The organism is Pseudoalteromonas luteoviolacea (assembly GCF_001750165.1).
Classification (GTDB): domain Bacteria; phylum Pseudomonadota; class Gammaproteobacteria; order Enterobacterales; family Alteromonadaceae; genus Pseudoalteromonas; species Pseudoalteromonas luteoviolacea_G.
This window is the reverse complement of record NZ_CP015412.1, coordinates 519042-576712: the sequence shown is the minus strand read 5'-3', so window position 1 is coordinate 576712 and position 57671 is coordinate 519042. Positions and strand designations below refer to the sequence as shown.

At 38.2% G+C, this 57671-nt stretch carries 38 protein-coding genes (2 of these 38 cut by a window edge); 19 read left to right on the top strand and 19 right to left on the bottom strand.

Annotation, left to right across the window (positions count from 1 at the left end; genetic code table 11):
• Positions 1–599, bottom strand: the 5' portion of a protein-coding gene (locus S4054249_RS22990; protein WP_046358222.1) for a hypothetical protein. Its footprint begins 247 nt before the window's first position; 599 of the gene's 846 nt are visible here — the first part of the coding sequence; its start codon is at positions 597–599; its stop codon lies beyond the left edge, outside the window.
• Positions 600–1088: 489 nt separating this feature from the next.
• Here S4054249_RS22990 and S4054249_RS22985 point away from each other — a divergent pair, with 489 nt between their 5' ends.
• From S4054249_RS22985 to S4054249_RS22925, 14 genes are all read left to right on the top strand, one after another.
• The gene (locus tag S4054249_RS22985; RefSeq protein ID WP_046358221.1) at positions 1089–3587 is read left to right on the top strand and encodes a GH92 family glycosyl hydrolase; all 2499 of its coding nucleotides are present in this window, start codon (positions 1089–1091) and stop codon (positions 3585–3587) included.
• A gap of 231 nt (positions 3588–3818) precedes the next feature.
• Positions 3819–6455 carry an ATP-binding protein gene (locus tag S4054249_RS22980; RefSeq protein ID WP_052961157.1) on the top strand — a complete coding sequence of 879 codons (2637 nt, stop codon included), beginning with the start codon at positions 3819–3821 and terminating at the stop codon, positions 6453–6455.
• Positions 6436–6789 (top strand): Hpt domain-containing protein, encoded by a 354-nt coding sequence (locus S4054249_RS22975; RefSeq protein ID WP_046358220.1) that lies wholly within the window; start codon positions 6436–6438, stop codon positions 6787–6789. Before S4054249_RS22980 ends, S4054249_RS22975 begins: the two co-directional genes overlap by 20 nt.
• Entirely contained in the window at positions 6779–7960 is a 1182-nt protein-coding gene (locus tag S4054249_RS22970) for a response regulator (protein WP_046358219.1), read from the top strand. The genes S4054249_RS22975 and S4054249_RS22970 overlap by 11 nt, the downstream gene beginning before the upstream one ends.
• 550 nt (positions 7961–8510) lie before the next feature.
• Positions 8511–8669: a hypothetical protein gene (locus S4054249_RS26740; RefSeq protein WP_167354867.1), complete on the top strand. Its 159-nt coding sequence runs from the start codon at positions 8511–8513 to the stop codon at positions 8667–8669.
• A 341-nt stretch (positions 8670–9010) separates the two neighbouring features.
• Positions 9011–9751, top strand: a complete 741-nt coding sequence (locus tag S4054249_RS22965; RefSeq protein ID WP_046358218.1) for a MipA/OmpV family protein — start codon at positions 9011–9013, stop codon at positions 9749–9751.
• A complete protein-coding gene (locus tag S4054249_RS22960) occupies positions 9741–10811 on the top strand; it encodes an efflux RND transporter periplasmic adaptor subunit (RefSeq protein WP_046358217.1) in 1071 nt (356 codons plus the stop codon). Before S4054249_RS22965 ends, S4054249_RS22960 begins: the two co-directional genes overlap by 11 nt.
• Positions 10801–13827, top strand: coding sequence for an efflux RND transporter permease subunit (locus S4054249_RS22955; protein ID WP_046358216.1), 3027 nt, complete (start codon positions 10801–10803; stop codon positions 13825–13827). The genes S4054249_RS22960 and S4054249_RS22955 overlap by 11 nt, the downstream gene beginning before the upstream one ends.
• 22 nt (positions 13828–13849) lie before the next feature.
• Positions 13850–14515, top strand: a complete 666-nt coding sequence (locus tag S4054249_RS22950; protein WP_046358215.1) for a response regulator — start codon at positions 13850–13852, stop codon at positions 14513–14515.
• A complete protein-coding gene (locus tag S4054249_RS22945; RefSeq protein ID WP_046358214.1) occupies positions 14512–15903 on the top strand; it encodes a sensor histidine kinase in 1392 nt (463 codons plus the stop codon). The genes S4054249_RS22950 and S4054249_RS22945 overlap by 4 nt, the downstream gene beginning before the upstream one ends.
• A 19-nt stretch (positions 15904–15922) precedes the next feature.
• Positions 15923–16378 (top strand): GNAT family N-acetyltransferase, encoded by a 456-nt coding sequence (locus S4054249_RS22940; protein ID WP_046358213.1) that lies wholly within the window; start codon positions 15923–15925, stop codon positions 16376–16378.
• A gap of 154 nt (positions 16379–16532) precedes the next feature.
• On the top strand, positions 16533–17669 hold the full coding sequence (locus tag S4054249_RS22935; protein WP_046358212.1) for a glycosyltransferase family 4 protein: 1137 nt from the start codon (positions 16533–16535) through the stop codon (positions 17667–17669).
• Between the two features lie 115 nt (positions 17670–17784).
• Positions 17785–18456 carry a hypothetical protein gene (locus S4054249_RS22930; protein WP_046358211.1) on the top strand — a complete coding sequence of 224 codons (672 nt, stop codon included), beginning with the start codon at positions 17785–17787 and terminating at the stop codon, positions 18454–18456.
• Positions 18457–18592: 136 nt separating this feature from the next.
• Complete coding sequence (locus S4054249_RS22925; protein WP_046358252.1) at positions 18593–19576, top strand: substrate-binding domain-containing protein; 984 nt, start codon at positions 18593–18595, stop codon at positions 19574–19576.
• A gap of 10 nt (positions 19577–19586) precedes the next feature.
• Here S4054249_RS22925 and S4054249_RS22920 read toward each other — a convergent pair whose 3' ends face one another.
• From S4054249_RS22920 to S4054249_RS22890, 7 genes are all read right to left on the bottom strand, one after another.
• On the bottom strand, positions 19587–20456 hold the full coding sequence (locus S4054249_RS22920; RefSeq protein ID WP_046358210.1) for a 2-phospho-L-lactate transferase CofD family protein: 870 nt from the start codon (positions 20454–20456) through the stop codon (positions 19587–19589).
• 194 nt (positions 20457–20650) lie between these two features.
• The gene (locus S4054249_RS22915) at positions 20651–21973 is read right to left on the bottom strand and encodes a Na+/H+ antiporter family protein (RefSeq protein ID WP_046358209.1); all 1323 of its coding nucleotides are present in this window, start codon (positions 21971–21973) and stop codon (positions 20651–20653) included.
• A gap of 1 nt (position 21974) precedes the next feature.
• The gene (locus S4054249_RS22910) at positions 21975–23927 is read right to left on the bottom strand and encodes a transglutaminase TgpA family protein (protein ID WP_052961156.1); all 1953 of its coding nucleotides are present in this window, start codon (positions 23925–23927) and stop codon (positions 21975–21977) included.
• Positions 23917–24669: a DUF58 domain-containing protein gene (locus tag S4054249_RS22905; RefSeq protein WP_167354866.1), complete on the bottom strand. Its 753-nt coding sequence runs from the start codon at positions 24667–24669 to the stop codon at positions 23917–23919. Before S4054249_RS22905 ends, S4054249_RS22910 begins: the two co-directional genes overlap by 11 nt.
• 197 nt (positions 24670–24866) lie before the next feature.
• Positions 24867–25778 (bottom strand): AAA family ATPase, encoded by a 912-nt coding sequence (locus tag S4054249_RS22900; protein WP_046358207.1) that lies wholly within the window; start codon positions 25776–25778, stop codon positions 24867–24869.
• Positions 25775–26158, bottom strand: coding sequence for a response regulator (locus S4054249_RS22895; RefSeq protein ID WP_039610442.1), 384 nt, complete (start codon positions 26156–26158; stop codon positions 25775–25777). Before S4054249_RS22895 ends, S4054249_RS22900 begins: the two co-directional genes overlap by 4 nt.
• Before the next feature lie 224 nt (positions 26159–26382).
• Complete coding sequence (locus tag S4054249_RS22890; protein WP_052961155.1) at positions 26383–27264, bottom strand: hypothetical protein; 882 nt, start codon at positions 27262–27264, stop codon at positions 26383–26385.
• A gap of 422 nt (positions 27265–27686) precedes the next feature.
• On the opposite strand from S4054249_RS22890, the gene S4054249_RS22885 reads away from it, so the two are divergent.
• The gene (locus S4054249_RS22885) at positions 27687–29492 is read left to right on the top strand and encodes an RICIN domain-containing protein (RefSeq protein WP_046358206.1); all 1806 of its coding nucleotides are present in this window, start codon (positions 27687–27689) and stop codon (positions 29490–29492) included.
• A gap of 330 nt (positions 29493–29822) precedes the next feature.
• Complete coding sequence (locus tag S4054249_RS22880) at positions 29823–31463, top strand: hypothetical protein (protein ID WP_069949102.1); 1641 nt, start codon at positions 29823–29825, stop codon at positions 31461–31463.
• A gap of 65 nt (positions 31464–31528) precedes the next feature.
• Here S4054249_RS22880 and S4054249_RS22875 read toward each other — a convergent pair whose 3' ends face one another.
• From S4054249_RS22875 to S4054249_RS22850, 6 genes are all read right to left on the bottom strand, one after another.
• Positions 31529–33853 (bottom strand): hypothetical protein, encoded by a 2325-nt coding sequence (locus S4054249_RS22875; protein WP_046357528.1) that lies wholly within the window; start codon positions 33851–33853, stop codon positions 31529–31531.
• A complete protein-coding gene (locus tag S4054249_RS22870) occupies positions 33853–34893 on the bottom strand; it encodes a hypothetical protein (protein ID WP_046357527.1) in 1041 nt (346 codons plus the stop codon). Before S4054249_RS22870 ends, S4054249_RS22875 begins: the two co-directional genes overlap by 1 nt.
• 21 nt (positions 34894–34914) lie before the next feature.
• On the bottom strand, positions 34915–36252 hold the full coding sequence (locus tag S4054249_RS22865; RefSeq protein ID WP_052961085.1) for an AAA family ATPase: 1338 nt from the start codon (positions 36250–36252) through the stop codon (positions 34915–34917).
• Between the two features lie 28 nt (positions 36253–36280).
• Complete coding sequence (locus S4054249_RS22860; RefSeq protein ID WP_145925139.1) at positions 36281–39571, bottom strand: hypothetical protein; 3291 nt, start codon at positions 39569–39571, stop codon at positions 36281–36283.
• Between the two features lie 128 nt (positions 39572–39699).
• Positions 39700–43380, bottom strand: coding sequence for a hypothetical protein (locus S4054249_RS22855; RefSeq protein WP_046357525.1), 3681 nt, complete (start codon positions 43378–43380; stop codon positions 39700–39702).
• Positions 43381–43470: 90 nt separating this feature from the next.
• Complete coding sequence (locus S4054249_RS22850; protein WP_145925140.1) at positions 43471–44313, bottom strand: hypothetical protein; 843 nt, start codon at positions 44311–44313, stop codon at positions 43471–43473.
• An 844-nt stretch (positions 44314–45157) separates the two neighbouring features.
• On the opposite strand from S4054249_RS22850, the gene S4054249_RS22845 reads away from it, so the two are divergent.
• Both S4054249_RS22845 and S4054249_RS22840 read left to right on the top strand, forming a co-directional pair.
• On the top strand, positions 45158–46117 hold the full coding sequence (locus S4054249_RS22845) for an FHA domain-containing protein (protein ID WP_052961084.1): 960 nt from the start codon (positions 45158–45160) through the stop codon (positions 46115–46117).
• A 489-nt stretch (positions 46118–46606) separates the two neighbouring features.
• A complete protein-coding gene (locus tag S4054249_RS22840) occupies positions 46607–47059 on the top strand; it encodes a hypothetical protein (protein WP_046357523.1) in 453 nt (150 codons plus the stop codon).
• A gap of 425 nt (positions 47060–47484) precedes the next feature.
• On the opposite strand, the gene S4054249_RS22835 is transcribed toward S4054249_RS22840, so the two are convergent.
• On the bottom strand, positions 47485–49563 hold the full coding sequence (locus S4054249_RS22835) for a carbohydrate binding domain-containing protein (RefSeq protein WP_046357522.1): 2079 nt from the start codon (positions 49561–49563) through the stop codon (positions 47485–47487).
• 469 nt (positions 49564–50032) lie between these two features.
• On the opposite strand from S4054249_RS22835, the gene S4054249_RS22830 reads away from it, so the two are divergent.
• Entirely contained in the window at positions 50033–50458 is a 426-nt protein-coding gene (locus S4054249_RS22830) for a hypothetical protein (protein ID WP_046357521.1), read from the top strand.
• Between the two features lie 57 nt (positions 50459–50515).
• On the opposite strand, the gene asd is transcribed toward S4054249_RS22830, so the two are convergent.
• From asd to S4054249_RS22810, 4 genes are all read right to left on the bottom strand, one after another.
• Entirely contained in the window at positions 50516–51625 is a 1110-nt protein-coding gene (gene asd, locus S4054249_RS22825) for an aspartate-semialdehyde dehydrogenase (protein ID WP_046357520.1), read from the bottom strand.
• A 670-nt stretch (positions 51626–52295) separates the two neighbouring features.
• Positions 52296–55010 carry a TonB-dependent receptor domain-containing protein gene (locus tag S4054249_RS22820; RefSeq protein ID WP_046357535.1) on the bottom strand — a complete coding sequence of 905 codons (2715 nt, stop codon included), beginning with the start codon at positions 55008–55010 and terminating at the stop codon, positions 52296–52298.
• An 80-nt stretch (positions 55011–55090) separates the two neighbouring features.
• A complete protein-coding gene (locus S4054249_RS22815; RefSeq protein WP_046357519.1) occupies positions 55091–56728 on the bottom strand; it encodes a hypothetical protein in 1638 nt (545 codons plus the stop codon).
• A gap of 174 nt (positions 56729–56902) precedes the next feature.
• Positions 56903–57671 carry the 3' portion of a tetratricopeptide repeat protein gene (locus S4054249_RS22810; RefSeq protein ID WP_046357518.1) on the bottom strand. 536 nt of this gene lie beyond the right edge of the window, so 769 of the gene's 1305 nt are visible here — the last part of the coding sequence; its start codon lies beyond the right edge, outside the window — the gene reads right to left on this strand; its stop codon occupies positions 56903–56905.

The following is a 57671-nucleotide window of genomic DNA, read 5'->3' as shown; positions in this document are numbered from 1 at the left end:
TCTGCTGAATGAATATCTATTAATTCATCCAGTAACGGCATCATCCATAGGGCGATATCTAAATGCTCTAAATGCGCTTCTGTAATACCAATAACACCTGAATTGAACATGGGTGCATCAGGCTCAACTTTCCAACTTCCATAAGTTGGGCTTTCAAATGTTTTTCCAATCGCTGCTTGGTATTGCCTCGTAAACCGCTTTCGTCTTAAAGTACCTTCTAATTCATGCATGAGTGTTGACTCATTTGAGATTGCATCCATAAGGTGTGATAAATCGGCTCTGATCAGCGTGTCAGTATCCAAAAAAACGACTTTTTTGGCGTGATGCTCAAGCAGAAACTTCAGTCCGGCCAATTTCAACTTGAAGTGATATTGATCATTTCCCAACCATTCTTTTTGCATGGATTTAGTAAAAGGGATGACACGTAATTGAGGATGAGCTTCAAATAGATCATCTCGTTCCGCCAACACACAAATTTTTGCTTTAGGGTTATGAAAAATAAGACTCGCAATACTTAATTGTGCTTCTAAATAGTGACGCTCTTGCTCTCCATAAATAACGTATACAAAGCTTTCATCGAACTTCTTAAGCTCCGACATGCAATTAGCCTCCTTGTGGCGTAGATATGTTTTATTGCAAGAGCAGCATAACACAAAAAAAGTCATCATTTTATGGGAATAGAGAAATCGCAATTATCGATGCTATCCAGGTCCCGAGAAAATTAATACCAAAAAACAACTTTTAGATAGCAGTTACCAAGCTCGTACAATATAAGTAAAGGCAATACGCTTAAAAATATGATTAAAAACCGAAAAAATTAAATTAGCTGTGGCCATAAAAACAGTTAATTCGCCGATGAAGTGGCCGTTTAATATGCGTTGGTAATAAAAGACTGAAAAAACGTACTTCTGGCATTGTTAAAGCATAGCAATGTTGTTGAGAACACACTGTCAAGTTGTTAACTATCGCTAAAAACCTGTAAATTAGCGCATTGAAATTGTATAAGAGAGTAAAAGAATGGCATCTTGATGCAGCTATAGGTATTTATCATAAAACACAAATTGGAACGTTCTAATTAAAGGTTTATCATGAACTACAACATAAAGAAAAAACATCTTATTGCATTATCTGTAAGTGCAGCGCTTCTAGTCGGGTGCAGTAATGAGCAAATAAACACGACAACTAACGCTGAAGCTGATACCGAACCAAAATACGTTACGGACGTTGTTTCATATGTTAATCCATTAATTGGAACTAAGGGCCCTTTTAACCATCGCCAAGCCGGAAATGTTACTCCAGGTGCCGTTGTTCCTTTTGGTATGTTTAATTTTGGACCTGAACACGCCTATACCGAAGACTTACTTGCAGAGTCAGAAGGTATTTCAAAGAAAATCCTTGAAGAAAAAAAGCGAGTGCCAGTTTCACCTGGCGGTTATAACTACCAAGCTAGCCGTGTTAAAGGTTTTTCGTTTACGCGTCTATCAGGAACGGGCTGCTTAGGTGCATCAGGTGACATTCCTGTCATGCCGTTTAACAAAGATATTACATTTTCTCCAGCTACCGATCCAATCAATGGATATTACAGTGCAGCTTTTAGTCATGACAATGAAACAGCTATACCAGGGTATTACCAAGTCGGCTTAGACAATGGCATTAACGTACAATTAGCTGCGACGACGAGAAGTGGTATTGCCAACTTTACCTTCGATAAGTCAGAAAATGCCAAGCTATTATTTAGAACAGCTTATTCGCAGCTTGGAAGTGGTGATGCCTATGCAAAAGTTGATGCTGAGCGAGGAGAGATCACGGGATACGTAACATCAGGTAATTTCTGTGGTTATTTGGGCGAATACAATCAACGAGATTATTACACGCTACATTTTGTCGCTAAACTAGATAAACCAATAACTGGGTCAGGTGCTTGGAAAAATGACCTAGTTGAGCATGGTGCCAAGTCATCTAAAGGAGGTATGGGCTATGGAGACAATGGATGGCCAGATATAGGAAAAGGTTCTGGCGTTTGGGTCGACCTTGGTCTTGATAATGGAGATACCGTGCAAATGCGTGTCGGTATCTCATATGTCAGCCTCGACAATGCGCGAGAGAACTTAGCAAAAGAACAATCTACATATAGCTTTGATGAAATACGCGAGCAATCTCAAGGAGCATGGGAAAAAGAACTCTCTAAAGTAAAGGTTGAGTCTGAAGATAGCAGTAAATTACGCGTTTTTTACACCGCACTTTACCACAGTCTATTCCACCCAAATGTGTTTTCTGATGTAAATGGTGAATACATGGGTTTTGACCAAAAGGTACATAGTTTAGAACCATCACAAACAGCTCAATACGCGAATTTTTCCGGCTGGGATGTCTATCGCTCTCAACTACAACTGGTAACTTTGTTAGATCAAGAAAGAGGAAGCGACATCGCACAATCTTTATTTAACCAAGCAAACCAATTTAATGGCATATGGGATCGCTGGACCCATAATGCAGGTCCTACTGGCGTGATGAGTGGTGACCCTTCTACTATTGCCATTGCAAACTTTGTGGCATTCGGTGCAGATAATTTTGACGTAAACGGCGCTTACATCTCTCTTCGTAAAGCCGCAATAACGCCAACAGAGTTTGACCTTTCTGAGACTGGCTGTCCTGTTTTTTGCAGAGGACAAAAGCCATCTCTAGACCAGTGGCAGTCATTAGGCTACATTTCTGATCAGTCTAATAGTTGGGAAGGCGCGTCAGAAACGCTAGAACAAGCATCTAGCTATTTTTCACTCAGTCAGCTAGCAGACCGACTTGGCAAGAACAGTGATACACAAAGGTTTATCAATGAAGCTGGTTACTGGAGAAATATTTACAATGTTTCAGCAACTGAATCTTTAGGTTATATCCAAGGGCGAAACCAAGATGGAACGTGGAAAAAAGAGTTTGATGCATTCTCTGGACATTTGTTTGTAGAGGGAAGTCCAGCGCAGTATTTATGGATGATCCCACATGATGGAGCTGGGTTAGCTGAAATACTTGGTGGTGATGATGCAATGACCACAAGACTTGATAATCACTTTAAGAAACCTGATGGTACATGGGTACTTTATAGGGACTCAGCTGAATATGCAGACGTGTCAAATCAGCCATCAATCTTATCTCCATGGATGTATTTGCATACTGGTGATGCCTATAAGACACAACAAACTGTTCGCGAAACAATGAAACAACTATGGTTAGATGCCCCTGATGGAATACCTGGCCAAGACGATTTAGGGCAGATGTCATCTTGGTATGTATTTAGTAGTCTTGGGATCTATCCAAAATACCCAGGCCGCGCTGACTTGGTATTATCAAGCCCACAATTTACAGCTGCTCAAATTGGGAATTTAATGATAAGTGCACCAGATGCATCTGACGAAAATATCTATATCGATGCACTACGCGTCAATGGTAAACCAAGTTTAAATAGTTGGATAGGCGAAGAGTACATCGACAAAACGGTAACATTAGATTTTTCGCTTAGTAACAGCCCTAATAAACTCTTTGGTAAAGCAAAAGAGAATAGACCACCTAGCTATTCACCAACAAAAAGCTAGTTAACAATATAGTTCCCCTCAGAGGCAGAGATAAGCTGCCTCTTTTATATCTACCTTACGTCGATATATATCTTAGTTACCAATAGTCCATTATTTACTCTTTCCGTTTGGAACTGGTTGATTGTTTATTTGCCGAGAAAGCAAAACCAATTAATAGACTTAACACTGTCATGTTTGGGATTGCTGCTATAGTTAAAATTATCCATAAAGTGCAACGATGGCAAGGAAGACATGGACAGCAACACGCCTTATCTACTCACCAACTGCGACCTACAGATTGAATTTGTCAGCCAAGCTGCACTTAACCTACTCAAAAGTGAAATATTACTGGGCTTAGACATAGCCACACAGTTCAACCTAGAGGCAATCACAGAAAACTTCTACGTAGGCCATTACAAATCTGCTCGCATTAGTTTAAACAAACTCAACGTTGATGATGGATTCTGTTTTTTGCTTGAACTTCATAAAACAAACAATGACCACATCAGATTCTTAAACGATGCTATCAATAGCTCTAATATTGGTATATGGCGTTACAACGTAGAGTCAAAAACCGTTTACCTGTCAGGGATCTCTAAAAATATTCTAGGGATCACTTCATCAACGCAGCTAACATGGCGCAAAATATTGTCACTAGTCCATCCTGATGATCGGGCTCTATTTCCGCTATTTTTTGAAAATAACGCACAGTTTGGTGTTCCACTACAATTTGAATTTAGACTCAAACATACAGGGCAACAATCATGGTTTTCGCTAAAAGGGAGCTGCATAAATAAAACTGACGGTCAATGGATTAATGGCACGCTGCAAGACTGTACCGTAGAAAAAACCACTGTAATTGCATTGAACGATGCAGATGAAAGTAAGCAGCTCGCCATAGAGGCAGGGAAAATAGGCACGTGGCGGGCAACTAAATCAGGAAATCAATGGCTCTGGAAATGGGATATGCTTGCCAATACCATCTTCAAGTTATCACCGGATGATATTGGCAATTTAAATAAATGGGTTGAATTACTCCACCCAGAAGACAAACCGCGAGTACAGGAGGCGCTAGAAAATAGCCTGCGTACCGGGGTAGAATTTAAACAACATTACCGAAGCATTCTAAAAAATGGTGAAATTATTTATGTGTTTGCGCAAGGTAGAGTTGGAAAAAACTATAAGGGGGAATACTGTCGCATAGATGGTGTTTGCGTAGATCAAACTGAAATTCATATAACGCAGCAAGCACTTAAAAAATTAAACACTGAGCTAGAAACTCGTGTAAATGAGCGAACCGCCCAACTGTACAATACATTACAAAAAGCGGAGAGAGCGAATAAGATCAAGTCTGAATTCCTATCTATGATCAGTCATGAATTACGAACACCATTGAACGGCATTATCGGGGCTTTAGATTTACTGTCACATTGCACACTCACAGCCGAACCAAGAGAGCTTGTAAATACAGCCTCTTGCTCGGCAAATCATCTAATTACCATTTTAAATGATTTGCTAGATTTGAATAAAATTGAAGCTGGGAAACTTGAACTTGAAACGGTTAAATTTGATTTACCAACTGTTATTGCAGATGTGGTGTGTACATTCAGTGCGTCTGCAAAAGAAAAAGGTATCGAACTGGCTGTATTTGAATCCCTAGAAAAGAAGTTGATATTGAAAGGGGATGAAAATAGATTTCGACAAATTCTGCTCAATATTCTTGGTAACGCGGTCAAGTTTACAAACTGCGAACAAAACAAGCACAAGAAAATCACCGTTAATACCCATTATAATCGTTTAAATATCTATCAAAGTGAAGTCGTCGTGTCTATTGAAGACACAGGCATAGGTATGAGTGCTGACACAATTCAAAAACTATTTACGCCGTTTACTCAAGCAGAAAAATCAACAACAAGAAAGTTTGGTGGTACCGGTTTAGGTCTATCGATCTGCGGAAAATTGATAGATTTGATGGGCGGTAAAATACACATTGAAAGTCAAGTTAATCATGGTAGTAAGTTCACGGTGAGTGCACCATTTTGGCTAGAACTTAATGAGCAGGAAGAAGAACCAAAAGCAAAACTGAATTGCTATCTAATAGGGGAGTTGTCGATAAATAACCAGCACATTTTAAAACTCGCTCAGTCTATTTTTGATGTCAACGTAATCACTGACAATATCCAAAAACTTGCCAATGCTGATAGGTCGTCATACAACCTTATTCTAACCAATACCCATGATTTATTTTTACAGTTAACGCCACAACTAGATTCATCTCACAATATAATGGTTTATACAGAGCCAGCATTCGTTGAAGCTATTGCACTAGCAGCCCCACATATAGCTGTTTATGCCAATCAACCTATAACTATCAAACAATTAGAAAAACATGTAAAAACTCATCAGCAAGAGCAGCTATCAATTGATGACTTTTCATTCGACTTTGACAATGCAGAACTAGACATAGAGCAAGCCGAAAGTAATGAGATAAAGGTTCAATCTGACAACCGAGATATTCTTTTAGTAGAAGATAACCCTTTTAATCAAAAGCTCATTAAAAGCCAGTTAGAAAAGCTAGGGCTATGCTGTGACGTTGCAAATAATGGGGCAGAGGGATTTCACTGTTGGTATAACCGTTCCTATAAACTTATTCTAACTGACTGCCATATGCCTGAAGTTGATGGCTATGAAATGACGAAAAAAATTAGAACTGAAGAAGCAAAATCAGAACGTTCACCCATACCTATCATCGCAGTAACCGGCGCAGTCATGCAGGGTGAAAAAGATTTATGCACTTCCATTGGTATGAATGACTTTCTTTGTAAACCAATCCGGTTAAATGACATTAGATCTATTATGGAGCGTTGGTATGAACACTCAAATCGATGAGTTAAAAACACTGAATAGGCGCACTATTGAGGAGTTGGTTGGCGACGAGCCAGCCAAAATTGCAAAGTTTCATTTCGAGTTCTTAAAGCAAGCTTCTGTCGTTTTAAAAAGTATTATTAAATCATTTAACATCGGCGATTTCCCTGAATTAAAAAGCCAAGCTCACTACTTAAAAACCTCTGCAAAAGCTGTCGGAGCAGAGCGGTGTGCGTATTTTTTAGAAACCATTGAGAACTACAGCTTAGCTGAAAATAAACCAGCCATTAAACAAGTAATAATTAAACTAAATGGTGAATTTGTAGCTATCAAAAAGGAGTTAAGCCATGACAAGTAACAACAGAATAGCTAAGCGCCATCCCTCCGTATTAGTTTTAGCCCACAGGGAGGATGATGTGCAGGGCGTCACGGAACTGATTGCTGAGCAAACTTCTGATTTTAGGTGCCTAATCGTGAGAAAAACCGCATTAGATGACATCCAGCAACTGGCACCAAAAGTCATTTTATTTGCATTGTCTGACGTTAAAAAAAGCATCTGTTTATATAATTTACTCATAAAAGAAAACAGACTAATTAACAATCACTATAGTGTGTTGCTTTGTAATAATAAAGAATCCGGATTGGCCTTTAAATGCTGTTTACGAAACTTATTTGATAGTTACTTTGTATACCAGCCGCTATATGAAAAGTTTAGACTTCAACTTATCGTTTATGAAGGTTTGAAACAGTTTGCAAACTCTGACACATATATAGAATCTCTAGATTCAATCGTTCAAAGTCAAAATGAAGAGCTAAATGATCTAATTGAAACCGGTTTAAGCTATAAAACAACACTGATGGACGAAATCAATCAGCGAAGAGAAGAAGTGAACTCTATCAATCGGAATATATTATCTCAATTACCTGATAGCACACATAAACAACTCATGTCAGAGTTAAATGAATCTCATATACAACCACTTTTAAGTGCATTAGAAGCTTCAATTTCGAGCAAACTAATGGGGCTCGTTGATGGCCTGAAGCACTCACAAAACTTAAACTCGCAACTAATAAGTCAATTGCAGCAGCCTATACAAACAAGGCAATCTCACGAAAACGAAAGTACAAATAATCAAAGTTTCTTGAGTACGGAATCCAGCAACCCTCAATCCATCCTGTTGGTCGAGGATAATCACATATACCGAGAGATGATAAGCGATGTATTAAGCAATGTCGGATATGAGATAGAGCAGGTAGATGATGGCTTAGCGGCCATCAAAAAAATCAAGCTCACCCAGTATGACCTTATCGTTATGGATTTGTTTTTACCAAATTTAGATGGGCTCAATACGACTAAGCATATTCGTAATGTTGGAAAAAACATAAAAACACCAGTCATAGCACTGACAGGCAACAAGAATAAACAGCTGGTAAAAAAATGGGCAGAACATGGGCTTGATGGATACATTTTAAAACCATCAACCAAACAAGAGATTTTAGCGGTCGTTAATAAAGCCATCAGACATTAAAACAATGATTATTGCTGATATATGGTATCTAACAGCTCTTAAGAAAGTACTGTGAATATAAGCTAGAGACTGAAAACCTTATAATCAATGTGAGGTTTGTATAAGACCGCTGTTTTTTATTCCAACTTGCGATATCAACAGAGTCCATCGGTCACACACTTAACTTGATAATGGATTAGGGCCTACAAAATAAAGAATACAGACTGGCCTTTAAGCTAAGCACAACCCGTATGATTTAGTTAAATATAAACTGGATAGTTGATAATGACTTATCAAAACGAATAAATTACCTTTAATATATAAAAATGAATAATTTAAATTGTAAAATTATTCCCAGTACCTGAGAGAAAAATAACAAAACAAATCAGAGTATTAAGTCTAATCTAATCAGATGGTACTTTATGGCTATCATGTGAGAGGTGAAATTTATTCAACTTCCACCTTGTAATTGACCGTAAATCGATGCTATTTATATTTTTAAGCTTGTTAGGGAGTGTTTAACAAGCTGCATATTGAATCATCAACAAGATTGTAGATAAGGAAATAAAAAATGAAACTTGCAATCAAAAAGCAACAACTTAAACAGTTAAGTAAAGATAAAAATCTTGATGTTAATGCGACACCCAATGTAGCTGGTGCTGGACATACACTACACTGTCCACCGCCAGAGTCTGAAACAGGTAATAGATACTGGGCATGTCAATGCTAAAAAACCTGTGAATGTAGCGGGAGGCGATGCCTCCCATATAATGTTACTCATGATAGAATTGGCGGTGAAATCGTAACGCTTAAAGCGCATTAAAATAGTTAACACAAGATATTTATCAAGCTCACCAATGTGATCCAATCGTATTTACCATCAACCTATTCAAGCCAATAACCGCATTTTATTTATCCATATATAAAAAACGTATCCGTTTTAATACTCCTTTGAAATTAATTTTAAAAATTACAACCTTGTAAGTTTCGAGAAAGTTTCCTGATTTATTGTTTTCCTTGTAGAAACACATACACCCAATTTAACACGCTTAGATCTATTAAGGAGAACACATGAAACTTTCAAAATACCTTTGCACTTTAGCTATGGTTTGTAGCTCAGTGGCCACTGCTGAAGAAAAAGAGCTAAAGCTTGGCATCGGTGGCGCATTTATTGTTCAAGATGAAGGTTATAAAGGAGTAGGAAGCGAGACAGAATTTGTGCCAGCCATCGCCGTCGAGTACGGCGATTTTAGACTATTAGGGCCATATGCATCATACACTTTTTTTGAAACTGAACACATTGAAATAGCAGCCACCGGTATGCTCAGGTTAGACGGATATGAACAAGCTGATGATGCACTATTTTCAGGTATGGAAGACAGAGATATGAGTTTCGATTTCGGCTTTGAAGCGGAAATTGATACTGATTTTGGTGAGTTTGGGATTAAATTTACACAAGATGTGACCAGCACACACGAGGGTTATGAAGCGAGTCTTTCTTATGGCATTCCTATGAGGGTACAGCAAGGTCGGGTCATGCCCTACATTTCGGCCAACTTTGCCAGCGAAGATCTTGCAAATTATTACTATGGTGTTAAGCGTTCAGAGGCCACCGGTTCAAGGGCGTTCTACGAAGTAGATAGCGCGGCCAACCTTGAAATAGGCATCAGCAGCGACTGGTTCTTTGGTAAAAACCATATGATCAAGGCTGATGCTAGCTATACCGCTTTTGATAGTACAATCAAAGACTCTCCGCTGGTGGATAAATCTGGGACTTTCCAATTGTTGCTGGGGTATGTCTATGTCTTCTAGCCCTATAGTCTTTGGTTTAATTACAACAGCCATTTTATCACTTGCTTCGGGTTGTACTGAGATCAAGGCGCACCCGATAGAGCACATAAAAACTATACCAACAACAAAGGCTGAGCGGGTGTCCGCACCAGCAAAAATTTTATATGGCAAAGTGCAAAGTGAAATAGGCTATGACATAGCACTCTTTAATAGCGGTCGTATTGAAAAAATGTCGGTGAAAGAAGGGCAAGTGGTTAGCAAAAATATGCTCATTGCTAGACTGTACTCTCCCAATTTGAAATCACAAGTTGCAGAAAAAGAAGCGACTCTCAGCGCTGCTCTCGCAGCCGCTGAGGAAGCAGACAGTGAACTTCAACGAGTAACAAATTTGCAAGCTAGGTCACTTGCTTCCCTTGCAACACTAGAGCAAGCTAAAAAGTCAGCCAAAGTTGCAAACGACACTGTAACGCAAATGCGCGCGCAATTAACGCAAGCAAAAAATGCGCTAGATGAATTTTCAATTTATGCACCGCAAGATGGAATAATCGCTTCCCTATATGCAAGAGAAGGTCAATTTGTGCCATCAGAAAGTCCAATTTTAAGCTTCTCAGAGGCAGGAAAGCACAAGGTTGAATATTTGGTACCGGAGCAGGAAGCGGTGAATCTAGATATCGGACAAACAGTATCTATTTTCATTCCAACTTTCAGCAAACATGTTACGGGTATTGTGAGCGAAAAAGCAATCCCAACGATAAAAGGCCCATCTTTATTTAAAGTATCTGTATTAATCAAAAGGCCAGATAACAATTTACTGGGTTTAACAGCTCAATTACACATGCCTTCTACAAATAAACAGGTATACCGTATTAATGCTAACGCAGTCAGGTTTAAGCCCAATGGCCAAAGCTACCTGTTAGATAACGCGAAAAAACGAGTTCACATAGAACTGATCGGAACACGAGATGATGATTTATTGTTCACGGCTGCTAGCAACTTAGATGGCATTCAATTTAATACATCACCAGAGCCAATAATTAGTACAAATTTAATGGCTGCTTTGGAGGGAAGCAATGACAGATAACCACGTGCCTAATTGGTATCAAAGCCCTCGACTGATCCTAGGCGTCATTGCCATCTTAGTTATGGTAGGCGTGATAGGCTGGTTCACTGCCAACGAACAAGAAGATCCCCAATTTCCTTATCGAAATGGATTTATTTCTTTAAACGCTAACAATATGACCATCTCACAACTTAGAGATACAGCGGTATTACCTCTTGAACGAGCATTAAGTGGAATAGACGAAGTTAACACCTATCAGTCTCGAATAAAAAACGGTAATGCAACAATAGACATTGAACTGCACGAACACATATATAATACGGATACTGTGTGGGAGAGAATAAAAGATACAATTGCTTATAAACAACAAGATATGCCAAATGTTAGTCTGCAACTCATTGATAGGGCGCAAGATACACAAGGCATCGTTATCGCCATTACAACGCCAAATGACTTGTTAGAACAACGCTCCATTGCCTTATCACTAAGAACCGAGCTTGAACAAATTTCTAGTATACGAAATGTAACTCTAGTAGGAGATCCACAAGAACAGCTCGTGATTGATTACTCACAACAAGCTATGCAAGATTTTGGCGTAACGCCTAGCCAAATAACAGACCGATTTAAAAATGCCTCAGGTAATGCGATACGGTTTGAAAGCCAAGGACTCGCTACCAATTCAAATCCTATTGGTAGAATAGAGTCTTTGCAAGATGTTGCTCAGAGTCAAATAACCTTAAAAAACGTTCCACCAATTTCGATGTCGACTCTGGCAGACATTTATTATAGGTCAAATCCAATTGCACCTGAACGATTTATGGTTAATGGAAAACAAGCTGTTGGACTTGCTATCACATTGCCTGCTAACACAGTGCGTGTTACAGACGTTGGGGATCAAATAAAGCAAACTGTAGACAAGTTTAACGGCAGGTTTTCAACGCCACCAGCTGAGATAGTTATTTTTCAACCTAAATGGGCGCAAAAGAGAAAAGCCGATTTACTGTCATCATTAGCAACTGGGTGTTTCGCTGTTGCCGTAATATTAATTTTACTTATGTCAGTTAGAACTGCTGCGATTGTGGTTATATCGATTCCAACTATCACACTTATCGCAGTCGGTATGTTCACTGCAGCTCAAGGCGTGATCCACCAAATGACGATTGCTGGTTTGGTTATATCACTAGGCTTGATGGTTGATAACAGTATTGTCATGGCTGAAAAAATAGTACAGCTAATCGACCAAGGCATGAGTAGGGTACAGGCAAGTAAACAAGCCGTAAAGGCCCTTTACAAACCGCTGGCTACTGCAACGCTGACTACCATCGCTGCATTTTTGCCTATGCTGCTTGCGAAAGGCAGTGTTGCTGACTTTATTGCATCTATCCCTGTCTTGGTGACTTTATGCATTGGTATTAGCTACTTCATTGCATTGGTTTTCATACCTATTTTAGCGAACTATACGTTCAAGAATAATAACCAAAATAAATTTGAAAATAGTAAACTTCAGATGCTCGGAAGCAATATCACAGTGTTTTCACTCATGAATAAAAAAGCGGTTTTAGCAGGGGTTGTATGCATAATGTCGCTCATGGTTGTATTGCCAAAAGCAAATGGTGAATTCTTCCCCAAAACTAATCGAAATCAAGCGTACGTGGATATTCAACTACCATATGGCAGTAGTATTGTAAAAACCACCAAGATCGCAAATGAAGTAAGTAATAGCATTCAAGCACTAGGTTTCATAACTCAAACCCTGACTTTTAGTGGCTCTTCGGGGCCAAGGTTTTACTACAACCTTGTACAGCAGCCTGGCGAAAGCCATATTGCACGTGTTGTTTTCGAGGTTGAGGCAGGCATTGACCTAAAGGAAATTGTCGAACGCCTGAACATATTTTTACCCCCCAACTTCCCAGAGGCATTGATCATAGCCAGAGAGCTTGGGCAAGGTCCGCCTATTGAGAGCCCGATTGAAATACGATTGATGAGTAGCAATCAAAACTCTAATTTAAACGCAGCTGAAAAGGTTTTCATGATTTTAAAAGAACATGAATCTACGCAACATGTTAGAAGAGCGTACAGTTATGGTGTAGCTAATGTAGACCTGCAAATCGACCAACACTCACTCGCATTGGCCGGATTAAATGAATCAGATATTTCTGACTATCTCGCATGGCAAGGAACAGGCCTACCGATAACAGAGCTCAAATACAAAGTCGAACCAGTGACGCTCGTAATACAAGATACGACTTCGGACCAAAGTCTAGCGCGTTTATTATCACTACAAGTTATTGATAATGAGTTACAGTTTTTGCCGATTTCAGCTTTTTTGTCCACAGGTATTACAGGTGAGATAGCTGTCGAAACACGCCGTAACGGCCGTTCAGAACTGCGTATTCTTGCTGACGTCAAAGAAGGGTTCGACGAAGAATATATATTGGAAAACTTAAGACCTAAAATCGAAGCTATTGTAAAAGCACACGATGTAAACATGGAGTTTGGCGGGGAATTAGAAGAGTCAGAAGAAGCAAATTCAGCACTCCTTATGGCATTACCCGCTGGGTTAATCTTATTGTTTGTTGCTTTAATGATACAATTTAACTCGTATAAATTAACCGCATTGGTCATGATCAGTATCCCATTAGGCGCTGTAGGTGCACCAATCATGTTGTCACTCGTGAATATTCCTTTTGGATTTATGTCACTACTTGGCATACTCGCACTGATGGGTATTGTCGTAAACACTGCAATATTGCTGATTGATACCGCCATTGAACAAATCAAAATTGGTAAAACCAAACTACAAGCCATTGATTTTGCGATTTCAACTAGGTTAAGAGCGATATTATTAACGACGATCACCACAATCATTGGTATGTTACCTTTAGCCTTCGGGCAAAGCCCTCTTTGGCCACCACTGGCATGGGCGGTGATTGGTGGATTAATTAGTTCCACGTTAATTATGTTGTTTGTTATGCCAATTTGTATGAACTGGTTAATTGATCCAAAAAGGCACTTACAACGAATTAATGTAGAGTAATAAAAAAGGAAAATTTGAATCCATGCGCATTTTAATCACAGAAGATAATCAACAACTTGCAAAGTTTATTCAACAAGCTATCTTACAAGATGGCCACGCAGCAGATATCGCCAATAGTGCATCGGAAATGGGCCATCTCCTATCTAGCTGGCAGTACGATGCCATGGTTCTAGACCTTGGACTTCCCGACACAGATGGCATAGATGTTATTAGGCAGTTAAGGGGGGCTGATAATCCTATCCCCATCCTAATTTTAACCGCTCGTGGCGGAGTAGAGGATAGAATCAAAGGACTCGACTTAGGTGCTGACGATTATCTGAATAAACCCTTCGCCATAGATGAATTAAAAGCACGACTACGCGCAATTTTAAGACGTCCTGTTGAATATGCAGGTAACGTGTTAACAAGAGGAAACGTCTCTTTAGACAGCAAATCACGACGTGTTATGGTTGATGAACAAAATATCAGTATGGGCAAAACAGAAGTAGCAATCTTGGAGTACATGATTAGACATGCGAGTTTAACAGTAAGCAAAGATGCAATTTATGATGCAATATATGCACTGGGCTTTGAAGTGACAGATAACGCAATCCAAGTGGCAATGCATCGTATAAGAAAAAAACTAGAACAAGCAGGTGCGAGTGCAGATATCAAAACAATCCGAGGCATAGGGTATATATTGTCATGAAGCAGTCAGGTTTAACGAACAAGGATTCATTGGCACGTAAATTATTTATTCTATTCACTTTAATGGGTGGTGCTGTATTTGCACTTATTGGAGGCATCCTATTCTTGTTTTCAATTAACTTTGCCAACATCGCTGTCGAAAAAAGTATGCATGGCATGGCTGAAGACATCCCTGAAAGCCTACATTTCGACGACAAAGGCATGCTCATTTACTCATCTACCAATATGGCAAAAAAATGGGGCTACGACGCCTTATTTAATAACTTAGCATTTAAGGTAATTGACCGTACATCAAATAGTGTGATTCTCACTTCAAACGAACATTTGGAAACATCGGTTGCCTTGTTAGCACTACCGATAGATTTACCTGAAGGCTATTCCTTTTCAAACGGCATAGACCGCTACCGTATTGCTGTGACGTTAGAGGGTAAAGAATTATACGTAGATTTAGCCCGAGACGATTTAATTGGAGAGTTAGCAAATGAAGCGGTTCTCCCCATGTTAGGTCAAGTACTTACACTCACTATGATCGCAGCCTTTTTGATATTCATTTGTGTTGGTTACGTTTCTATTAAAGCAGTCGTAAAACCAGTAAACAGAGTCGCCGAACAGCTAGATGGTATAGAACCTACGCAACTGGATAGACGCCTAGACAAAAAAGGGGTTCCGAGCGAAATGTTACCTCTTGTGAATGCTCTAAATGACACTATGGAACGAGTCGAAAAGGGTTTCAAAGAGCAAAAACGATTCGTGGCCAATGCTGCCCATGAGCTAAAAACGCCACTCGCAGTATTGCGTACTAGGCTCGAATTGGCAAATGTCCCTGAAAAGGTTGGCTGTGAATTAATGGGCGATATTGCCTATATGACTCGGGTCGTTGAACAACTTTTAGACTTATCGCGCGCACAAAACCAAAATAGTTATTTGCACAAACCAGTGAATATATCCGATGTTGCTAAAGACGTTTGTATGTTACTCGGGCCACTTACTGTCACACACAACAAAGAATTGGCCCTTGAAGAAGTCGATAAAGACGCGACTGTTATTGGCGATCAAGCCGCACTGATTATTATGCTCAAAAACCTCCTAGAAAATGCATTAAAACATGCAGAGGAAGGCGCTAATGTCGTGGTCGAAATAGCTAACGACCGAATATCTGTGAAGGACTCAGGTCCTGGGATCAAAGAAGAAGATCGAGTGAAACTGTTTGAGCGCTTTTGGAGAAAGGAGCAATCGACACTTACCGGCAGTGGGTTGGGCTTAGCCATTGTGCACGAAGTAACACTTGCTCATAACGCAAAAATAGACGTGGAATGTAACAACGAACTAGGCGGTGCTACCTTTCATGTATATTTTTATGATAGGGTGGAAAGCATACCTAATTCTTAGCAATTCAAGGAGTTGAGCTATGCAATATAGAACGATAGAACATGCAGATCTTGTTCAGGTCTCTAACATTGTTTCGGAAGTCTCGAACATAGACATTTTACCTCACTTTTGTAAGCAAGGAAAAAGTGAGTTTATCAATCGAGTCATACCCGACCTTGAAGCGACAATGAATTCAGCCATATTTAATACCATTGTCGCCACAGATAATGAACAAATAGTTGGCTTCGCAGCAATTCGAGAAAGGAACTACATCACGCATGTCTTTGTCTCAAAAAATGCACAAGGAAAAGGGATCGGCAAAGCGTTAGTTAAAAAATTACTGACCTTTGCCCAAGGAAAGCAAGTCTCTTTGCGAGCGTCAGTTAACGCCCGTAGTTTTTACGAAGCACTCGGTTTTTGTGCGACGGAACCAGAAGGTAGGTTTAACGGAATACGCTTCATTTCGATGTCGATACCAATCCATAACGTTGATTAAATTCATAAATAAAAACAACCTGATATTTTTAATTTGCAAAGCAATTTGCTTTTTTTCATTACACTAAAAATATTTCCCTATTTAAAACAAAAACTTAAAAGTGGCCTACTTCTTGTAGTTTAAAGTCAATTAATTTAATTGAGTAGGCTAGTCTATGAAGCATATTGGAATTTATACAACATCGAGGAATCTTGACGAAGTCACCATGATGCTCAGTGAAGCAAATGCGCTGGCTGAGATTGGTCATAAAGTCACGATTATTACCAAAGTTAAGTACAAAAACATTCGTAACTTACATAAGTCGGTCTCTATCATGTATCTAAGCGCCCCTAGCCTTGTCGAAGCAAGTGGTTTAGGTTCAACCATTGGTTTTCTTCGACGTAGTTACGCTATTTGGAAACAATTCAAGGGTCAAAATTTTTTTGATTTAATTGGAAAGGGCACGAAATTGTCCAAAGCTCTTGAACAAAAAGAGATAGATCACCTGCACTGTAGTTTTAATCAAAATGACTACTTCGTCAGTCTTGTCAGTACGAAGTGCAACAACATATCGCTCTCTAGCTTTTGGAATGTCACAGGCCAAAGCAAAATGGCTAAAAAGCAGTTTAAGCTCTTTGAACAATGTGACTTACCTCTTATGGAGCTTGAATGTCAAAGACTGCCTGAGCACGTACAGCCACTGGTGTTAAATAGGGGGTTAGACATTTCTAAATATAAACCCTATGAGCGAAATAAACCCAGTCTCAGACTTATATTTATAGGTAATATTGTAAAAGAGTCCGGACTTACCACAATTTTGAATGCGCTTGCTAACTTACCTACACGTATCGACGTTAATCTCGATATAGTAGGCGATGGACCAATGAAAAAAGTACTGGTTAATGAGTTAATTAGGAAGCGCCTCAACCGAAGAGTACACTTTTTGGGCGCCAAGCCACGCTCGTGGATATTGAAAAAGCTGCCACAATACAGCGCCTTGGTTGCGCCATATTGTTCGGATTCGAGCATAGGACACGTCAACAATATCACATACGTCAAAGAAGCAATGGCTTGCGGCATTCCTGTATTAACCTCGAATATTGCAGCGTGTAAAGAAATAACAAGTTCAAATACAGGTATGAAATGTCCACCAAATAGCATCGACGCCATGTGTAATATGCTGACTGCATTTACGCAACTAAGTAGTTATCATCAACATTTGCTTGGCAAAAATGCGCGAAAATATGCAGAGGATAATTTTAACGTAAAACACCAAACAAGGGCGTTATCAAGATGGATCCAAGCTTTGTAGAATTTTACAAAGCACTGCAACGCAAATACCAGTTTTGTTCTATACCTAATATTACGGGTGCTAGGTTTTTCACGAGCCGCCGTATTGTGGCACAAACATAACAAGGAGTAGGGTGGTGTCAGACTCGATTTATAGAGCATTACAAGGCTTAAGCCGACGTGAGACTATTTTATGTAAACAAGGTAGTAGGTTACCTAAACATTTAGAGTTTAAACTGTATGCCTTCTATTTGTTGCTGATTCTATTCGCCATCATTATCGCATTTATATGGCAGTTAACGCGATTAGAGGTATTTAAAATCACTTCTTTAATATTCCTGTTATCAGGCTACTTTGGGATTATTGCTCATCCGGCACTGCTGTTTATTGTCAGAGGCAAAGAAATAAGTCAGCATTTCAGAAACCCCTTCAACATCATTTACTCCAATGCACAAGAAACCGAGAGAATAGACAAGAGATACATCAACTTCCTATCGGCACAAAACACAGAGCAACTCGAACTGGTATTACTCGAAGTCAAAGCTCAAAAACATATATTCGAACAAAAAACGGCACTATTAGTTGGGTCAATAGAGCGTATTGGTTTTGCACCCGGCATACTCGCTCTGCTTATATCACTAGATAAACTCAGTGACATAGAACTCGACTGGGTATTGTCCATCGCATATATCATCCCGATTATTTATTTTTTCGGTGCATTTAGTCGACTGCTCGCATCCAAAGTCGCTCGCCATATCACCATACTAGAACTAGCGCTCAGTAATCAAAAAGTAAAAGCTGAACATTAAGTCATGTATAAAATAGTATATCAGTACATTTAAGATACATGATCTAATTCATTGCTATCACATAAAAACACGTTACACTCTAAAACTTAAAGTGACATATCATAAATTAGTCAAGGACTTAGAATTAGTGGCTGATGTGAAACGTATTACATACTATACAATTTTGGGGCTGGCTTTATTAAGCCCATGTGCATTTGCACAGTTTACATTTGCCTTAATCGGCAAAACACAAAACGACAGTTTTTATCAGCAAGCTTATACTGGCTGTAAAGAGTTTGCTCGCAGCAAAAGTGATCTAACGTGTGTATATGATGGAGCTGATGACTATCAGGATGTACGCACACAAGTGCTCATCGTTAAAGAGTATATTGATAAAGGGATCGACGGACTTTTAATATCAACAACTGATTCGAATCACCTTGTAAATGGGGCCTTGCAGTATGCAAAACAAAAAGGGATCCCAGTGGTGACATTCGACTCAGATTTAATCAAACAACAACGTGAATTTCGTATGGCCTATGTTGGCACAAACAACTTCGACTTTGGGGTAGCGCTTGGCGAAGCTGCAAAAAAGTATAAAAGCCAAAACCCACAACCTATCTGTATACAGTCAGGCCACTACACCACCCCAAATTTGAATAAAAGAATAGAAGGGGTGAGGTTTGCGCTGTCAGGAAATGGTACTAAAAAATTGAATGGGCAATCTGGGTGGATAGAATACGAAAGGTGCCCACTATATACCCTAGGTAAACGTGATGAAGCGCTAAACCAATTGATCACAATTTTAAACTACAAAACGCCACCTATTTTTATCGCTGTGGCAGGTTTTGCTCAATTCAGTGAAGACTACATTCCATCGCTGAGTAAATACAAAGGCGATATTGCATCACAAAAAATTAAAATCATATCCGCTGATACAGAAAACATTCAGCTTAAAGCACTCGCACTCGGATTATCTACCGTTAATATTGGTCAGAAGCCCTATCAAATGGGTATGAAAAGCACAGAGCTTCTATATCATTACGTTAAAACAGGTAAAAAGCCAAATACGGATTCATTCTACCTCGATTTCCATTACTGTGAGCAAAGTACCGCAATGTCATGTATTAACAACCACTAAAACACGTATGTCAATATCTGGCCGGCGCAATACTTAACTGTAAATTGACCATTGCTTCGACAGACATAGCACTTGGTACATCAACAAGTGCGCTCATCATACCCAATGTCTTATTATGCAAGGCATCGTCAGGGCTCACTGACATACTTTCTTGATAGTGATATTTTACAATATCAGAAAACTGATTCGATATGGTCACATCAAAAAACTGATAACCAATTTGGCATTTCATCCAGTGCAGATATTCTGATGACGTACAGCTATTTACAAGTGTACTGGTAGAGTTCGGCATATCAATCAATAAACGGCTTGCAGACGTTTCTAAAAGCGCTCTCCTGATATCTTGAATCAACAGTAGTGGCATTAAATCTGTGATTGGATTGCAGGGGCCAAAAATAATCAAATCAGCATCTTCGATAACAGATACAGCATCTAAGGATGTATTCACGTCCTTAGAAAGAAATACTTCTTTTGGTAATGCAGTTAAATTATTAATATTTTTTGAGCCTATAACCGTTTCTCCGCCATAAGTAATCGCAATTAGGTCAGTTGCAAAGTCAGACATGGGTAATACATTGTTAGCGGTATTAAGGGATTGGTTAAACACGGTCATCGCTTCAGTTGGCGTATGGCATAACAACGCCAGAAGCTCTAAATTAGCGATATGACTCGTTTGCTCCTGCTCTTTACATGAGTTCAACGCCAGGCTCATGCTTTGTAAAATTTCAAGTTGCGAATAGGAAAGCAGAGCACATTTATTGTCAATATCAAAACTGGGTTCTGCGGTCGCACATATGGCACTTAATCGTTGGCATAGGGGTTTGAGCGACTTCATTAAATCAAGCATTTCTTGTCCGGCCCCAATGAACACTACATTCATATCTTCATCCTCACATTTGTTGTTGTAAGAACGTCTGCAGTTTGTAGACCAATTGATAAGTGGTTGATTATACTTATTTAAATATTTAAAAATGACTTTATATTCTCATTTTGATACGCAAATTGAAAATCAGCAATATTTATGAAAATAAACCGTGTCGACGATAAATTGGGGCTAAAAGCCCCAATTTATTTTTACAAAACCATGGCTGCAATCCAGCCAAAGATAAGTAGAGGAATATTAAAATGTATGAAAGTTGGAACAACTGAGTCCCAAATATGATCGTGCTGACCATCTGTATTTAACCCAGATGTAGGACCCAGCGTTGAATCTGACGCAGGTGAACCGGCGTCACCTAATGCCCCCGCGGTACCAACAAGAGCAACAGTTGCCATGGCAGAGAAACCCACTTCTAAAGAAAGAGGTACAAACAATGTCGCTATGATTGGCACTGTTGAAAATGAACTACCTATCCCCATTGTTATGAGCAATCCAACAAGCAAAATAACCGCCGCCGCGATGGGTTTACTATCTCCAATTAAATTGGCACAAGTTTGAACTAAAGAAGCAACATCACCGGTTTCTTTCATCACCGAAGCGAAGCCTTGTGCTGAAATCATAATGAAACCAATCATGGCCATCATGGCCACACCTTTGGTAAAGATATCTGAGTTTTGTTCCCATTTAATCAAACCAAACAAAGCAAACATCATAACACCGACAAGTCCGCCCAAAATCATTGAACCACTCACATTTTGCGCCAACAGTGAACACACTACCGCGATGCCACCAGCAACAAGTACCTTATGTTGATCTTCTACAACCAAATCGCTTCGCTCTGATGTCATTTCGCTTGATTGATATTCTCTGGGCTTGCGATAACTGAAAAACACGGCAATTAGTAAGCCTATCAACATCCCGACTGCAGGAATTATCATTGCATAAGGTACATCTGTGTTAATGATCTCAAGACCATTGTCAGTTAAGTTTTTATGCAAAATCGAATATAGATAAATGCCACCAAAGCCATAAGGCAAGACCATGTATGAAGTGGCAAGACCAAACGTCAAAACACACGCAATGGCACGTCTGTCCATTTTGAGTTTATTAAAAATCACAATAAGAGGAGGGATCAATATAGGTATGAATGCAATATGCACTGGCACGAGATTTTGAGATGCTATTGCACAACACATAATCACCAACAAAATAAGCATACTGAGATATGAAGCTGAGTCCTTATTTTTACTGTTGACCAAACTTAGTAACTTATTTGCAAGAATTAAGGTCAAACCTGATTTAGATATTGCGACCGCAAAAGCACCTAACATTGCATAGCTCAGCGCAATTTCTGCGCCGCCAGACAAGCCGTTGTTAAAAACATTTAATGTATTTTCAAGCCCTAAACCAGCGGTTAAGCCTGCAACTAATGCACTGATTGTCATAGCCACTATTACGTTAACCCGAAATAGTGAGAGGCCAAGCATTAAAATGACCCCAATAAGTACTGCATTCATATTATTTTATTTTTGCCTTTTTTATTATTTGTTTATTAAGATGAGAAAGCCTTCGATACTGACGAGCAGAAAGTGGTTGTGCGTCATAACGAGCACTTTCAAACAACCCATAAAATTCAGTAAGCTCATCAGCCGCACTGGGCCATTGTATCTTTAGACGATCACAGATCTGCTTTGGTGTTAATTTATCAGATTTTTCATCACTCAACATCATCAAGTGATTATAAATTCTGACTTCTTTTGGCTCTCGAAACTTTGATCTAACATTAATGTATATAAACCAAAGACCAAAAACGATGATCAACAACCCAACAACGCTCAATGCTGGTAAAAGTTTATTTTTTTGACCAAAAAGCATTTCAAGCAAAGAGGACTGCTTTTTATCGTCAAAATTCAAGACCCAACGAGTCCATTGAAAATCGATTTGCTCTAACTTTAAACGCAGCCAATTTATAGCTGCGATGTCAGCAAAAGCGTGCAAACTGAAGCCTAGGTTATCATTAAACTCTTGCTCTAACTCTACCATATCAGATAGAGAACCTAATATTCTTTGTGGAGAGACCCAAGCCGTTGGATCAAGCCTTTGCCACCCTAATTGTGGCACGTAATACTCGACCCAAGCGTGAGCATCATATTGATAAACTGCATAGTAATTGCTTTCATAATTAAACTCTCCTCCCAAGTATCCAGATACAAGACGCGTCGGGATCCCCACTGACCGCATCAAAAATGCAGCTGAAGAAGCATAGTGACCACAAAAACCTTCTTGGGTTTCAAACAAAAATTCATCAATGGAGTCATTGGAGTTTATGCTAGGCGGAGACAAACTATATTGAAAACTTTGTGCTAAGAAAAACGCCTTCATATTAATAATAAACGTTTCTGTTGAAGCGGCTGATTGATTGAGCTGTTTCGCCAAGGCAACTGCTTTGGGGTTAATACCGCTGGGCAAGCGCGTGTTTAAATTAAACTCCCACTGAGAAATCCTCGCATCATCTAACTTGATTGGCGAGACTTCATACTGCATAGGCTTGTTGCTCAAGTTCCTTTGATACAGTATGCCGAAGTAGTTAACCCTTGTGCCATTACTGGCAGGAAGACCTGCGCCGAGCGTGTAAAGCCAACGCGTATTAGAGGGGTTAGATATGACTGAGTAGGTTGCGGGCCCAACGGGTTCGTATGTTTTCACTAGTGGTCTAGCTTGTAAATTAGACATCCCCCATCTTTTTCCATCAAAGCTATCGTGAATAATTGCTCGCCAATAAAAAGGGGGTTGAAAACCACTAGACTCAGGGAGTAACGCTCTAAATGCAAGCTCAGAAGAACGAGATAAATCGGATATTTGAAATGGATCTACATCTTCAGATAACCCTGTAGCCGCGTTTTTAGCGTTAGGTAACTGCCAAAAAGGAGGCAGTTTCGGTACTAAAACAACCATCACGACAGCAAGCGGCAAACTAAATATAAACTTTCTAACAGAGTTGTTTATCGACTGCTTGATTGGCATATGATGAGTCACACTAAATAACTGTGACAAATTAAGTAATAAAAGTGCTGCGACAAATAAAAAAGATAGAATGTTTTGTGAGAACAGATAGAAGCAGGGGTACGTAAAAAAATTCAATAGATATACGCTTTGAGCCTGTTGCTTGGTAGAAACCTTGAGCATTTTCAGTGAACAGGCACCCAATAACATTGCGACAAACATTTCAATGGTTTTTTGAAATCCAAGAGATAGGAACACCACAACGATGACGGTGATTGCAAGTAAATTCACGATGATATTTGACGGCTTTTTCACCGCACCAGTCGACACGCTTATTTTAAAGATACATATCAATAAAATGGAAACACAAAAAACATAGCCCAAACTTTGGAACAACAGTAGTGAAACGACACAATAAACAAGTGACGTAATGAGCGTATTTTTTGCTATTAACTCACTAACATTCACTTAAACTCTCCAAACACGCGTGTACATGTTTTTCGCCATTACTGGCTTGGATGAGAAACCCCGGCAACTTCAAAGCGAACTCATGCCCTAACCGATCAGCTTCAAGCACCTGGTAACATAACTTGGATAGGCGAGTCTCTTTAGTACCTTCAACTAGGCTGTAATCTAACGTTAAGCTAATACCGTGGTTGCCCCCAGTGTAGTCCTTCACTAAAAGCTCATGATTCTTGGCAAAATGACGCCATGAAATACGATTTCTATTCATGCCTTTTTGATACGGCTTAAGGCCTGAAAACTCATCTAAACTGTCTGATCTTTTTGCCAATAACTCGGCTTCTTCACCTAAGTCTTGTGCTTCATGTAAATCTAGTGGACATTTTTGTGGCGTAGGGTAAACATAAAATGTTTTGTCGCTAACTAGATAGCTCCAAACATTAACCAAGCCAAAAGGGTAACAGCTGTGGATTTTAAATTTTCCCCCTTGATACTTCCCCCTTTGCTGCAAATAAAGGGTGGCAATCTGCCCAGAAGTTGACTCAAATATGTTGCTATCAGTCAATCCATCACTGTCATATTCGGCACTAGACACAGATAAAGAAATAACATTTTTTTTAGAGGAAACTCGAAATTTTGCTTCGTTATGGTTACCGCAAAAGTTATTTCGTATATCTAAAAGCTCAAGTTTGACGCCATGCAAGTTAAAATAGCCATAAAACAGTGAGGAAATTTGTAGCATTAGCATTAAATATGACACGCCAAGGATCAGGTTATTCTGATAATTAATACCTATAACAAAGTTTAAAAGTGCAAAAATAAGAAAATACAGCCCCCGTAAAGAGGGCACAACGTAAATATTATTGTGGGCAAGTGTAATACTGTTCGCACTATGCTTTTTGGTTATAATTTTTTCGACCCATTGCTTAAAAAAAGGCAATGTCATTACACTGGCACCGATACTTTTTTGAAAATTGAATTTACAACTTCAAACTGCTCACTGCATGGAATATTTAGCCTATGTCCCGCCACACAGCCAAATATAGCTTGTACATCATCTGGCAATGTATAGTCTCGACCTGATATAAGCGCATAAGCACGTGCAGATAAACCAAGTGCAATACTTGCACGAGGTGATAACGGATCGTTAAACTCGCCAGAATCCCGAGTGTATCTCACCAAATCGAGGATGTACTGTACAACGGGCTCTGAAAGCTTAACGTTCATCACTTCATCTTGAAGAGCAAAAAGCTGCTGATCAGAGATATTGCATTCCAGTTGCTCAGTTTCGAAATGTCGTTTATTACCTTGCAAGATCAGACTTTTCTCAACTTCTGAATCTGGGTAGCCTAGGCTTATTCGCATGAAAAAGCGATCTAGCTGAGACTCTGGTAAAGGATGAGTACCTGACTGGTGCAATGGGTTTTGAGTTGCAATGACAAAAAAGGGTTGGGCAAGTGCATGGGTTTGACCGTCTATGGTAACTTGGCCTTCTTCCATGGCTTCTAACAATGCACTTTGTGTTTTCGGACTGGCACGATTAATTTCATCTGCCAATAGAATCTGACTGAAAATTGGCCCTGAATGAAAATCGAAAGTATGAGTTTGAGAATTAAAAATACTCGAACCAGTTATGTCTGCTGGTAACAAGTCACTCGTAAATTGAACACGTTGGTAGCTTAAACCAAGTACATTAGCCAAACCATGGGATAGGGTAGTCTTGCCCATTCCTGGCAAATCTTCAATAAGCAAATGTCCTTTGCTCAACAAACAACATAAAGCTAACTTAAGTTGCTCATTTTTACCCAAAATAAGTTGGGAGAGATCTTCAATTATCTTTATTGTCAGTTGGCTCATGCAATCATTTCTAACCTTTTCATTACGGTGTCGACTTTTTTGGCATTAAAGGGTTTTGCAATAAAACCTTTAGCCCCGAGCTCCCACGTATTTTGAACGTTCTCTAGGCTATTATGGCCAGAGCACATTATCACATGCGTGTTCGGAAACTGGTCATTCACATATTCTAGAATTTGCGTACCGTCTGTATCAGGTAGTTCAATGTCTAAAAATAGCACGTTGGGCGCTTTTGACTCTAACAAAGGTTTAGCGGAAGTGAAGTCCTTTGATTCGTAGATTTCTTCGAATCCTAAGTTCTCTAAAATGTCTACCAAGTAACTGCGTACTTCTTCAACATCATCAATAATAAGTATAGGTTCTAGGGGTCTAACAAGTTCCATATTGTAATACTATCTGACTGCAATTGACTCAATACTAAGGCATGGTGACTGCGAGCTCAATGGTTTATTTAAATCAAGTAAGCAAAGTGGCCACGACCTATTATTAACTTAGCTTTGAATATAGTATACAAAATCACATAGACAAAAAATTAAGCACTTTTAAAAATAATACTGACCACATTGTCAGGCCCGATTTTTAGTCCTTTTACGTCACCTTCACACCCCTAATCAGCGTGCGAGATGTTCATAAAGTATTGCTCTATAAATGCTTTCAGGTCTTGATGTTCTTTTTTAGGTAAATAGTTAAAATGTGCATTCAAAAACGATGGTTTATCGTAAATATTCAACAAAACTTGATTTACTTTTGATATAAATTCACGACTTACCTCGGTTTTATTGCACATAAAATGGCCTACTATGATCTTTGGCGATCCTGCTATGCGATATGAACGCACAGATAAGTTAACATTATTGCTATATCGATGAAATTCAGCGGGATAATTTAGAAGAAAGTCAACACGCTTAGAAATAAACATACGATATACCGTTTCATAGTGATCTGCCCCCCCCCTGAATATCAAGTTTTTTGGGGCAATCTCATCAAGCTGAGCATCTAAAAAGTCACCATAAGAGAAGTTTTCAGCTATCACTATCGCCGTTTGATTATACGATTTAAAAAGCGCAGGAAGAGAAGATATCTCATTTTGCATGTTTAAAACGGGAAGGGGGGCCTTAGACAGGTCATGATGAGAATATAATTTATGTGCCCAGTAAAAATTAACAGGTAAGCTAAACAAGTACTCACGCTTTCTTTGCTCGTTTTTAATCATATTGATATTACAAGCAGCAACATTAGACTGCTGCAAAGACTTAATAGCGCGCTTGCGGCTTGATTTAACATAGTGGATCACCATGTCATCAATCTTTGAGAGTACAAGCAGATTAGTTGCACCCGCGATATTTTCAGGTTGCTTGACCTTAGAGCTCAATAGCTCAAAATCTAATTGGTCATCAAGATAAATATGCACACCATGTGCGTTTACATTTACACAAAAGGTACAAGCAGCCACCAACATCACCAAAGCTAACTTATCACTGCAACTCACTATTCATGCCTCAATCATTAAGTTACTTATAAATTGTAGCTGACAATCTAATTTCACCACACACATTTGACCAATTGTTTACAAAGAGCCAGCCAATAAACTTAAAACTGAGTAGGCGAATTATACTTTCACTTAGAAAAAACCGACCGTTTACTGGGCGTTATCGTTATTGAAACCAAAATAAAGTACCTTATTTAGACGATAAAAGGCGCTGTATATCTTATTTTTGTGGTTAAAAACCAATTTTAGGGCTGAATTAAGTTTCCGCCTGCAGATTGCAATAAAAAAGTCACATAATTTACATATGTAATGGGCTGTAATAGGAACGACCACCTTATTGATGTAATTTACGAAATTAACTCAAGGTCATTATACGTCTTTGAGCGTCGTGTAATTAAACAATAAAAAATTTGGAGAAAAAAATGGGTTCACGAAAAGGGATCGTAAATTCAGCAATAGTCGCCTCTGTGATTACAGGCTCTATGGCGATGACTAGCCATGCAAATGCTTTTGGTTGGGGCAGTATAGGTGACTTCTTTAAAGATCCAATTGGGACCATTGGCGGTGCTGTTTCACAAGTGGCACAGGTAGTTAGGCACGTCACAAGCCCAGTAACAACTATTGCAATTGACACACTTAGGCATGGTGCAAATGTTGTAAACAGCGCAACTAACCTTGTTGGTGTTGATTCCTCAGCGATTACTGATAAAGCCATATCGCTCGCTCAACAACTGGCCACTCTAGACAACATTGGTACATTTGTAGCAGACCAACAACAAAAGCTCGCTGCACTTGAGCACTTTGCGACTGTTGCAGTCACAAATGCACACCACCTTGGTCAATTAGAAGCATTGGTTGATGGGGTCAATGAAAACAACGTTGAAGTAGCAAGAACCATCGTACACAGCCTAATAAAAGACATTGATTATAATACGTTAAAGCTCGTCGTGGATCAGGTAAAAACATATGATGGCGCACAATCTCTGATGTTTATGGTCAATAAGGGTAACCTAGGAGTCGGGGTCGCTGTTGACGTTAACGAGCTTGAACGCATCAAATATGGTCATCATTCTCACCGCCACGAACCGATCATGAGCTTTTTTGTTCAGGCTGTGAGTCCAGGAACGCCTAACAACCAATTAAAGTTCTCTGTTGGCTACCATAAAAACCCGCCTTTGCAGGTATCAGGAAATAGCGTAAGCCTATCAAGTACAGTTAAGAAGATGAAAGTAAGCCTTGCATTTGCATCGTTGAATAGCAGTGACTTCCTTGCGTTGGTCGATGTGCAAGCTTTACGAAATCAACATAAAATGACAGCGGTTGGTGCAAGTGCAAATCCAATCAGCTTACAAGCGGGTAGCACATCAAGACAAGTTGTATTCAAAGAATGTCAAAACGGCAGATTACAAGCGAACGGTGTTGATTGTAATCAACAAGATTTGTCTATCAGCGCATTGACCGGTGTACATGCCATGGACCAGCACACAGCTCTTGGTGGTGTATCATTTACATTTAAATCATTTGGTAAAGTGGATGGTATGTACTGTGTACAAACCGAGGAGCCTGCAGATCCGCATACCTGGCATGACAACTTTTTCTGTTCATCTAAAGACCTTGGTATGAAATGGTCGTTTGCAGGCCCAATTGACGGCATGCGCTGTACACAAATCATCGAATTGGCAGACCCACATACATGGCAAGACAATTACCTGTGTTTACCAAATGACTCAGACTATTTATTCTCTTGGAGTAGTGCTGGTAAAGGTAATATGAAAAATACAGTAAGATGGCTTGAAGCCGCAGATCCTCACACTTGGAATGACAATTACCTTGGCATTGAAAAACATGTTGAGATGAAAATATTTGATAAGTGTTTAGATATTGCAGGGTATCATCCAAGCAATGGCCAAGACATTATGCTGCACGACTGTCACAATGGTGCGAACCAGAAATGGCTATTCACCAATGACGGAAAAGTGAGGAGTAAAGTAGACTACAACAAGTGCTTAGATTACAGAAATTCAGCGACAAACAACGGTGAAAAACTCATGGTTTGGGACTGTAACACCAGCCCAACACAGCAGTTTGAATACATTAATGGTCAATTAAAAACCGTATTACAGCCATCGCGTTGTGTAGATTCACCAGCACCACATAACTTCACAAGAACACACTTGTGGGATTGCCCAGTGTTAACAAGGCACAACAACGTGGTTATTTCGAACTGATAAAATACAGCCAGCTGGGAGGCGACTAGCTTTCCAGCTGGCATTGTCGGTTGACATCATGCAACATTTACAATTAATTGCAAACGCGATTGTGTTTTACTGATACCAAAACCAGTTTAACTTCCAAGCCCATGTAATTGTTATAAAATCATTGAACTAAGCATTGAAATTACTGTAAGATAAATTTGTTACAAAACAGTTAAGTTAGTTTGTTTATAGAGTTGAGTATAGCTTTGATCGCTATTTCGAGATTTTAGTATCAACTTTATGCCACACCATTTTTAACGTGTTTAGCAAGTATAGGATTATATTAACCTGGCCAGTAATCAAATGAGTACAAGTTCAAAAGCCAAAAGCCCAGAAAAAGAAACTGGTGAAACCAATCATATTGGCACAGCTCAAAAGCAACACAGTTATATTCTTACTGTTTATGAAGCCTACAGACTTACAATTGAACTGCTTGAACAAACAAATGAGTTTTCTGGGATAGATGACCGAGGCAATATCCCGCAAGAGAAAATAGTCGAGCTTATAAATTTATTGTACCTGCTACTTAAATTACTGGTGAAGCAAGTAGCTGATTTCCCCACGAAACCTGAACCTAATGACAATTTTGAGTCAGAACAAATCAATGATTTAGATTTAAATCAACATAATCAAAGATCTAAAGGTATTATTTATCGTGCAATAAATATACAGTCTAAGTTTGAGGCATTAAAAAATACGGAAAATGCTCCAACTAATCTAGCAGAAGAAACAGTACAAGTATTAGGCGAGCACAAATATACTGAACTTCTAAAAGCGTATGAAGATATAATGCGCGACCGTACACGCCTTAAGGATCTGATGCAAAATGTTGCTAAGCCTCTTAAACAAGTCAACGAGAAAAAAACATTACCTTATTTTAAATATGTCACTATTCTCACATTCATTGGGATAACGGTATTTGACCTTTTTATAATTGGCAACCTTAAACATCAACCTGTAAATCAGGCGGGGCAACAACCAGTACATCAGGAAGAGCCTCAAACTGTACATCAGGCAGAGCCTCAAACTGTACATCAGGAAGAGCCCCAACCTGTACATCAGGCAGAGCCTCAAACTGTACATCAGGCAGAGCCTCAAACTGTACATCAGGCAGAGCCTCAAACTGTACATCAGGAAGAGCCTCAAACTGTACATCAGGCAGAGCCTCAAACTGTACATCAGGCAGAGCCTCAACCTGTACATCAGGAAGAGCCCAAACCTGTACATCAGGAAGAGCCTCAAACTGTACATCAGGCAGAGCCTCAACCTGTACATCAGGCAGAGCCTCAAACTGTACATCAGGCAGAGCCTCAAATTGTACATCAGACAGAGCCTCAAACTGTACATCAGGCAGAGCCTCAAACTGTACATCAGGCAGAGCCTCAACCATTACAACAACTAAGGACGACTGTAAAAGGCAAAGAGCCAATTATTTCTAGTTTACCAACCAAATGCTTTGATACCCCTGTGGGGCACATCGAAACCTGTATTCTATTTGATGATGATCAGCTAATTTCACAGCCCATAGATAATGCGTTTATAAGACATTTGACCTCGATAAATGACAACATAAAAATCGGGACATGTGGGGGGCCAACTCCTTCTTCAAATAGTGCGGTGTGTATTTCCTTAGAAAACTTTGTAAAGGCGCTTAATTATATAAACGCATCGTCTTATACAACATTTAGACTGCCCACCATCGCTGAGCTCGACACACTGTATAGTCAAAACAGCACAATACTACCGCAGGATAATGTACCGAGTTGTACAGTCTGGAATCAATCAGATAACAACAAGTGTTTACCTAAAGCATTTCAAAATCGAGGTTTTAAAGCAATTCAAGGTGACCCAAATGCACTCAGAACAACAAAGCCTGTTAAAATAACTATAAATCTCAGCACAGACAGCTACTACTCATTCAGACTAGTAAAAATCATAAAATAAAAGAAGCAACTAACAGCTTCCACATAAATCGAAAAGAGTTCATGAGTCAAATTGGTGGTATTTAATCACATTGGTAAGTCGGGTATGCTTTCTCCTTGTTCATTGCGCGCGGCTAACAATTTCAGTTGTAATCTCTTCCAACTTTTTGCAAATGTAGTGTTATCATTACATATGAAAGCCGTTTCAATAAATTCAAACCAACTATCTACTAGGTCATATTCATAAAATTTATGCTCATAGCTACTTTTTATTGTTTCTGATACTAAATTTTCAATATTTAATTTTTTAATTAAATAACTTAAACCCGCCATACATCGCGACCAAGCACTTTGATCATAATCACAAGATTTTAAATGATGCTTTATTGTGCTGATTATAGATTTAATTAATACATCTTTGTTAATTCCTTCAAATATTGATTCTGATATGTGTTCTAAAATATCATTCCTATTACTTTCTTGGTATATAAAAAATTTAAATAGCAAGCCTGAAACTTGATAAACATATTTATCATCACAATCAAAGCTATCTTTAAGTGCAACTTTCCAGATGTTAAGCATCTCTTTGCTATACGGCGCAACATCGTATTTTAATAATAGATTTAGGGTCGAAAAAACGAAGTTGCTAGAAGGTGGATTTTTACATTGATTAAACTCAATCATCGCTTTTAATATTGGGCGAATAGACTCAACACTGTAGCCACTATGGTTTAACTGAGTATCAATCTGGTCAATGATAGGAACAGCAAGTTTATCGACAAAGGTCAACTTTTCAAACTTTTCAATAAAACTCAGTTTAAACAGCTGTATGCAAATAGGTTGGATTGTTTTATAACCCTCCGATAGCTGCTTTTTATCTGTCACTTTGCTGAGCAAATAAGAGTGTATAGCATCTAAATTAGAGAGTGTTTCAACTTTATTATAAATTAATGCCAGCTCTGAATATACATCATCTGGAACAGCCTGATTACCAATTAAGTTAAGCATCATGTTACAAAAAGTGAAATGGGGTTCTGCATCATTTAACCCTAATTGCATCACTATCTGATTCAAAAGTCGAATCTCGGTAAGAGTCGGTGTAGTTGGCAAAATGTTTAATATATTTTCTAGAAGCTGGGTACGTTCTTCTGGATCACAACCCGTTAAACTATCAAACAACTGAATCAATATCGGCATATGATTTTGCCAATTAAAATTGCCTTGGTTTAATATTAACGTCCATAGGTGTAGTTCTGTGTCGCCTGCCATACCTCTATCAAGTTGCAATTTAAGCAAAACGCTCTCTAGCTCTTTACTAGTTAACACCTTATTTGATTCTAGAACTGTATAAATATCATCTAAACTTTCTGTAGTTATGATATAGGGAGTAAAAGCCTTCATTTCATTTAACACGCTGTAGTAAAGCTGCTGGGTAAGCAGTGCATGTAACCGCTTCCATAGCTTATTTGGGCGGTAAAATTGTGTGAGAAGCTTTTGAGATTGATTGAATTCTAAATAGCAGTGCGCATAAACGATATCGTAACGACCATTCGGCATAGATGAGAGTTGCTCACAAATAAATAGTTCTATACCTTTGCGTGCTTCATGTTTCCAAAGTCTTGTTGTAACAGTGGGGGAGATGCTTCGACGCTTTTTTACAGAACCACTATCATCGAACTGTTGGTGTTTTACATCGACCCGAAACACTCGCATATTGGCTTTTAAGCGATTGCCATTATTTGATAAAAAACGCTCACAACAGTGTGTGATCGCCATCTCCAAAAATGATAAAGCGCCCTGAGTTGTTTGAGCTAAAGGATCTGATGTAACTTTGTTCTTATATGCTCTGACTGCAGGCGTGTTTATATCACCTGTTGTATGGTTTGAAAGTACAAAAGAATTCCTATTTTCAGGCCAGAAAAGCTTTTTTAACTGGGTACGTACCGAATGCTCACTAAAACTCACCTTCTGTTTTATTTCAACCAGCTCTGAGGGGAGTGGATCAGATTGAACATTTTGAAACTTTATCCTAGCGATGTCTTCTTCAATAAATGACCGTAACTCATCGAGTTGATCTTTACAGAACTCACAGTGTAAAAAACGCTGTTGACCTATTTTCGTCAAATACAATAAGTCGTAGATGCAAGAAGCTGTTCCAATGTCGAAAAAGAGCGCCTTTTTAGCCTGTTTGTGTAGTTCTTGAAGCATTTCTTCAATAAGTGTGGCATGATTAGTAGCGCCTAGTACAAGGACTTTTTCCATGCTTACAGCCTCTTTGGAGGGCAAGGTTACTTTTTCAATTTCAGCTAATAAAGCTTGTTCAGATAAAATTTTGAACTGGGCGCTATTATTAAATATCCACTGTTTAGCTCTGTTCTTTTCCTGGTTAATTTCCGAGTCAATACAAGGCATTATTCTACCTCCGAAAGGCTTTGACAAAGTAGCTTGAACACTTCGTTTTCATTACCCAAGTTAAAATCGTAAACTGTCGTATTATGTGCCTTCACCAGCTTAGTTAGCTCTTCAATTGAATGCTTTTGAACTTTATTCCAGCGTTTGATTGAGCTTTTGGTATTACATACGGGTTCAGATGAAGTGTGTTCTAAATACCTAGCAGATTCCCATCTTGGTATGCTGGTATAGGTAAAATGGAAGAAACTTGGTACGGGATATATTCGCTCATGATGAGTAGATATGTTAGCGAGTATACAATGATGCTTATCAAATACTAATGAAAGGGCTTTTCTATAGTCATCAATTGGGTCCAAAAAATCAGATATACAAACAACCAACGCTTTATTTTTCAATGAGAGTGTGTAGTCTAAACCCGCAGACAATGAAAAACCTTCTTTTTCATTTTTAGCGATTTTTCCGAGCGAATAAAACCATATATGTTGTAACTTTTCTAAAACTTGATAAAAGAAACCGGCTTTTGACTCACACTTTAATTCAAAGCATTGATTATCAGATGAGATTACAATACTAAGCTTAAATTTTTTCGCATAAGCGATTGATAGCAAATTAGTTAAAGTATAAAAGTAGTTATCCAGTTTAGTTGGGATCCCTTTTTCACTAAATAAACCCGCCAAAATCGACCGTGATGCGTCAAGCACAACCACTAACTGCTTCTCAGAATACTGCTGCCATTGATTAATGTGTACATGATCTAACTGAATAGCAGTTCGCGCAGAATCCTTACCACAAGCAAAGTACTGTAGGCTCCGTTTTGAAATTTGATTAACATTATCTCCTAGCTCAAACCCTCGCATATTACTCCATTCAATGCCTTCAGATGCAAACCTTGGACTTTTAAACTCACCAATTTTCACAGCATAAGCAGGGTGAGTGTAAGGAATGTCAATTTTCGCTAAGTAATGATACAAACGTTTTTTTATCGAATCTAAAGCTCGGCTTAACTTTCTATGTTCTGACGAGCGCGTTATTTGTTCCATCAAATCTCTTCTAAGTGACTATCATGTATCTTCAGACAAAGGCTCAAAACACGCCAATAAACGTTCTATAAATTCACTGGTATCCGCTTCACCGTAACGTGTTGCGACAATTTTGACCCTATGATTCAAGATATAATTTGCAATATGCTTCAGATGATGAAAGCTGGGCTCTTCTCCATTCAAAAACGCTTTAACGTGAATGGCTTTTATTAATTTTAATAAACCTCTTGGACTAGCACCTGAATACACTTCAGGGTAATTATCGTCTTCTAGATAAGTCAGTATATTCTTAGCGACCTGCTGATATTTATGATTATCACTTTTAAGCCAAGTTTTCAGTTGTGCGTTCAACAGTAGCTGTTTATTTTCGTCTGTATTTTTATTACCAAACCGTGCGCTATTTTGCCCAGAAAATAATGGCTTTTGAAGGTGTGTAAAGTCGATAAAGTGCTCGATAATTGCTTTGAGTGGATTACTGCGCCATTTTTCATGGGCACTTTCTGTAAATAATTTTTCGGTTTGCAGCCACGTTAAAAAATATAGACAATGAAAGTGTCTTTTTGCTACTTCTTTATCATCAAGTGGATTGGCGCCACAGTGACCACTTTGAAACAGTTGCTCACTAATTTTTCCGTAATCAGTTTGGTTTGGCTGTCTTATTTGTAAGCGCATGGCAAAACGATCCATTTGCGCTTCACTCAAAGGGTAAACACCTTCCTGCTCTATTGGGTTCATAGTCGCAACAACCATAAATTGATTTAGCTGCTTACGTAAGTCATTAGGGTCCAAGACCTGAAAATAGATTTTAGATAGCTTTTTTTCCAGCTCAACATGTTCGTGCCTGCAGCCTTCTGGGTCTTCATTTTCATCATAAAGCCGTTCAATAGCTGGTCTTGCCGCCAATGTTTTGGATTTGGTGATGATGCTGACTTCTTTCTCGCTACATACTTCAAGCAGGGCAGCTTGTACTTTTGATGGCGCACGATTTATCTCATCAGCCACCATGATGTTGGTGAAAACTTTGCCAAAAATGGGCCTTAACCCCATTTTGTTGCTACTGTCTATCGTTTCTCTGTACAAGAGGTCTTGCGGCATCATATCAGGCACGAACTGCGCTCTTTGAAATTCTAAACCAGACAACTGCGCTAACGATTTTGCCAACTGTGTTTTAGCCAAACCAGGAAGCCCTTCTAGTAAACAGTGTTCTCCCATCAAAAAACAAAGTACAACTTGATCAACAACTTCGTCCTGCCCAATCACAATTTGTTTGATCTGCTCTCTAAGTATATCAATACACTCTTTGGCAATTTTTCTATCAAGTTTTTGACTACTTATTACCTGTTTTAAAAAAAAATCCATCTAAATCCCATTACAAAGTGTTAATAAATCAACGCTCTTTGTTAATATAAAATAAAATAACGGCTAAAGTCCAGAAACTTGCAGCTATGAACAAGGTACTATTGTAATTACCTAATAACATAAATTGTTCTGGATAAAATGCAGTCGGCGAAATAGCCCATAATAAAACCGAAGAAGTGATTAATACTAAGCATACCCAACGAGATAATTCACCAAAAAACAAATAACAATATTTTTTATATCCCGTATATCCGGTGGAAAGCAAGTTTAGCTCGGAGTTATCAACGTTATCTCTGTTAAGTAATACGTATGGATGATTTGAGACCAGAAGTAATAATCTTATCAAATTTGGTAAAAAGCATGAAATCACGATAACAGCAACAATAACCAAGTAAATATATATACTAGATGTTGATATATCAGCGCCGTTACTAATCCATTTATCGACACCAAAAAAATAAACAAATATTAAGAAAGTACTCACAACAATCACGCCTGCCAAGATAGCAAGTATGGACCTTGTGATATCTAATTGTACCGAACCGTTTTTGTGGTAATAAAGCATCAACAGAATAAATAAGGCCGATAGTAGAATGATATAAACATATCTTTGATCCACAACTTTAATCCGAACAATATCTGAATTTCCTTTTGTGGCATGCTCAAATCTTCCTTGGTAACTACTGAGAATCCATGCCGAAACGTCTTCTAAAGTTGAATCTGAGCCAAATGCGTCAACATCAATAAATGCAAGCCGCTTAGCCACCAAATTATAGCGCTCCTGATTATCACAATTCGTATCTCGATTGACTATCTCACAAGGCAGTGCCAACTCCTTAGCTTTATCGGAATTTAAATATCTCTTTACTTCATCAGACAATTTTGCGCTATCCACCTTCAAGCAACGATCACTGGCTAACACGCATGTGGTATCGCTGTTTGTAGCAACAAACTTAACTCTTTGTTCAAGCGAAATGTTATCTGAACGTGTCGGAGTTGGGATAAAAATTGATTTCACTCGACTATTAAAGCCACTATCAGCAAATAACTCTGTGCTATGTGTCAATTTTGAGTCAAGTTTACCGTGGTCACCGTCATAAATAACAATCGACTCAGTAGGATAGAATCTAGGATCTTTATCAATATGAACGTGTTTAGCTTGAGGACAGGCATTGCCATAAATAGAAGGGCAGGCAGGCTCCATTTTCAAAAGCGCTCCCTTTTTCTTTTTCAAACAATCTATCGCCTCCGAAACAGATCTCTGATAGCCATTCTCACACAACAGATTATTTGAATGATTCCAATTATAAGCGATCACTCTAAATAAGGGCGGGGGACCGATGACAGGTGTCTTTATAGTATGATTGTCATCTTGACTGCTTATTGTATCGGAAGGAAAAAAAGCAACCCAAACACAATACCCGATTTCAGCCCATGTTTTTTGAGAAAAGTCTTGTGCCAAATTACAGGCTTGATACTTACTCTTGTATGTCTTTTCAATAGTGTTTAATAGTTTAAAGATTACATCAAACTCTTGGTCGCTTATCACTTTATGATATGGGACATAAATATCCAGCCTCTCTCCATAACTATCTGTGGTCACAATTTGGGGGGGATTAATGTATAGAATCAAGGTGAGCATAGACGGAAAGAACAACAAGGTAATGTATGCAAAAACCTTCTTACGTTTTGGCTGCTGTTTGAGTTTATATGGCCATTGGCCAGCTCGGTACCCAAAGACTAATATACACACAACAAAGCCTGATGTGAGCATTAAAAAGTATTTACTGAGTGTATCGTTTACAGGTTGTGCAAACCAGCTTGGCCAATATTTTTCAACTTTAAATACTGTCGCAAACTCCTTATCGCCAACTGATAGATGAACATTAACATCTCTGTACCCTAGTGTTCCATTATGTTGATTATCACTTACAGCAAAGTGTTCGGCAAAAAAAGACTTCCATAATTGGTTTATAGAGTCATCATCAATTGTAACCGTCAACTTTATTGTGCGTATTTGCTTGTCACTGACATCGTTGGCACGCAGAAATTTCGTGATTTGTTTACTTGAGATGGCTATTTTCCAATCATTCTCTTCAGGAAAAATGAGCTTTATATCTTCCCCAAGAACAGGTACCTGTTCATTGATATCATACTCTTCACTTAACTCCTTTAAAGAAGACAATATGTAGTTATTTAAAGTGTATGTAAAATCAATTACTTTTATTGTTTTTTGTGGACGAGGGTGCGGTTTATCTCGCGCTTTAGCACTACCATGTAGGTATGGCTCATCATTAGCAGGTATATTGGCGCTGATACTCTGTTCTAATAGCTCTAGCCGTTTTGGGTATGTACTCCCAGACGATTCAGCATGGATTTTTTTAACTTGTGGCCACAGTATCGCTTTTTTAATTTTATTTAATATCTCTGCTGGATGCTTCTTATCATTTAAGAACGCTTGGATCCAGTTATCCTTTCTTAACTGGATTGCTTGAATATCCTCGTTTTCAATGTTTTGAGGTTGCCAATATGTCAGAGGAGGGTACAGTTGTCCTAAATGATTAAACCAGTCGGCTAATAAATCTGGTTTGCACAATTCGTCGTTTATACAAACTTGGACCGTCTTTAATAACCTCCTCATTTTCATTTCTTTTTCAGCGATTTTACTAAATAACGCATCTTTGCCAGTACATGTTTTAGTTCCAAAACCGCACGCTGTACTTTCTATGAACTTCTTATTTGGTTGGCTTAAAACTTGAAAGTCTTCACTGCTATTTCCTTGGTAAAAATGAACATCAAAAACATAGTCGCCATGAAAAGCAGAGAGTGTATGTTTTGTTAATTTACTTAAATCAGGGAGACTTTCTGCTAAGGTTTTTTGCGAATATTTAGATAGTAGAGAGAAAGAGGTCTGTATAGAGTTGCCTGTACTGGAAGTTTCATCAACGTGCAATAATCGAATAAGTTGAATGTATTCAAAAAATGCATCTGTCAGGGTTTTATCATTGAAGCTGCTTGAGAACTCAATTTTTTTACCGTCTACCGTAACAGCCAGTTGCTCGATGAATGGGTAAAAATATAATTCGACATTATTTTCATCAACATAATAATGCTTGGGTATATCGTGATTAGCTAGCCATTGATTAAACTTAATAGGTGTACCTTTATATGTACTTAGGTGAGTTCTTAACGCATTGCGATCACCCATCCAGAGGCTTTCTAAGCGGCTATGAGTATACCCTTCTTTATTTTGGCTTACTAGCTTATCCAAATGGTCTTTACTTGGCTTTGTTATCTTAGATGATTTAGCTTGATACAAGCATTTCAGCATCGAAGAAGGGTGCATGTAACTATCACAAGAGTCAGCTCTGCTCTGATCACTCAAAACGGTTAAAGGTGCAAGTAGTAAAAATATATAGACCAAATAATAAAAAGCGTTTATGAGCTTCATAATGACTCATTTTCCAGATCTATTTGAGCTTCTTTCCTTGAATTAGGACCTTGGATAAACTGACCCAAGCCTAATATCTGATTTGTATTTTGATATAATCGGTTTTGACTAAAATTAGACCACCATTGCACTAAGTCTAAAAACTCTGTTGGCTTAGCGAAATTATGTGTGCCTTCAGAGCTGCTCAAATCATAGGCCGGTTTCCATAAACAAGTATCGCATGACGATGACGCCACATCGAGTTCTTCTTGCTCTTTAAGTAACCCCATCACAATTTTTGGAAAACTATAATTTATCATTTCCTGAACAGCCCCTATATGGAAGTCCTGTATTTTCTCGTCTATCGTTCTTGACGATGCCCATACGTCTAATATTTCCTTAATGCTTTTTTTTTTCTGTTCAGAAGTACGAGATGTTTCTAAATACTTTTCAAGTATTAATTTGTAAACATCTTTAGATATAAGATAAGACGCATTCGTATCGGTTTCAGATTTTTTAATATCAAAAAGGTACCCACCTTTAAAAATGGACTGCTCGGCTGTTGTTAAGTGCGCTAAAGTAATAATATTTTGTAATATTTGCTTAGGTGTTTCGGCCAGAACGAATGCAAACTCTAGCTGTTTGTTCAATTCATCAGAAGACTTTAACCACCTTACTTTATTGAATACACTGGTTTTATCGGATACTTTGTCCCTGCTTGAAAATTCTAACAGGTTGCAATATGCAACGCCTGAGAATAAAACTGCATCTGAACAAGTATCGCTACTTATATCATTGCGTTTACTTTTTTCTCTCAGTTCCTCTAATTTATCTATTGGGATCTGCATACTAGACTCGACCGTATTATCTAAAATATTTTTAACTTTACTATTTTGCTCAAATACACGTTTTTGCTTATAATGCATGCCAGAAGATAGAGACATAACTGTGGCATCGAGCCTGCAATAATCCTCATCGCTCTTATCACTCTCAGCTAAACTACTTTTCATCGTTTGTAGGTTTAAATCTAAAAAAGCATTAATTGTTTCTTTGACATAAAACTCATCCTGCTTTTTAATATTAGTGAATGTACTTTGCTTCGAGTCAAACCATGCCATAGTGCATAAGAAACGTTCTCCATAGATAGATTTTGCACCCATCTTTATAATATTGTCGTAACGAACAAATGCCATATCGGTATAATTTTCATAAAACCTATCGAGGAATGTTGCTTTTTCACTTGATTTGTTTATGTCGTCATACAAGTTAGTAATGGCAGCAATATCAAACTCACTGAGTACATCGATTTTGTGACGCATCAATTTCAATCTATCATCAATATAATCTTCGCTATTTGGATGAAGCTGAAAAACGTATGCTAGGTTGGCCTTTCTTCTATCATAAATAGAGGCATCGTTTTTAATAGCCTCCCAATAATCTAAAAAAGAGTCATCATACAACTTTAATATCAACAGATTACGATGGAGGTCAATAGTTGGTTGATTCTGCAGTTCTCGGTCTAATCTTGACTTAAAGGACTCTACTCCTTCGATCTTAATATAAAGCTCTTTTGGTATACCTAAAGCAAATTCCATAATAGAATTTAATACAAGTTCATTAGCATCTGTACTACTCAAGTATTGAACCATTTCTCTGAATAACTTTACTCTCAACGTGACAGCATCCGAATCCTTTTTTACATTTATTGATGGTGATGAGATAAATAAAAGTGGAAAGAATTCACCTTCGTTATTTCGCAAATATTGTGATTTAATACCGCTAGATCGTATTTCATAAGCTGTCAAACTAGCATTAATCCAATTGACTATACTATGTGGTGATATCAGCCTATTGCTAGCATCGATATCATTTTCGCTTCTTTTAATAAGAAGTTTATTAAAAGCAAATTCTAATATTTTAGCAGTATGTTCGTGCTTTTTTTTGCATTTTTCTGATTCACGATCTCTTACAATCATTTCAAACCAAATATTCGGATAGCGCTGCGTAAACCAATTCTGTTGTATGAAGGTATTAGGATCTAACTCCCAAACACAAGACTTCATATTATGAATGTATCCGGTGAATAAGATGTTTAAAAAGTCTTTATGTATTGCACTACTATCTTTAGCTGTTAACTCATTCAACTTGTTAAAGGTAGCACGTATCCTCTCATCATCATTACCCTGATCGAAATTTTGTTTTTCAATCCATCTTAAGAAAGGGAAACTGTTATTAGAAAGGCGGTGTAGCTCATTTAAAAGCTCTTTGTTTTCCAAAAATGGAATAAAACTGTCTTTATAAAATAATGTAGCTTGAACATGCATACCTGAGTACATGTAAGCATTAAACAAAGGCTCACTAATGTATGAAAACAGTTCTGCTTGCTCATTATCGTTTATTCCATTAAATAGCTTTTTAACGTGCTCAGATAATGAGGTGGGATCTGATAGAGTATGCTTTCCTTTAACCCAAGCATCATATACTAACCAGATATTTACAAACGCCTGAAATCTTCTCTTGCTTGCAGAAGAGTTTATTACTCGCTCTTTATACTCCTTTGTAATTTTCTCATTTACGCCCTTTGAAACTGCCTTTGTTAACTGTTGTCTTTCTAATAAACTTGAAAACTTGGTCAATTCACGCAAATAATCACGCCTATTATCATTCTCAACTTGCGTAAAAATATTAAATCCAAACGAAATTTTAACAATCTCTTTTGCCAAACTACTAATTTCATTTCTACGATTAAAGTTTTCACTTTCAGGAACGCTATTTATGATCCTTAAAGAAGCGGTTAACGAATCAAGTTTAGTACTAGTAGGATTTAATAATTGAAAAGAAGTAAAGTACTTTGATGAAAACAAGGCAATATGATCAGCATAAAAATGACAATCCCTATCAGTAATAATCCATCTTATTTTATTTATATCTTTAAGATTTAATGGATTAAACCATCTATCTAACTTAGAGTAATAATCCGTTTCAGAATAATAATGCCCCCACAATGACTGTAATTTACAATCAAAATTTTGTTCAGTAAAAAAAAGATTACCATATAGTTCAATGGCTGCTCTACTGGCTACATTATTAGTGGCTTCACTGCTAAAACTAACAATGGCGTCGTGAAATTCGTATAGTATTTCAATTGATTCATACAGAACCTCAAGAATTGACTTTTTATTTTTAGCAGTTATCTCTGGTTTTATAGCAGTTAAAAAAGCGGGTAAATAAGACTTTCTATAACCAAAATCATTCATAATAATATGAATAATTTCTAGCTCAGAGTTAGGGTTTACCTTGATGTAAGCAGCGAAAATATCGTTTTTTTTCTCATCGCTCAACAAGGAACGTTTAGAAATCATTCTATTATTAAGAAAGCCCAAATAGTTAAATAGGCTTGTTTCATCGAGTGACTTATAATTTTTTGATAAAAAATCATTCAATTCATCATTGACGTATCTTTTTAACTTTTTGTTGTTTGGTCTACACGCACTCAAGTTAGACCAGGTCATAGGCTTTTGGTTAACGCGTGCATCATCAAGAATGTCTTTGAAATGTTTTTTATACTGAGCTTTAAGTTTAGAAGGAAGATATGAATTAAGCTTAGTAGGGCATGTTTGTTGAAAAGCGACATTGCCAAAAGATTCAAAAGAGATATGTAAAAAAAATATACTTACAAACAACCAAAGATGCTTCACATTCAATCCTTTTTATTTTTAAAACCACATATCAAAAGAGTAGGGCAGAATTTTTTATAAAATAACTCAACTCATTAAAAAATTTAATAATTACTTTTTTATAACGTCTAAAATTGGATTATATAGCTCTTCAGGTACCGTAAAAGACAACTCATCACGCATTAAAAAATTCAACTCTGTCGGTTGCTGCTCGATAAACTTTTCAATACTAGAAACCTTTTTGAATAAGAAAAGCGACTTTTTACAGTTACCTTGTTCATAGTTTATAGATAACTCATTCGCGATTACAAAATACCAATACTTGCGAAGGCCTTGTTCCGAATTTATATTACTATCAAAACTTTGGTTGCGTTCATCTGTAATATAAGAAATAACATCTGTATAAAAAACTGGATCAGATATTATTTTATCTTGAAAATAGTTCCAGCCCATATCGTAATCATCTTCTCCAGTATGAACCCCTAGTTTAGTAGCCTCCTTAATAACAGACTTTCTGAAGCTTTCATCCTCATTATATGATTTCAATATTTTCATTTTACATTGACTAATGATTATCTTCCCGACCTCTTCTGAGCACCCATCATAATATGAATTAAGTCTAGATCTGAATATATCAAGTAAAAATGGTTGCTCTTGTATTCCTCTCGTTAACTCTAACTCTTCACGAGTGGCCCTTAGCTCTTCCTTACTCGTGACCCATGTCCGATATACCAAATAAATGGTCGCAGCCATAAGGATTGGACTGAGTATATTATTAAAGTACACAGCTACATCGACCCAAACCTTAAAGTTTATATTCTTTAGGTTTACTTGGAATTTATTTAAATATTCAAAAAATATGACCAAAATAGATAAAATTAATGCACTATAAAAGATAATTGCGTGACGATTATTTATGACCAACTTTGCATAATGACTATTTTTACCATTCATGAGGCTTAAAATTAGCAGTAGAGTAATAATCGATAACATTACACAGAGTGCAATAAGGGAATACAAAGTCATTTGAACCTCAAGATTAACAGTAGGTAAACAATGTTAAATCTAACGCACAGATGTTTCAAGTGTTTTTAATATCATATATTTACACTGTATAGAACAGGTTTAGCTGCTCAATTCAAACCATGCTCTATAAAACTTTTTTGACTATGTGTGAAATTTAAATAATGCAGACAGACAACTCGTCACTTCAAAGCAATTTTTTGTGTGATGGCGTAATATGTTTGCAAATAATCTATATTTAGTGGCTCTAATTCCGAATGAAGTTTTTAGTAGTTAGCTGAGCTATAGTAATCTCTCAAAAAAGGCAAAACAGCATAAATACTTTCCCACTTTACAATAATAGAAATCACATATCCGATGTAAAAATAGTTTGAGAAGCTCACTACAAGTAAAGTTCGTCAGATAGTATGTCACTGTGATTTGATTAGACTAAGAGGTTAATTCATTGGGGATAAGTAAACTTAATAGCGCATTGTAAATTAACAGTTCTGAAATTTGAAAATCAAGGATGGCTGGATAAATAAAATCTAGACAATCATCAAGACTCTTCAGCTCTGTAGCATCAGGTGCTATCGGTAAGTTGATAACGCATGTAATTAATAGGAAACAAGAAAAGCTTAGTAATATATTTTATGTGCAAAGTGGCTTAGACGTGTTTTTATTTTCTTTAAAACCTGAGTGTAATCTGCATGTAATAGCTTTGTAGGGGCTCTAGACCTACAGTAACCAATACCCAATTAACTATCAGTTTTACATAAGGGCATAAAAGGATTACATGGCTTATTTAACCTCAACCAATATGAAAAACAGGCTTTATCTAAAGGCCTTTCATCGATTTGGACGTTTAGAAGATAGCGTAGATACTTTTATAAATAGTCCCGAGATATCAAGAAGACATGCCATCATCGAGTGGACAGGTAAAGCTTGGATGATTGTAGACATTAGCAAAAATGGTATGTGGCTTAATGGTAATAAAATCACACCCAATGAGCCATATTATCCTAAAGTTAATGACATTATTAGCTTTTCTGATCAAAGTAATTTAGCATTTCAAATTGATAATTTAGACAAACCTCATGATATCCTCACCCCAGTTAGCATTGATAAAAAAGAATGCCATAGAACTAAGGATCCCATTGTTTTAAATCATCACAATTTACTTCCCTCTGAAACATCGCCCGAATTAATTCTCTATTATGATGTGAAAGAGAAATCTTGGTATGTAGAGGATTTAGAAAAAAATCACACTTCAAAAGTATCTGATGATAACCTTTTATTCTTTTCCAATACAAAGTGGAAACTTTTGAATTGCGCGAACTCACCTGAAAAAGAAACAATTGTAATGACCGAAAAAGCTTCGAAGGACTTAACATTTATTTTTAATATAAGCCAAGATGAAGAACTCACGGAGCTTACACTAGAAAATGATTATGATCAGATAGATCTCGACACTCGCTCACACCATTATTTAACAGCTTTGTTGGCGCGGTATCGCACACAAGATGAGAAAACTTGCGTACCAGAGAGATTGCAAGGTTGGCGAACCATAAAGCAACTCACAAAAGATTTGGGCATATCTGAAAGCCATATAAACATTCAAATCCACAGAGCAAGAAGCAATTATCAGATAAACTTCAATTATTTGGGCAATATACCCCGTTACTTATTGAGCGCAAGAAAGGAAAAGTTCGATTTTCAGGATCTAATTTCAAAATCTACAAGGGCAACAAATTAGAGTATCAATCCGCGCAAGAAGTTAAGTTGGCTTAATGTATACTTAAAGAAAAAGCTGGTGCTCCTTTATTTATCTGGGAGTACAAGGCTAGGGAGTCGTAGCAAGTCAGAAGTAGTCCCAATTACATTGTACTATATTGTTTTTCAAACATTTTAACTATTTGTACAAACACGCACGGCTCTCTCAATCCTATAGGGTAGGGAGCAGAGAAACTTACCCTAATATTGGCAGAGAAAACTACCTAAACTGGCATAAATGTTTTAATCACTCACATTACGTACGTCAGTTATGGTGTTAATCAGATACGTAAGCAGGGCACTTTGCCCAACATCAATAAATTCAAGCAACTAAAGTCCACACAAAAATTAATCAAAAAATTTCAACAATATTACTTGTCATTTTGCGCTTTGAGTTGCTAAACATAACAATGAAAAGACCGATTTCAATCAGCTACACTCAGACAGCATGTAAGCAGAGGGAGTAAATAAGATGGCACTTAAACCAACAACCACAGCACAAAACGCTTATGTTGAAATGTTTGAAAGGCACCATAGCCAAGCGCACAATGAGCTAATAGATAAACTCAACGAAGTCGCCTTAAAACTTTATTCAATCTCTATGGATAAGCATTACTTGAGGGATGCAATTTTAGTTGAAGTATCAAAAGCATTAATGGAAACCAAAAAGTACTTTCGTTCATTGGAGTCAAATTCACCTCGTAATTATGAGACGGAAGGCAAACTCGTCATGCTTTGGGGCTTAGCCGCAGCGCCGCTGAGCATGCTGGACAAAGAGCTAGGTATATTGTGCGAGTTAGAAGATGAAAACTGGTTGCATCCAGATGGCTGGAGTAATGAGGAAATTATCGAATTTGGTGTAAAGCTCGATTTAATATCGCGAACATTTATGCGTTTGTCTTTTCCAGTGTCTGTGTGGCATTAGGCAAAATGACCAGTAAAGATCAAATTCGCTAAGTAAGCTATAGCATTAATACAAGTAAATAAATTTAGGCCAATTACAGCCAAGTATAAATAACTCAATGCAACTGCTACTTTCAAACTCTATTAAGTCCGATACTGGTAAGTATTGGACATTTTATTGCTGCACAATTAATTTATAGTCGTTAATAAAGTAGTGGCATAACCTTATAAGTAAACTCAAAATCACAATTTAACATAATATGTATTATAGGATGTTTCATATCAGTTCACTTAAGCCGTCATTAGCCTCATTTAAAAATACTCTAAGACCTCCACTGTTATAAAAATCATTTTATTGGGGCTGAACCCTCTATACTTAACAACTAGATATAGTATGCCTGTTTAATGTATGTGGCCTGCCTTCCTAAGCTGGCCACAATGGACAAGTTAATTAATGCGGTATATCTCTAAATCATCAAAATGGATTTCGCTGTCCACTTGCCAATTTGTTGAGTACAAATAAATTTGTAATTGATGGCCTGCAGTTTCAGGCGCTGTAAATTCCAAAGTCAATGGCGACCAAGTTTTATTTGTAGTGATTTTCTGGGCGATTGATTTTTTACTCGTTGCATCATAAATCATAATGCGACCGTTTGCGTCTCCAGAAAACACTCGGGCCATAGATTCTAGTCTATACGTCGCTCCGGGCTCGTAATTAAATACCTTTTGTGCAACTTGCCATCCATAATTTGGCTTGTTTTTAACAGTTAATCCTTGCGTGCCACTAAATGCACTGTTTGCACTCAAAAACACAGTCTCAGGTGTTGATTGCCAGTGACGCCAATCTGCTGGTAACGCATTTGCAAACGCCACATCAAATGATTGGCCATAAACTCTATACCCTTTAACAAGCTGTGCAATTGCGCCCATGTAATAACGTTGATTGACACCTTGAATTGCATCAAACACTGAGGTTAATTTGACTTCCGAGTCATGATAAATACTTGGTTTAAATTCAGCTAATTGCATCCACCATCTCAAAGATGTGAATGATTCTGAGTCATAACATTTATTCACATGCCTACTAAAGTTTGAACAATGTGAAATCATAAAATCAGCTGTATTAGCAAAGTAGCTCATTTCCTCTTTGCTAAACCCAAGCCCTGCATGATAACTGCTTACAGCCGCTGCGATGTCTAGATTTCCATGACTAGTATCCTCTGTTCCAGTCCAATTAAAACCATCATTGATTGTGTCCCTGTCAGTCAGTAGGCTCCAATAACTCCATTCATATTTTTTTGCAGGTAGTCCTGAGTTAGACTGATATTGCCCCAGAGTGAGGCTGCTTTTGAAAGCTTCTATCAGTTGTTGCGCCATATATTGATGATTAGGGTCACTTCCTTCAATCTGAGCAAGCTCAGCATATGTGCGCTGTAATGCAAGATACTGATTATGTGGTAAGGATTGGCCAGGCTTTCGACTAGATGAATCATTAGCAAACAAATACACTAAATTCCCATTTAGCGTATGATGTAGGTCTTTTTCCCACTTAGGGAATGTATGATTTATCAGAAAATCATAGTAGCCTTCAGCTTTGGAGTTGAAACGTAAATCGAGCCGCCCTGCTTTTGCCAATTTAATAAACTTGGCCATTGGTGCGGTTATCATCCCATCGTGGACAAGATATTCACGCCATGATCTTACTCGAATATTGTCAAAATGCACTGTACAGTTCTTTCTATAATCTGTTGCGTATAGCCTGATATGAACATTATTAGATGGATTGGAAGGCGCAGTAAATTCAGCGATATGATTGGTGTAGCTGAGAGATTCAACGTATGTGTTTAAAAGCAGTTTTCTGTCAGTAAAATCATAAACCTGCAACAAGCCTTTGACTCCACTATCACAATTCTCAATTTTTGCATGAAAATTAATTTGATATTTACCATTAGGATCAAAATGCTCATTTGATTTATGAGGGTTTCTTAACGGTGTTTGTAAAACATGCCAACGGTTAGTTTCAGGTGCGGTTTTAACTGTAAACGCGGCGCGACTTTTTCCATCATCAAATTTATCAACAGTATTTCTGTAGGCAGTTTGTGCTGTCGATTGCCAGCGATACCAATTTGCAGGTAACGAACTATCTTGCGGGTCAGCTTTTTCAGCAGAAAAATTCTCAATTGCATCAATAGAGTATACCCACTCGCCCCAGCCTTTATAGCCATCTATGCCCATTCCTGTATCATCTTTGGCAAGGGCAAGCGCTTTATCAACACGTGATATAAATGTATCAATATATTCTGGGTTGTTTGTTCCAAGATACATTTCTATCAATGCATCTAAGTAGTACGCTTCTGCCCAAGCTAAATTGCTAGAACGGCTGAAGCTGTTTGGATATTGGGCTTGATACTGCTGACTAAGCAAATCAAACTTACCAATCCATTCTGCTTGTGTGTGTTCAGCATATGCGCTATTTAACGACAATAAGCACAAAGACACCGTAATTGTATTAATTATATTTTTCATAAACTTTCCTTTTAAGTAATGCTATTGAATATACTACACCTCCATTGTTGACGAAAAAACACCCGAACAGTACATAGAAACATAAAATTTATTGAGCAAAAATCACACGATTGACAATCTAAATTCGTCATACATAGCATTTATATTAAAAATAAAAATTCTAAATATTTAGAGTATATTCTATTAATAACATTATCATATCACTCTAATAATTTTTCCATAATGGGTAAAAATTTCGTATCTATCGCGAAATTATAAAATCCTATTTGTACCTTTTATATATAAGTAACAGTAAAAAATTAGACCTAAATCATACATCTTATACTGTGCTTCAAAACTAATTCAGTGTATATCTCGACGAAAAGGTAAACAAAATGTAACATTTATTGGGTGTTTTTTTGCCATCTGCGCTGGTATATCTAACCATAGTTATTAACCTGTTCGTTCAGACAATCAAAAGGAGTGAGTTATGAAAACAACATTTTTAGCGAGTACGCTGTTAGCTAGCATCATCAGCTTTAATGGTTTAGCAACTGAAGTGACAACGAACGCAGATGATGGATTGCTCAAGTACTCATACAACTTTGTGTATTTAAAATGCGAGTCAGCATCGTGTAATGGTGCGATAACTCGTTGGTACAAAATGAAAGTATTTTACAAGTTTATTGCTGATATTCCTCCACATTCAGAGGTAAGAATTTACTGGAATGAAAATGTGCCCACAGGTATTTCTGCTGGAAAAAAAGTAGCTTATACAAATGGCGCGGCATGCTCTGACGGGTCAAACATGACTGCAAAATGGTTTTTAGATAGTTCGTTCAAGCCAATCACTGCGATAGCGACTGACTGTGATGGAGTTGAACACACTTACAGTGTGCATCAATTCAATTTTTAAATTTGCATTATAAATCTAAAAGCGCCTCGCTTGTATAAGCCAGGCGCTTTTGTAAATTTATCCTGTGATGATGCGTAACATTCTGCGAAGTGGCTCTGCTGCGCCCCAAAGTAGCTGGTCACCAACAGTAAAGGCGCTAATATATTTGTCACCCATAGACAGCTTTCTGATCCTACCTATTGGAATATGAAGAGATCCTGTTACCTTAACCGGCGTAAGCTCTTGTTCCGTCACCCCTCTTTCATTAGGGATCACTTTAACCCATTCGTTATGCTCATCAAGAATACGTTCAATTTCACTCACTTCAATGTCTTCACGCAACTTAATGGTTAATGCTTGTGAGTGACAGCGCATTGCGCCAATACGCACGCACAGTCCATCTACAGGGATTGGCTGCTTAATCGAACCTAAGATTTTATTTGCCTCAACTTCAGCTTTCCATTCTTCTTTACTCTGACCAGATTCCATTGGCACATCTATCCAAGGGATCAGGCTTCCAGCAAGCGGCACTCCGAATTGGTCTTTCGGTAAACTGTCATCTTTGAGTTTGTCGGCAACAATTTTATCTATTTCCAAAATAGCAGAAGATGGATTCTCAAGCTGCGCACTCACGCTGCTATGAATTTCACCCATTTGCGTTATGAGCTCTCTCATATTTCGCGCACCAGCGCCTGAAGCCGCCTGATATGTCATTGGGCTGACCCATTCTATGAGATCTTTTTCAAACAAACCACCTAACGCAAGTAACATCAATGAAACTGTACAGTTACCGCCTACAAATGTTTTAACGCCCTGCTCTAACCCTTGTTGGATCACATCGTTATTGACTGGGTCTAAAACAATAATACTGTCGCTCGACATACGTAGGGCCGATGCAGCATCTATCCAGTAGCCCTGCCAGCCAGCATCCCTCAAAGGTTGGTAGACCTCTTTTGTGTAGTCACCACCTTGACAGGAAACGATAATATCCATTTCTTTCAAAGAAGGTATGTCAAATGCATTGTTAAGCGGTTTGGCTGCCCCCGCAAAATCAGGTCCGAGTTGACCTGATTGTGAGGTGGTAAAAAAATGCGCATTAAGGTGAGAAAAATCCCCTTCTTGTTGCATGCGCTCCATTAGTACTGAGCCAACCATGCCACGCCAGCCGACAAATCCTACATTATTCATTACATTACCCTTTATTTAATTAAAATTACTCATTGCGTGAGGGGTACGTCTAGACGTCTAACCTATCAAAATATAGCTGTCAGCTCTAGTACTTTTTAGGGCAATTACGAAATTCCTCAACTAGTAAGCTTAAGCATTACATCAAGGGTAAGTTTAATGTTGATAAGGAGCAAACAACACAACGAGGTATCAGGATGAATAATGGTGATTAAGAATAAAAAAACCCCGCAATGCGGGGTTTGGATACAACATGTAAAGGTTGCGTCCAAGCTTGATGCTGCACATCAAACTAGAACTCTGTTTTGGTAAAATGTTTATTATATGTTAACAAAATACCTGAATGTGGTAAGGATATGCGATAACCTTTTTGTGTTAGCTATTATGAGTCAGGTTACTACTATTTTCAAGTAAAATTCATTCTAAATATTGATCTAGATTATAAAAAAAATCCAAACCTAATATATGTTTACGCTTACGTAAATGTAATATTTCTCACGTGAAAGTTATTAAATTTTAAAGGTAATCTTTAATCTTAAAATAAAGACGTACAAAGTCGGGACATATTTAGATAACTTTAAAATATTTATACTAAATTATAGTTATGATTATTTTAATAATATCAAAAATAAAAAAGACCACTTAAAGTGGCCCTTTAATTGATTGTGTTTACTTAGAATTCAACCGCAAAATCTAAGCTAACTTGTTGCGCCGATTCTTGAGATCTGATTAGCGCGCCGTTTTGCTCAACTTCAAAGTCTTGACCTAGTAAGTTCTTCACTTTTAATGTAACTGTCGTGCTGAAGGTCGGATAGTAACTATAAACCGCATCCAATGAGTTGATCGGTTGCTCATAAGCATCGTCAAAGCCATTTACACCAGCAGCCAAGATACGGTCGCCGAATACATTGTAAATGAGAGAGCCTTGGTGATTACCATTATGAGAGTCATAGTTTAACTGCAAGTTTGCAACATACTTCGAATGACCAGTCATACGGCGTTTAAGATTAGTCAAATCTCCTCTCGCACTTTCAAGTATTTCTACTTCAGAGTCACTGACTGTTAAGTTACCAGAAGTAAAGAATGCGCCGCCTAAGAAATCAGATGATAACTCCACCAGCCATTCAGCTTCTAAGCCGTAAACATATGCAGAGTCGGCATTTTCAAACTCTAGCGTGAAACGGCCATCACGCTCATTTAACTGAGCTTCAATCGGCTTGTCGATATCTTTATAGAATGCACCGACAGAGAAGTTATCACCACTTTCGAAATAGAATTCAACACGCACATCAAAATTATCTAAGTGACTCGACTTCAAGGTTGGATTACCAAGTGTTCTATAATCAGTAAGTGGATCTTGATATTGTACAGGCGTCAGTTCACGTAGATCCGGACGTACAATAGTTTGCCCCCAACCTGCACGAACTTGATAGGTTGGTTGACTGTAAGTCATAGATAGCGAGCCAAACGTCTCGTCTTCCATTACAGACGCTTCTTGAATTGCTTCAGCACTTAGCTTGTCGTTCAATAATTCTGCATCAAACACTGAGCGAGAAAATGCCAACGCGACCTGTCTAAAGTCTTCATATCTTAAACCACCTGAAAGACGCCAGTCGTTCGCATACACGTAATCAAAGCTTCCATAGTAAGCATCAATTTTTTGTGCCGCGATGTAATCGTCTGCAGTAGGCTCCTGGAATAGGATCTCTATTTCAGTGTTATCAACTCGACTATCATCTTTGAAGATACTACCAATCCCTAACGCTTCATTTTTATTGGTAGCAAGAATAATGTTTTCAGTTGGGCCAAAGCGATACTTAAAGAAGTCCGTTTTATATTCACGCGTTTTATCAACATAGTAAGCGCCCCCTTTTAACTCCACTTCTGAAGAGTCAAAATAGAATGCTTTAGATAAGTTCCAACCAAAGTTTTCAACTTTGTCTTCCATTTCAACAAAACGGTACAAGAATGGATCGCCGCCTAATGGACCACTCGTGTAGGTATCTGTGTAAACACCATCCGTATAACGATCTCTTGCTGTGATCTCAAGTTCACTAGGAATATCAGTGGTCGCTGTTGAGTCTGTATACTGCCAATCGAATCCAACACCTTTAATAAAGTCATATTCAATATTGTGCGTACCACGGAATTGGATAACCTCTAATTCGCGCTGCTCGAACGACGTTAAGTTTTTGCGCTGGATCTCACCGTTGGCAATGCTTAATGACTTTGATGGCTCTTGATACAGGGAAATTGACGCTTCATCTTCAGTGTCTCGTAACATCATGTAAGAAGCATTAACATCATGCCCATCTAACTTGTAACCGATATTAAGAGAGCTGTTTAACTTCACATTTTTTTTGGTCGACTCTTTATCCGTTCTAGCAGAGTAACACTCTAAATCAGACTTACCACAGTCTTCTGGTTTAACATCAACCGACGAAAGAACGGCTGAATAACCCTTACTGTGGGACCATTCATGATCATATGCAGCTGAGAATAAGAATCCTAGTGAGCCACCAAAACCAAATAAATCCTCAAATCTATCGCCATAAACAAGCTTACCACCGAAATCCGGATCTAGGTCTTTTTCAACCATTCCAAAATCACGGTGCAGAGACTTAGTCAATGTCTTATTGATTGCAATGGCTTCAGCTTGAGATACGGCTTCTCCGCGCTCTTTAGACTCAATATCTCTGATATTTAACACTGAAATATCCGATATACCATTGATATACTTGTTGAGCGCTGCGTTCATAGTGCTTGGCATGGCACGTAAGCCGTCGTCTTCACCAAGCCAATCATCGTCACTACCGTTGTATACAAAACCAGTACTGTTTGTGTCTTTGTGTGTCACACCAACTTCTAGCTTGATCACTCGGTCATTCGGAATACTTTTTGTACGTATGTTTACATCACCACCACCAAATGCAGCAGGCATGTTTGGGGAATATGCCTTTTGTACGGCTAATGACTCAATGATACTTGATGGGAAAATATCTAAAGGGATAACGTTTCGTGTTAGATCTGGACTCGGTACCTGAGCACCATTAAGACGAACACTAGAGTAACGTTCTCCAAGGCCACGTACATAAATGAATTTATCATTCACAAGACTCAGGCCTGTCACACGACGAAGTGCTGACGCTGCATCACTATCACCCGTGCGAGAAATCTGCTCAGCACCCATGATATCCGCAACAAAAGCTTGATTCTTTCGCTCTTCAATAACAGCACTTGCACTGCCTTTTAAGCGGCTTCCTACCGCAACAACTTCTTCAATTTCTTGTGCCGTCTCTTGTGCTATAACCTGTGTAGACAAAGGACTCAAAAGAGAAAGCAAAGAAATCGTTATCAAATTTGTTTTAAACACTTTGATTGGTTTCATTTGTAATTCCTCTAAACCAAAATTTCGATTCACAAAGGGCGCATTAAAGCGCCCTTCCAATTTTTCTTTTATGGCTTAGATTATTTTGTACGAGCGATTGACTGTGCTACGAATTTTGCCCAGTTTGAATCTGTTTCGTCTTCACCTAGTGCACCAACATAAGTCACATCAGTAAAGAATGAATTCTCGTCGCTAAGCTTTGATGACTCAACGCTTACATTGTTACCATCTTTGTCTTTGATAGTACCGTTAGTAGTCGCCAAATCTGCGCCAAGTACATTTTCAAATGCACTGAATCCAACTAACTGGTTGCCATCATTTGTGAACCATTGTGCGATATCAAAACCTGCTAGGTCACCGTCTAGCGTAATATTTTCAGGTTCGAAGTTGTTCGCACATGCAAAGATAGAGTTGTGGAACTTGATGTCACCTGCAATCGCATTTGCATGAACACCTACAGGGCCTGAACCTTCGTTTTTGTCATATAGGTCAAAACACGCTGCGCCGTCTTCAGTGCCTTGGCTTACGAAAAGCATGTTGTGAAGTTGAGCTTTACCCCACTCTTTCATTTCCATACCCGCACCGTGACCACGTGGACCTTTAATGCCGTTGCTCACGACTGTCGCGTTAGCGATTGTTGGGTTAGAAACCGTTGTCGCTCTGTCTGCGCCAGCATCTGTTGTAGGGTCTTTTTTACCACCATCAGTTTCAAAACCGTGGTTACCTTGGTTAAGCGTTTGAACTAAAATGAATTGGCCGTTACCTTTCCAACCTGTATCCCAGTCAATACCGTCATCCGCCGTGTCTGTTACAACGATGTGCTTGATATTAACTTGACCACCAAATAGCTCGATACCGTCATCGTAACCTTGGTGAATGTGAATGTATTCAACCTTAGTGCCTGAACCAACTGCGTTTAAGGTAATTGAGTTTAGTTCGTCACCTTCTACACCGTTACCTGCATACTTAACAACTACATGCTCTAATGAACCACTGTTATCAGCATCGTTGTTACCACCGTAGTAAGAAACAACACCTTCTGCTGCCACGTTACACATGCCAGACTCAGCTTCAGTTTTAGTACACTCAACGGTTGTAGCTAAACCATTAATTTGGATACCACCCCAGTCCTGCATTGCTGGTACTGTTTCAGCATCACCGTCTACTTCTTTGATTGAAGTAAATGTGATTGGGTTACCAAGTTCACCAACAGCGTGGATTTTAGAACCACGACCAATGCGCACAAAGTTCTCAGCTTTGGTGAATGCGATTGTCGCACCAGCTTCGATGGTTAAAGTTGGTCCGTCAAGGTCGATTGAACCACCTTTAGATGTATCAACATCATCACCGATGAATAATGCGCCCTCAAAAATGTGTGCGCCACCATCTGGTAATGCTTCAAGTAAGAATGAAGAAGAGATGCTCTTTGCATTACTTGCGAACGCTTGGCTATATTTACAGTGGATACCGTCTTGGTCACCTTTAAACGGCGTGCCGTCCATTGTGTAGCTTGCACATGGCAATTCTACAACCTTATCGCCACCATTATCATCACCACCACCATTACCTGTATCTGGAACAACGACCGGGTTTTCGACTGAATTGTCTACATGATTGTCGTTATTTGTAGGAGTGATATTGATGTCGCCGCCACCGCAACCAGCTAGTACAAGAGCAGAAGAAATTAAGCTTACTTTAAATAAACCAGAAAGGTTCATGTTGGTCTCCAAGAATATAATTGTTATAACCGTATTTATTTAATGGAGCCAGAATAGATTTAACGTGTTACAAATGGGTGACAGTTTTTATAAGTTAAAATGACAAAATATAATTTATTTAAAATAAAAAAGCCGCCCGAAGGCAGCTTTGGTGTTGCGAATATTTATTATAACTTACATCAATGCTTCTTTTAAGCTTTGCTTATGAAGCTTTTCATTTTTTACATATTTAATCCATTGCCGCGCAAGCGATGCTGATTTCTTATGTTTTTCAGCTTGTTCAAATGCCAGTATAGATGCATCAAAATTTTCCAAGTTATACTGAGCCATACCAAGCGCAACATAGGCATTTGACTCAAAAGTAAGACCACCTTTTTCCAACGCTGCCCGTGCAGCATCTGCCGCTTCATCAAAGTGCTCTAAATTGATGTATACTTCAGCTAAACGCTGCTGAAACCGACCATGTGAAGAAAGTTGGTCAGCTGCTTTAAAAAACTCGATTGATTTTTCCTCATCACGAGCTTGTACATAAGCTTCAGCTATAAAAGATAAGTTTTTTTCAGTATTGTCAATTACCTTGCTCTTTATACCATCTTGCAAAGTCTGCGCAGCTTTAAATGGCAAGCCATTGTATAAATAAACCTGAGAAAGCTGTAATACTTCAGATCTGGTTTTTATAAACCCACGCTGTTTAGCAGTTTCTAAAATGGCAAGTTGATTTTCTTCAGCACCAATTTCACCGTACATACCACCTAGCTGGATCCAGTACTGTGGCTTATCAAACAGTTTAACCATTTTCTCCAGTGTATTTACTACATCTGAAGGCTGACTTAAAGAATAATATAAAGCACGTTGAAGTACTAACCAATTCTCCTTTGGCACCTCATTATTAGACTCGGCCATTGAGATTGCTGTATTAATACTTTCTAATGCAGCTTTATAT

Bases quoted from the DNA above. Each gene is read 5' to 3' on its own strand.
- S4054249_RS22985 (WP_046358221.1), top strand. From the start codon at position 1,089: ATGAACTACAACATAAAGAAAAAACATCTTATTGCATTATCTGTAAGT.
- S4054249_RS22980 (WP_052961157.1), top strand. From the start codon at position 3,819: ATGGACAGCAACACGCCTTATCTACTCACCAACTGCGACCTACAGATT.
- S4054249_RS22975 (WP_046358220.1), top strand. From the start codon at position 6,436: ATGAACACTCAAATCGATGAGTTAAAAACACTGAATAGGCGCACTATT.
- S4054249_RS22970 (WP_046358219.1), top strand. From the start codon at position 6,779: ATGACAAGTAACAACAGAATAGCTAAGCGCCATCCCTCCGTATTAGTT.
- S4054249_RS26740 (WP_167354867.1), top strand. From the start codon at position 8,511: ATGAAACTTGCAATCAAAAAGCAACAACTTAAACAGTTAAGTAAAGAT.
- S4054249_RS22965 (WP_046358218.1), top strand. From the start codon at position 9,011: ATGAAACTTTCAAAATACCTTTGCACTTTAGCTATGGTTTGTAGCTCA.
- S4054249_RS22960 (WP_046358217.1), top strand. From the start codon at position 9,741: ATGTCTTCTAGCCCTATAGTCTTTGGTTTAATTACAACAGCCATTTTA.
- S4054249_RS22955 (WP_046358216.1), top strand. From the start codon at position 10,801: ATGACAGATAACCACGTGCCTAATTGGTATCAAAGCCCTCGACTGATC.
- S4054249_RS22950 (WP_046358215.1), top strand. From the start codon at position 13,850: ATGCGCATTTTAATCACAGAAGATAATCAACAACTTGCAAAGTTTATT.
- S4054249_RS22945 (WP_046358214.1), top strand. From the start codon at position 14,512: ATGAAGCAGTCAGGTTTAACGAACAAGGATTCATTGGCACGTAAATTA.
- S4054249_RS22940 (WP_046358213.1), top strand. From the start codon at position 15,923: ATGCAATATAGAACGATAGAACATGCAGATCTTGTTCAGGTCTCTAAC.
- S4054249_RS22935 (WP_046358212.1), top strand. From the start codon at position 16,533: ATGAAGCATATTGGAATTTATACAACATCGAGGAATCTTGACGAAGTC.
- S4054249_RS22920 (WP_046358210.1), bottom strand. From the start codon at position 20,456: ATGAATGTAGTGTTCATTGGGGCCGGACAAGAAATGCTTGATTTAATG.
- S4054249_RS22915 (WP_046358209.1), bottom strand. From the start codon at position 21,973: ATGAATGCAGTACTTATTGGGGTCATTTTAATGCTTGGCCTCTCACTA.
- S4054249_RS22905 (WP_167354866.1), bottom strand. From the start codon at position 24,669: ATGCTAATGCTACAAATTTCCTCACTGTTTTATGGCTATTTTAACTTG.
- S4054249_RS22900 (WP_046358207.1), bottom strand. From the start codon at position 25,778: ATGAGCCAACTGACAATAAAGATAATTGAAGATCTCTCCCAACTTATT.
- S4054249_RS22895 (WP_039610442.1), bottom strand. From the start codon at position 26,158: ATGGAACTTGTTAGACCCCTAGAACCTATACTTATTATTGATGATGTT.
- S4054249_RS22885 (WP_046358206.1), top strand. From the start codon at position 27,687: ATGGGTTCACGAAAAGGGATCGTAAATTCAGCAATAGTCGCCTCTGTG.
- S4054249_RS22880 (WP_069949102.1), top strand. From the start codon at position 29,823: ATGAGTACAAGTTCAAAAGCCAAAAGCCCAGAAAAAGAAACTGGTGAA.
- S4054249_RS22875 (WP_046357528.1), bottom strand. From the start codon at position 33,853: ATGCCTTGTATTGACTCGGAAATTAACCAGGAAAAGAACAGAGCTAAA.
- S4054249_RS22870 (WP_046357527.1), bottom strand. From the start codon at position 34,893: ATGGAACAAATAACGCGCTCGTCAGAACATAGAAAGTTAAGCCGAGCT.
- S4054249_RS22865 (WP_052961085.1), bottom strand. From the start codon at position 36,252: ATGGATTTTTTTTTAAAACAGGTAATAAGTAGTCAAAAACTTGATAGA.
- S4054249_RS22850 (WP_145925140.1), bottom strand. From the start codon at position 44,313: ATGAATGGTAAAAATAGTCATTATGCAAAGTTGGTCATAAATAATCGT.
- S4054249_RS22845 (WP_052961084.1), top strand. From the start codon at position 45,158: ATGGCTTATTTAACCTCAACCAATATGAAAAACAGGCTTTATCTAAAG.
- S4054249_RS22840 (WP_046357523.1), top strand. From the start codon at position 46,607: ATGGCACTTAAACCAACAACCACAGCACAAAACGCTTATGTTGAAATG.
- S4054249_RS22835 (WP_046357522.1), bottom strand. From the start codon at position 49,563: ATGAAAAATATAATTAATACAATTACGGTGTCTTTGTGCTTATTGTCG.
- S4054249_RS22830 (WP_046357521.1), top strand. From the start codon at position 50,033: ATGAAAACAACATTTTTAGCGAGTACGCTGTTAGCTAGCATCATCAGC.
- asd (WP_046357520.1), bottom strand. From the start codon at position 51,625: ATGAATAATGTAGGATTTGTCGGCTGGCGTGGCATGGTTGGCTCAGTA.
- S4054249_RS22820 (WP_046357535.1), bottom strand. From the start codon at position 55,010: ATGAAACCAATCAAAGTGTTTAAAACAAATTTGATAACGATTTCTTTG.
- S4054249_RS22815 (WP_046357519.1), bottom strand. From the start codon at position 56,728: ATGAACCTTTCTGGTTTATTTAAAGTAAGCTTAATTTCTTCTGCTCTT.